We start from the raw sequence: 50,747 nt of genomic DNA, 5'->3' as shown, positions 1-50,747 counted from the left end.
GCGAGACCTTGCGGCCGACGATCCGCTCGCCCTCGTCGGTCTGGAGCCGATAGACGCGGGTGGACTCGTTCGGCAGGCGCTTCCAGATCGGCAGCAACAGGCCGGCGACGACATGGATCGTGCTGTCGGAGAACGCCGGCACGTCCGCGACCTCGGCGTCCCAGGCCGCGGCGAAGTCGTTCCGTTCCGCCTCGGTCCAATGGGTCTCGCCCATCATCTTCACCGGAACGGTGTGCGATTCCATCGGCCGGATCAGCCGGACGCGGCGTTCGATCTCGCCATCGTCGAGCATGATCGAAGTGGCGGAGATCTGGACGGCGGCGCGGCCCGACCGTTCGTTGACCAGCAGCCTGGCGCCGGATTCGCCGAGACGGGCGAGCGCGTCGTCCAGCGTGACCGGGCGGTTGCGGGTCCGCTGAGCGATGGTGAGCAGCCGGGTCTCGGCGCCCGTGCCCGGATGCGTATAGATGGTCTGGCGGCCGGTGACGGTGAAGCCTTCCGCCGTCAGCGTCTCCAGCCCGACATCGTAGATGCCGGCGGCGATGGCGCCCTCGATCTTGGCGGTGAGAAGCTGCTCGAAGGCGGTGAACAGGATGCCTTGAAGCTCGATGGTCAGGGCCAGCAGCCGGTTGAGAAAGGTGGTGATCGGGGGCAGTTCGTCCTTGATGCCGTTCGCGTCCATCAGCTTCAGGCCGGTGGCGGACTCGAAGCGCTCGAGCGAGCAGCCTTCGACCTTGCCGCGCACCAGCAGGAGGTAGAGCTGGCGCAGCGCATCGCGGGCATAGGCGCTTTCCAGATTGTCCTCGGGGCGGAACAGGCCCTGGCCGCCGGTCTGACGCTGACCGCGGGTGATGGCGCCCAGCGTGTCGAGCCGCCGGGCGATGGTGGAGAGGAAGCGCTTCTCCGCCTTGACGTCCGTGGCGATGGGCCGGAACAGCGGCGGCTGCGCCTGGTTGGTCCGGTGCGTGCGGCCGAGGCCCTGGATGGCGGCGTCCGCTTTCCAGCCGGGTTCGAGCAGATAGTGGACGCGCAGCCGGGTGTTCCGCGCCGAAAGCTCGGCGTGATAACTGCGGCCGGTGCCGCCGGCGTCCGAGAAGATCAGGATGCGCTTGCTGTCATCCATGAACGCCTGGGTTTCGGCGAGATTGGCGGCGGCGGCGCGGTTCTCGACGACGAGGCGGTCGCCGCCCGAAGACGTGCTCTTGCTGACGATGCGCCGCGAGCGGCCCGTGACCTCCGCCACCAGTTCTGTGCCGAAATGCTGGACGATCTGGTCGAGCGCGCCAGGCACGGGCGGCAGGGAGGCAAGCTGCGCGATCAGCTCGTCGCGGCGCGCGACGGCCTCGCGGCTTTCGACGGGCTGGCCGTCGCGATAGACCGGCCGCGACGACAGATTGCCTTCGCTGTCGGTGAACGGCTCGTAGAGCTGCACCGGGAAGGAATGGGCGAGATAGTCGAGAACATACTCCCTCGGCGTGATGTCGACGCGAACGTCGTTCCACTCCTCTGTCGGCAGGTCGGCCAAACGGCGTTCCATCAGCGCCTCGCCTGTCGAGACGATCTGGATGACAGCGGCATGGCCGGCTTCGAGGTCGCTGGTGATCGACCGGATCAGGGTCGGCGTCTTCATGCTGGTGAGCAGATGGCCGAAGAAGCGCTGCTTGGCGCTCTCGAAGGCCGAGCGGGCGGCGGACTTGGCCTGCCGGTTCAGCGTGCCGGAGGCGCTGGTGATATTGGCCGCCTCCATCGCCGCATCCAGGTGGTTATGGATGATGGCGAAGGCCCCGGCATAGGCATCGTAGATGCGGGTCTGCTCGAGGGTCAGCGCGTGCTCGACCAGTTCGTATTCCACGCCGTCGAAGGAGAGCGAGCGGGCGGTGTAGAGGCCGAGCGCGCGCAGGTCGCGGGCCAGCACCTCCATCGCCGCGACGCCGCCGGCCTCGATCGCCTCGACGAACTCGGCGCGGGTGCTGAACGGAAAATCCTCGCCGCCCCACAGGCCGAGCCGCTGGGCGTAGGCGAGGTTGTGGACCGTCGTGGCGCCGGTCGCCGAGACATAGACGACGCGGGCGTTCGGCAGCGCGTGCTGGAGCCGCAGACCCGCGCGGCCCTGTTGCGAGGCGGCGACGTCGCCGCGTTCTCCCTTGCCGCCACCGGCGTTCTGCATCGCGTGCGCCTCGTCGAAAATGAGGACTCCGTCGAAGTCGGAGCCCAACCATTCGACGATCTGCCGGACGCGCGAAACCTTCTCTCCACGGTCGTCGGAGCGTAGCGTGGCATAGGTCGTAAACAGGACGCCTTCGGGCAGTGTGATCGGCCGCCCCTGCGGGAAGCGCGACAGCGGTGTGACCAGCAGGCGCTCCATGCCGAGCGCCGACCAGTCGCGCTGCGCGTCCTCGATCAGCTTGTCGGACTTGCTGATCCACACCGCCTTGCGGCGGCCCTGGAGCCAGTTGTCGAGAATGATGGCGGCGGACTGACGGCCTTTGCCGACGCCGGTGCCGTCGCCAATCATGAAGCCGCGCCGGAAGCGCACGGCGTTCTCTGTATCCTCGCGCGCGGCGCTGACGACATCGAAGGTGGCGTCCACCATCCACGATCCGGCGAGATGATCGGCGTGCGCTTCGCCCGCATAGATCACGGTCTCGAGCTGGGCGTCCGAGAGCAGTTCATGGATGTTGGCCGGGAGACTTGGCCGATAGCTCGGCTTGGGCGGAGCGACCGAAGCCATCGCGGCGGACTGCACCAGCCGGGTCGGATGGGCCTGAGCGCCGGCGATACGGATCGCCTGCAATCCGTATTCTTCATAAATGGCGTCGGATAGGCGGCCGCCTTCGCCGGCGAGCCGGTCCTGGATCTGATAGGCGAGCGGGAGGCCCTCCGGTTCGGCTATCGGCGCGGTCGCCGGGATCGCCCTGGCGGCGCGGTTGATATAGCCGCGCACGCTGCGCGCGGTGGAAGGTGCGACAGCCGGGACCGTGACGGAGGGATCTACGGCGGGCCGTTCCGGCAGATGCTCATCGAGCCAGCCCAGCAACGTGGCGACGTCCGGCGCGACGCCGGGCGCCGCCGGGAACGCGGCCGGATCGTCGGTGGGCCGCTTGTCGATGACGGTCAGGCGCGTCTCGATGGTGGTGCCGTGTTTGGCATAGACCGAGCCGTCGATGACGGCGGAGAAGACGACGCGCCCGCGCGCCTGCAACCGGATCAAGGCGTCCCGCCAGGCCGGATTGTCGGGTGCGAAGCTGGCGCCGGTGATCGCCACGAGCCGGCCGCCAGGGGTCAGGCGCGCCAGGGCCGAGGCGACATGGCGGTAAGCGGCGTCCGCCATGCGGCCCTCGACATTGGCCATGACCGAGAAGGGCGGATTCATCAGCACGATGCTGGGCGTGACGGCGGGATCGAGATGATCGTCGATCTGCGCCGCGTCGAAACGGGTGACGGGAATGGCCGGGAAGAGAAGCGACAGCAGGCTGGCGCGGGTGTCGGCCAGCTCGTTGAGGACGAGCGTGCCGCCGGCGATCTCGGCGAGGATGGCCAGCAGGCCGGTGCCCGCAGACGGTTCGAGCACCCGGTCGGCCGGGGTGATGGCCGCGGCGTGGGCGGCGACCAGGCCGAGCGGGATCGGCGTCGAGAACTGCTGGAAGGTCTGGCTCTCCGCCGACCGCCGCGTATGCGTCGGCAGAAGGTTGACGATTTTCGACAGCGCCGAAAGGCGGGCCGCCGGAGACCCGGCTTTGCGGAAAAGCGCACGTCCGTATTTGCGGAGGAACAGGACGGTCGCCGCCTCGCAGGCGTCGTAGGCTGTCTTCCAGTCCCAGGCGCCGGTCGCGTCCGATGCGCCAAAGGCGGTCTCCATCGCTGCACGCAGGACGGCGGCATCAATGCGCTCGCCGTGTTCGAGATGAGGCAGCAGCAGGACGGCTGCCGTGTAGATGGCTGCGGCGGGTTCGGGATTGGAGCCGAGCGGAAGCGGCGCGGCGGCGGACGCCGCCGCGGATGCGGAAATCATGGTCATGGTCGGAACCTCAAGGAGAGCGGGAAAGGTCGAGCCCGCGCGGCGCTCTCTCTCGACCGCACCGGCTCAAACCCGTCCCGGCGGCACTCTCACTCTCAAGGCGCCCACACCGAAAAAAGCGCCCGACCGTGAGGTGGGGCGCTTTTTGAGGGGATCAGTTCCAGAGCCCGTCCGCGATCTCGGAAGCGACGAGCGTGCGAGCCTTGCGGATCAGGTCATCGCCGCAGGTATCGACATGGCCGAAGAACCGGGCGCGCGCGCCGTTCGCGGTCCAGTCGGCATAGGCGCAGTATTCGCGGCTCCCGGATCGGAACGCCCGCATGTCGCTGGCCCAGTGGGGCCTGGGCTCGACGACGACGGTGATGCCGCCTCTGGTCTCCGGCAGGGCAGGGATCGTTCGTGCGGCGGATGCTGGCGATCCGCCCGAAAGATGGCGTCGATGTCGGTCATGGCGCCTCTCCCGTCTCGGGCCGCACGAAGCCTTGGGGATCGTCGGGATCGGGCGGCAGATAGGCGTCGTAGGGATTGCCGTCGGCGAGATGACCGAAGGGCGTGAAGACGTAATCGCCGTTGTCCCGCCCCACGGCGCAGATGACGTAGCGCGGGATGCCCGTCGCTGCGTCGAGGCACTCCATGAGGGCGAGATTGCCGTCGCCCGCCGCGCGCAGCAGAGTCTGGAAATTGGTCAGGGCATAGGAGGGGATGCTCATAGCGGTCCTCCCTCGCCGGAGATGGTCTGGTCGAGCCAGCCATCGGTGTAGATCCAGTCCACGGTCTCGCCGGTGGCGAGGTCGAGGACATGGGCGCCGCCGCCGAATCCGTCGAGGCGTGGCCGCGAGCAGGTGTTGGCGTATTGGAAGCCCCATCTTCCGGTGAGGCCGAACTCGGCGGCGCAGCACTTCACGAACTGGATGAGGCGCTCGGGATCGCCGGTCACGTCGTCGCGCATCCAGAGTTCGGTGCCGCCGTATTGCGGCTCGATCGACAGAAGGAAGCCCTCGGAGGGTGGTTCCTCCGACGCGCCTTCCGCGGACAGCGTGTTGTAGAGGTCGAGCGCGCGGGCGGCGTTCTCGGGCGTGCCGACGTCGAGCAGGCACGAGAAATGGGTGAAATAGTCGGCCATGGCAGGCTCCTGAAACAAGAAAGCCCGGCCCGCGCGGCATGGCCGTGCAGACTGTGGACCTTGGGGCCGGGCTGGGTTGAGGGATGATCGAAGACGGTCAGTAGCCGAACCGCCAGGATGGCCAGGGCTGGCCATCGTCGGCGGCGGCGACGGCTTCCGGCAGGTAGCCGGCATCGCCTTCGACCAGGGTTGGATCGCGCACCGGCGTTTCGTCGATGACGGTGACGCAAACGACGAGACCGTCTTCGACCTCGACGTGAACGGGCACGAGATACTGAAAGACGACGCGGCGCGTGGCGGACGGGTCGGGTTCAATCATGGAAGGTCTCCTTGCGACGATGCGGGGAAGCGGTCTCTCGCCGCTCCCCCGCCGTGAGGGTCATTCGGCCGCGATCGTCAGGGCGTCCTCGTCCTCGATCTCGTCGGCCTCCTCGTCGCCGTCCTCGCTGAGGAAGGCCGGCAAGGCGGCATCGTCCTCGGTGTCGGTCTCCGCGCCCGGCTCGATGGCCTGCCCGTCATCGGGATCGATCAGGCGCAGCGGCTCGGGCAGCCAGCCGGTGTCGGCCAGCAGGCGCTCGGCCTCCTTGGCCATGTCGCCCTTCTTCAGATGGTCGATGAGCTGGGCAGCCCGCTCCCCCGCACCTTCGCGGACGGCTTCGAGGATGCGGGGCTTGGTGACGCGGCCGAGATAGTTGCCGACCGTCGGACGCCAGCCCGCCGCCACCATGTCGAGGCCGGTGGACCGCGCCAGCCGGTCGGCCTGGGAGAGGCGCACGTCCAGACCATGCTGACTGACGCCCGATCGGTAAGGATTCGGCCGCTCGAACAGCGCGTTCACGCCGAAGCTGACGCAATGGGCGAGCAGATCGAGCCGCGTGCCGGGATCGAGATGGGTGAGCCAGTCCCACAGCGCCTGGTCGTCGGCGGGGACATGATCGCCCCAGCGCTCGTGCCGCTCGGCGACCTCGCGCGCCGCCGTGCTGTCCTTCAGCTCCTCCGGTTGGGCGGAGAAGAAGACATGACGGACGCTGGCCTCGAGGCAGCCGGTCGGCGCCGGACGCCGGAAGGTGTCGCTGACCAGTTTGTGCAGCAACATGGTCATGGCGACGTCGGGATGTTCGGCGAGCGCGTTGCGCAGCGCCAGGGTGCGATGCGCAGTCAGCTCGATGACGAGGCGCTCGGGCAGCGGCTTGATGCCGTCCTCCTCGTCGTCATTCGGCTCCGCGGCCTGGCCGCCGACGGTGACGACGGCGCGTTGAACGGCGGGCGTGGCCGAATGGCCGGTGTCGCCGTCCGTCTCCGTCGTATCGTCCCCTTCGGGATCGGCCGGACGCTCGTCCTCGGGACGGACATAGCCGCGATCCACCGACGGCGAGCCGTCGGCGTCGAGGCTGACGAAGACGCCGGCGATGGCGATGTCAGCCGGATCGTAGATCGCCGGGCGCTGCTCGAAGGCGTCGAGCGCCTGTTCGATCTCGCCGAGACGCGCGTCGATCTCGTCGGGCAGCTCGTCGGCTTCGGCATATTCGGCTTCGAGCCGGTCATATTCGTCGCGCAGCGCCTCGCGAGTCGCGCGCTCCTCCTCAGTCAGGTCGAGCGTGGTCCCGACAAGCTCCCGAAGCCCATGCTCGTGGCCGTAGGGAAAGCTCAGGGCGGCCTCGACCCATTTCCAACCTTCGCCCGCGATCTCGTCGGCGGCGGCCTTGAGCTTCTCGGCCACCAGGCGGTCGAGCAGGGCCGGGTCTTGCAGCCAGCCGCCATCGTCGGACTGGAACAGGTCGCGCAGCACGATGCCGCCGGCCGCTTCATAGGCTTCAACGCCCACGAAGACGGCCCGCCTGTCTGAAGCCCGCACCGTGGTCTCGGTCAGCATCCGGCGGATGTGATAGGGCTCCTTCTGCCAGCCGTCCTTGATCGCGTCCCAGACCTGTTCCTGGCGGGCATGGTCGGAACTGACGGTGAAGGCCATGAGCTGCTCGAGCGTCATGCCGTCGTCGGCGTAGATCTCCAGCAACGCCGGTGAGACAGTGGCGAGACGCAGGCGCTGCTTCACGATATTGACGCCGACGAAGAAGGCGGCGGCGATGGCTTCCTCGGTCATGCCCTTGTCGCGCATGGCCTGAAAGGCGCGGAACTGATCGAGCGGATGCAGCGGCGCGCGCTCGATGTTCTCGACCAGCGAGACCTCATCGACCAGGATGTCGCTATTGGCGTCGCCGACGACGCAGGGCACCGGCGCGGTCTTGGCCAGGCGCTTCTGCTTCGCCAGCAGTTCGAGCGCGCGATAGCGGCGGCCGCCGGCGGGCACCTCGAACATCCCGGTCTCGGCGCCATCGGCGTCGAGGACGGGACGGACATGCAGGCTCTGGATGAGGCCGCGCCGGGCGATGGACTCAGCCAGCTCCTCGATCGAGATGCCGGCCTTGACGCGCCGGACGTTGGACTGGCTCAGCGCCAGCTTGTTGAAGGGAATGTCGCGCGCCGACGACAGGGTGATCTTCTGAATGGCAGTCGCCATGATCGTTACTCCGCGACGGGCGGCCGGGAGCCTCTCTCTCGACCTCCAACCCGTCACGAAGCGAAGCGCCGCCCTCTCACTCTCAGGAGGGCCGCGCCGGGCGGGCGGAAAGGCGTGAAGCCGGAAGCGCGCTTCTCCGCCTTTCCGGTTTTCAGGATCGTCACGCCGCCTCCCGTTCGTCGTCGGCGATGCCGGCATCGGTGTCCGGCAGATGACCGAGCAGCCAGTCGGCCGCTTTGCTCGCCTGGGAGGCGGCGCGGACGATGGCGCGGTTGTCCTCGCGCAGCACCTCCAGCCAGGAGCCGATATAGTCGGCATGGCGGACGGTGGGCGTGATGCCGAGCGAGGCGCAGCAGAAAGCGGCGTTGATCTCCGCGACCAGCTCCTCGAAGGCGTATTTCTTCGAGCCGAAGGAACCTGAGAAATCGCGGTTCAGGCGCGAGGGGTGGCCCGTAGCGTGCCCCATCTCATGCAGGGCCGTGCGGTGCCAGTTGATTGGTTCGAAATACGCCTGGGGCGGCGGCACCTGCACATAGTCGTGCGCCGGGACATAGAAGGCACGATCGCCCCCGATGCGGAAGTCGATGCCTGTCGCCCGGATCAGGGCCTCGACCTGCGGCTCGATGAGGCCGGGCGGCGGCGGTGGAGCGACGATGGCGACATCCTCCGGCAGACCGTCGCATTGCGCCGCGTTGAACACGGTGAAGCGCTTGAGGAACGGAATCGCGGCGGCTTCCTCGCCGGTCTCGCGGGCGCGCCGCTTCTCGTCCTCCGGCGTGAAGCGATCGGCATAGACGACGGTGGTGCCGCGTTCGCCCCGGCGGACATTGCCGCCGAGCGACAGGGCCTGGCGGAAGGTGAGCCAGCTCTGGCCGGGGAAGCCGTGCTGGATCACCGCGCCCCAGAGGATCAGCACATTGATCCCCGAATAGTGCCGCCCGGTCGCGGCGTTCCTCGGCATGGCGAGGGGCGCCTTGGCCGTGGCGGTGCCCCAAGGCTGGACCCAGGGGAAGCGGCCTGCCTCCAGCTCGGCGATGATCTTGCTGGTGATGTCGTCGTAAAGGCTCGTCCGGCCGGAGCCGGCGCGCGCGCTGCGGTCATTCCTGAACATCGCGATTCTCCGCGACGGGCGCCGGAGACCTCTTCTCCAGCCCTCAACCCGTCACGGAAATCCCGTCCGCACTCTCACTCTCCAGGGGGCGTTGCGGGGCTCTCCCCGCAGAAGGGGTCGGTCGAGACCTTGGGCTCGGCCGCAGGGGAAGGCTTTCCCCATATCCGGCCCCGATCCTGTGGGCATCCTTGAAAACTGTCAGAAACTCGTATATGTTTCCGACAGGAACAAGACGATGACACGGCTGACCGAACAGATTCTGGCACATGCGACGGGGCTCCCCGAAGGCGCTCCCGTGTCCGCCAAGAGCCTGCTCCACCTCGGAAACCGGGCGGCCGTGGATCAGGCATTGTCGCGTCTGTCCGAGCGCGGGCAGCTCATCCGCGCTGGTCGCGGCGTCTATCTGCGTCCCATCGTCAGCCGGTTCGGCACGCGCGCACCTTCGGTCGAGCAGGCTGTCGAGGCCCTTGCGACGCAAAAGGGGGAGATCATCGTCTCGAACGGCGCCGCCGCGGCGAACGCCCTTGGCTTGACGACGCAGGTGCCTGTCCGCTCGGTCTATCTGACCTCCGGGCGCAGCCGAAAGATGCACCTTGGCAAGCAGGTCGTGGAATTGCGGCACGCGCCGCGCTGGCAACTGGCCCTGGCCAACCGGCCGGCGGGGGAGGCTGTGCGGGCGCTGGCCTGGCTCGGCCCGGAAAAGGCGGAGGCCGCGCTCACGGCATTGAAGCGGAAGATGCCGCCCGGCGTATTCGGCGAACTGGTCGCCGCCGCGCCGCAGCTTCCGACCTGGCTCGCGCAGCGCGTCGGAAAGGCGGCCTATGGCTGACGTTTTTCTCCAGCTTTCGGCCGAGGATCGGCGCGATGCGCTGGGCGTCGCTGCCGACCGTTCTGGCCGTCCTACCCATCTTCTCGAAAAGGATGTGTGGGTCGTGTGGGCGCTGGCGACCCTCTACGCCGCGCCGCTCGGCGAGCATCTGGTGTTCAAGGGCGGCACGTCGCTGTCGAAAGCCTATCAGGTCATTCGCCGGTTTTCGGAGGATGTGGATCTGACCTACGACATTCGGGCGATCGCGCCCGATCTGGTCGGGGACAATGACGAGGGCCTGCCGAAAACCCGCAGCGAGGAAAAGCGCTGGTCCAGCGAGGTCCGCAGGCGGTTGCCGGCATGGGTCGCGGAGGCCGTCCAGCCCGTGATCGCGAACGCGCTGGCCGCCGAGGGTCTGGCGGCGGCCATTCGCGTCGAGGATGACAAGCTCTTTATCGACTATGAAGCGACCGCGGCCGGGTCCGGCTATGTCGCGCCCAGCGTCATGCTGGAGTTCGGCGCCCGCTCGACGGGCGAACCGGCGAGCCTGCGCGATGTCGTCTGCGATGCGGCCGGCCTGATCGACGGGCTGATATTCCCGACGGCGCGGCCGCGCGTCATGCACGCGGAGCGGACCTTCTGGGAGAAGGCGACCGCCATCCATGTCTTCTGCCTTCAGGAGCGGCTGCGCGGAGACCGCTTCGCACGACACTGGCACGATGTTGCCCGGCTGGATGAAGCCGGTTTCGCGGAAGCCGCTTTCGCCGATCGCGAACTGGCCAACGCGGTCGCGCGCCACAAGTCGATGTTCTTCGCGGAGAAGGCCGCCGACCGCACGCCGATTGACTACGCAGCGGCCGTCAACGGGGGCTTGCAGCTCGTGCCGGTTGGCGACGGCGCGAAGGCGCTGGAGGACGACTATGCCCGCATGGTCGAGGATGGGCTGCTCTTCGATGACGCAGAGCCGTTCGAGGCGCTCATGGCGCGGTGCGCCGATATAGCCGCGCGCGCGAACAGCGCGGCCAAATAAGAAACTGGGGGGATCGGGGGTATATGAGCGAAGTCGAAGAGGAGCGAAAATTCCAGTTTCTGCGGAACGGCGACGCCGAACCTTCAGATCTTGATTGGAACAAGGGCGCCGAGAGCGTTCGTCAGGCCATTTCCGAGGCCATGAACGCCAAGAATATCGCGTTTCTGCTCGGCGCTGGATGTTCCTCCCTGATGAAGGGCAAAAAGGAACTCGGCATCGCGACCATGGCACCCCTGGCCAAGGAGTTTTGTGGGGAAACCCTCGAGGCGCGTGCGGCGGGATTCTACGCCGATCCGCCGGTAGCCGGCGCCGCCCCGGCGCCGTGGCGGCTGACCAAGGGCGAACTCGGCTATCTCGATGCGCTCGGGATCGACCTGGCGCAGGATTACAGCCGTAACCTGGAACGGCTGATGGAGGTGCTGTTCGCGCAGCGGTTCGTGCTGCGCCAGAGCGAGAATCCCGATCTTCACCCCTACCGCGCTGTTCTCGACGGCATCATCAAGAAGGTCCAGGACTTCCTATGGACCCGTGTCACCCAAGGGGCCTTCGCCACGGAGGGCGACACCACCGTGCGCGACCTCTACGAGCGGTTCTATAAGAAGTTGGTCCTGCGAGATCGGTCCTTGCCCCGGCCGTGGGTGTTCACGACCAACTACGATCATTTCAGCGAATTGGCGATGGATCGCCTGGGCATTCCCTATGCCAACGGCTTTTCCGGCGTGGTTGAGCGCCGCTTCAACCCGGCGATCTTCCGCTATGCCCTGGCCGAGCAGCTCGACGTCGCCAGCCGCAAATGGACCGCCGTCGACGCCTTCGTCTATCTCTGCAAATTGCATGGTTCGGTCACTTGGACCGAGGACGATCATGGCCTGTTCCCGATCAAGGAGGTCTGGCCGCCGGAGTCCACGAACCAGATGCTGATCTATCCGACGCCGGCGAAGCAGAACTCTTCGCTCGGCTCGCCCTACGCGGACCTGTTCCGGGAATTTCAGTCCCGGATCGTGCGCGAGCAGAGCGTTCTCATCACGGCCGGCTACGCCTTCGGCGACGAGCACCTGAACAACATCATCTACCAGGCGCTGACGATCCCGACTTTCCGTCTGGTGATCTTCGCGGCGCCGGATATGGGTGGAGAGATCGCCAAGCTGCGGGCACTGCGCGACCCGCGCATTTGGATCATCGGGGGCGACGGTCCTGCCGAGGGGACGACGGCGCACTACTTCGACATGATCGTCGAGCATTTCATGCCGCAGCGTCCCAGCGACAGGATCGATGACGCCGTTCGCAAGGTGTTGTCCGAGCTGGCGCCGAAAAGGGACGACGAGCCTAAGGATGGCGAGGCATGAGCCACGACGATCGCAAGCGCGCGATCGGCAAGGTGGTCTCGGTCGCGGCCGACCGCTTTGTCGTGGAGATGCACGTCGGCACCGACAACTTCACGGTCGTTGGCTTCGACGGCGTGCATTATGTGGCGCGGCTGGGATCGTTCCTGATGATTCCGTCGCAGTCGGAATATGTCGTGGTCGAGGTTGTCGGCCTGCGTGAACGTGACGCGAGCACGCCGTCCGAGCGAGGCGACTTCGACCGGGCCGGCTCGTCGAAATATCTGGACGTGGTGCCCGTCGGCATGTTGCCGATGCGTGGTGGCGCGTTCCGTTTCGGTGTGTCCGTCTTCCCGTCTCTGTATGCGGACGCACTCTATGCGCTGGATGGCGAACTCGATCGCATCTTTGAGACCGAGGCGGCCGTCGAGCCGTCAGTCGGCCCGGATGGCGGCGCCTGCCAACCCGAAGTGGCCACGCGCTACCGGGTTCTGCCGATTGGCAAGTCGGTGGTGTTCGAGAACTACGACATCAAGGTCCGGCTGAACGAGTTCTTCGGCGGTCATGTCGCCGTCCTGGGCAACACCGGCAGCGGTAAGTCCTGCACGGTCGCCTCGGTCTTGCAGTCCCTTTTCAGCAAGCCGGAGGAGCATCACGCCCGCGGCGCGACGTTCATCGTTTTCGATGTCAATGGCGAGTATCACGCCGCTCTGAACGCTTCCGCGAAGGAGGGGGCCATCGGGGTCGAGCGTGTCGTCCTCGACGGCACGGCGGCGGGCTTCCGCTTGCCGCACTGGTTCCTGGAACTGGCGGAATGGGAGCTGTTGCTGCAAGCCAGCGAGCGCACTCAGGTGCCCATCCTGCGCATGGCGCTCGGGCTTTCCACCTTGTTCTCCAATGTGGGGGCCGCGGAACTCAACAGCGTCCGCAATCACATCCTCGCCAAGTGCATCACCCAGATCATGCGCGACGACTCTTCGAGCCCGTCCAAGCATGATCGGATCATTGGTATCCTCCAGCGCTTCAGCACGAACGAGATCAACGCGGCAAAAATCCGGCCATTCATTGCGATCAATTTTGGCCAAATGGCCAACCCTGCGGGTCTGGATGCTTATCTGGTTGGCCCGAATGGCTTCGAGTTGGAGGATTTGAAGCTTCCAAATTATCAAAATCTGCCATTCGACTTTGCGGCACTCGGGGACGCAATAGACCTCGCGATCCTCTATGCGGAGGCGCACGGCAATCGGCAAATCCGCGACTACTGCTCCCAGATGGTGACGCGCTTCCAGGCGCTGGAAGATCGCCGGGAGTATGAATTTCTCCGCCATGAGGCGGTAGGGGCGGTTGCGGGCGATGGAGAGCTGGATTTCCTCGCCCGGCTGGTCGGCCTGACCGGCAAGGGAGCCGGTCACACCAAGGCCAATCAGATCATCATCATCGACATGAATGATGTTGAAGACGAGGTGGTCGAGCTGGTCAGCGCCGTGATCGCGCGGATGCTATTTCGCCTGCTCCGGCGAGCCGATCCGCGCAATCGCTTCCCGATCCACCTTCTGCTGGAAGAAGCGCACCGCTACATCTCGGCGACGCCGTCCCGCTACGCCGTGGACGCGACCAAGATATTCGAGCGCATCGCCAAGGAAGGACGCAAATACGGCATGTTCGTGCTTCTGGCGTCTCAGCGCCCGAGCGAGCTGTCCAAGACGGTCCTCAGCCAGTGCTCCAACTTTCTGGTTCACCGCATCCAGAATCCCGACGATCTCTCCCAGATCCGCCAGATGACGCCATTCATTTCAGAGTCGGTCCTGAAGCGGTTGCCGTCTTTGCCGCGGCAGCACGCGCTGGTGTTTGGAACGTCGGTCAATTTGCCAACGACCTTCAAGGTCAGGGAAGCATCCCCGCGACCGCGGAGCGACGATACCGCCGTGGTCGATCTGTGGTTCCACGAAGAAGGTCGAACCGCTGACATCCGCCTCACGCTTCGGCCAGCCGAGGCCGCAATGGCGGCTGGAGGAGAACCGATGGCGGAAAACGAAGCGCCGGACGATGACTTCTGACCCTCTGGAGGCCATGGCGCAGACGCTGGAGGCGACAGGGGATTATCGGGTCCTTCGCCGTCTCAAGTCGCGCCCATCCACTACGCCGCCTCCTGGTATGCCGGTGCGGCTCGGTATGCTGGTGGATGTGGAGACCACGGGGCTTGATCCTCAGCGTGACGAGATCATCGAACTCGCCATGACGCCATTCAAATACGGTTTGGATGGTACCGTTTTTTGCGTGGGCGACAGCTTCCAGGGGCTGCGCGAGCCGAGCGAGCCGATCACGCCGGAAATCACCGCGATCACCGGCATCACCAACGAGATGGTGGCTGGCCACATCATCGACCCCACCGTGGTGGCCACATTCGCGGCGCCGGCTTCGCTCGTCATCGCGCACAACGCGGCGTTCGACCGCCGCTTCCTTGAACGATTCAGCGACGTATTCACGACCAAGCCGTGGGCATGCTCGCTCAGCCAGATCGATTGGGCAGCGGAGGGGTTCGAGGGCACGAAACTCGCCTATCTCGCCCAGGCCGCCGGCTTCTTCTATGACCGCCACCGCGCGATGCACGACTGTCTTGCTACGGTCGAGTTGCTGGCGACGGTGCTGCCCCGATCTGGCGTTACGGGCCTTAGTCGCCTCCTGGAGGGCGCTCGTGCCGTTTCCTGGCGCATCTGGGCGGAGAACTCGCCCTTCGACCTCAAGGACGTCCTCAAAGCGCGGGGATACCGTTGGAACGGCGATCCCGGCCCGCAGCCGCGCGCATGGTATATCGACGTTCCCGAGGCTCAACGCGAGGCGGAGGTGCGGTTCTTGAGAACGGAGATCTATCGGTATGAGGTCGATCCCCCTGTCCGGCGGATCGATGCGTATGATCGGTTCTCAGACCGAATCTGAACCCCGTCAAAGGCCGGGTTAATGCTTGCCTTGGCCGTATCCGTTGCCGCCCTCGATACTCCCGGCCGCTCTCAACAGATCGCCGATGGAGCGGCCGCCGATCCGGCAGGTGGCCACCACGCGGTCGTAAGACTGGCGATTGGCGATGCACTCGGCGTTCCGGCCCAGGGCGACCCTTTCCAGCGCGGCCTTGGCCTCGGGACCGGTAGGGGAATGGAGTTCGGGTGCGTAGAAATCCTCCAGCCGTATCTCCACCCAGTTCGCTGGTCCTTCGCCCACGGCCACGCACAGGGAATCGCCATCCCCGACATAGACCACGGGGCCGGAAAAGTGCGCGCCGCGATGGAGATACGCCGGCATCGGGCCACGGTCGGGTATGGCCTTGCAGGGATCGGCCTTGGCCGCCGTCGCCGTGGTCAGCGCTCCCAGCAACGCCAGGCCGATTGCGATACGCATGATCGTGTTCTCACTTCCGTCTTGTCGGCAGCCGCATAGCGGGCTCGCGGGTTCCAAGCCACAGCCGGTCACTTCCGGCGATCATGGAGTCTGCTTGGGGCGGACCTATACGCTTGCAAGGTATGCCGACACGCGATCGTGCGTGTCGGCGGTGATTTTCCACAGTGTCGCCAGGGCGATCGAGGCGCGGGCGTGGGGGCGCCGGAGCCTCATGCCGCCGCCTTCAGCCGTTTCTTGGCGAGCATGGCGCGAACGAACTTGTCCCATTTTGCCATGCCGGCGCGCTTTTCGACCATGTAGTGCCAGCGGTCATAGTGCTTGGAGCTGACGTCCTGCAAAGCGTGGTTCTGGAGGCGGTCACGGATTTCCTTCGAGATCCCAGCCTTGCCGGCCAGCGTCTTGAAGGTCCGGCGCAGGTCGCGGTTCGTCACATAGGGGATCACGCCGCGGTCCCGCTGGCGCCACATGAACGAGTAAAGCGTGCCGTGGCTGACATGCTTGGACGGATCGGTGGCCGACGGGAAGAACCAGCCGTATTCGTTGACGTTGATGGATGCGAGGAGCTCCGCGGCCAGTTCCGGCACCGGAACGGCATGGGGTTGATCGTTCTTGGTCTTGGACCAGTCGATGATCTTTTCCTTGGCGTCCCACTGGTCGATGTGAAGGCTCGCGATCTCCTGGACGCGCTGGCCGGTCAGCATGATGATCCTGACGGCGCGGGTATAAGGCGGATGAACCGGGGTGTCGGGGCATTCGAGCCAGCGATAGAGCTGCACGAACTCGTCCTCGTCGAGCCAGCGGGTGCCCTTGACTTTCGGTTCGGTCGGAATGCCTGTCGCCGGATTGAAGGGGATGCGAAAGCGTCGCGCCGACTGTTGCCGATAGTCGTTGTCGGACTTCATGCCCCAGCCAAAGGCCGCGTGCATGTAGGAACGCACATGGTCGGCCATCGACTTGGCGCCGCGCTCATAGATTGGGCGGATCAGCTCGACGATTTCCTCGGCCTCGATCTCGCGGGCGAGGCGGTTGCGCCCAAGGGTGCTGGCGATCTTGTTGAGGCCCTTCTCGGTCTCCTTCCAGGAGGGCTTGCCGGCGGCCTTGAGTGAAGCGACATAACCCTCGAAGAGGTCAGCGACAGTGCCGGGGCGGGTGTCGCTTGCGATCTTGATGCTCCGGCCTTTCTGGATCACGTCGGCATAGTCGCGCTTGAAAACCTCGCGGGCCTGGGCGAGCGACATCGAGGGGTAGGCGCCGATCTTCTTCTTGGTGCGTTTGCCGTCACGCCACTGTTGCGCCATCCAGTCGGCCGTGACGCGCTTCGGCATCGGCTTGAGAACGAGGACGAGTCGGCCGGTGCCGCGCCCCTCGCCATCGGCGAGGTTCTCCTGCTTGCGGCTGATCTCGACGCGCTTCAGCGCATGTCGGATCGTGGTGTCGGTCAGGGCTGGGATGGCGTTTCCTCCTTGTCCGCAATTGGGATCGGTCGAGGAGAAACGGGGATCGTTTGCTGGGAACGGAAAGCCGTTTTCTATCCCTTCAACCACCCCCAATTTGCCAAAACCGCCCCCACTACGCAATGGCAAAAAAGGGCGTTTTCTCTAGTGTTTCAACGTGATTATGCGTGATCCTGCGGGATCGAAATGAATGAGTGGGGTGGTTATGCACCAGGATGATCGCCGAGGCCGAGAGTTCGAGCGCGCGGCGCATCACCTCGCGCGGGTAGACCGGCGTGTGGTCGACCGTGCCGGTCTGCTGGACCTCGTCGGCGATCAACATGTTCTTCTTGTCGAGGAACAGGATGCGGAACTGCTCGCGCTCGGCGAAGGCCATCGCCATCCGGCAGTAGTCGAGAACGGATGACCAGGAGGAGAGGACGGGCCGCTTGCCGACCGCGCCCTTGGCCATGCGCCTCAGGGCGGCTTCGACGATCTTGAGATCGAGCGCGACGCCGTCGCCGACACCCTTCACCTCGGTCAGGCGCGAGGCCGGGGCGCCGAGCACTTCCGCGAAGGAGCCGAAGCGCTGGATCAGCTCCTTGGCGAGCGGCTTGACGTCGCGCTGCGGGATCGAGCGGAAGAGCAGCAGCTCCAGCAACTCGTAATCCGGCAGTGTCTCGGCACCGGCCTCCTGGAAGCGGGCGCGCAGGCGGTCGCGGTGGCCATGATAATGCGGCGTGTCGGCATCAGCGAGAGTGGCCGGCGAGGGCGCCTTGCGCGGTCCCTTGCCGATGCCGACGCTCATTTCGCGAGCGGATTGTCGAGGCCGCCGGGCGAGAGCGTGAAGATCTCGCAGCCTTGCTCGGTGACGCCGATCTGATGCTCGAACTGAGCCGAGAGCGAGCGATCGCGGGTCACGGCGGTCCAACCGTCCGAGAGTACCTTCACGCCCGGCTTGCCGAGATTGATCATCGGCTCGATGGTGAAGACCATGCCGGGCTTGAGCAGCACACCCTCGCCGGGGCTGCCATAGTGCAGGATGTTCGGCGCGTCGTGGAAAAGCTGGCCGATGCCGTGGCCGCAGAAGTCGCGCACCACAGAGCAGCGCTCCGCTTCGGCATAGCGCTGGATGGCGAAACCGATATCGCCGGCGGTGGCGCCGGCGCGCACCGCCTTGATGCCGCGCAGCAGGCTCTCATAGGTGATCTCGACCAGGCGTTCGGCCTTCCGCGAGATCTCGCCGACGCCGTACATGCGGCTCGAATCCCCGTGCCAGCCATCGACGATCAGCGTGTAGTCGATATTGAGGATGTCGCCTTCGCGCAGGGGCTTGTCGTCGGGAATGCCGTGACAGACGACATGGTTGATCGAGGTGCAGATCGACTTGGTGTAGCCGCGGTAGAACAGCGTCGCCGGATAGGCGCCGTTGTCCATGGCGAACTGGAAGGCGAGGTCGTCGAGGCGCTGCGTGGTGACGCCGGGCTTGACGTAGGAGCCGAGCATGTCGAGGCCGGCGGCCGTCAGCCGGCCGGCCTTGTGCATGGCCGCGAAGGCTTCAGGGCCGTGAATCTTGATGGCGGGCTCGCGTGAACGCGAGCGGCCGATGGTGTCTTCGAAGGTCATTGCGCGCAGAAAACTCCTTACTCCCTTATCTATTGCGTTTGGTGCCGCGTGCAAGTCGCGCGGCCAGCGTGACACAGGGTGGCTGGCGCATGGGCCGTGCGAGGTGTATCAGGCTGGCGCAATGGCCAATATCGAACAGAACCCGGCGGAAGAGCGGCCCTTCGGCGCCTTCGCGCCGAAAGCCAATCTCGCCCGCATCATCGCGTGGACGCGCGCCGCTTCCGACAGCTTCCTCGGGCGCAAGATCGCTTATGCGCTGCGGCGCCTCGGCCTGCGCTCGCTCGACGGCGCGCCTGTCGATATCGAGTCGCTGGGTGCGAAGATGCGCCTCTATCCGAGCGGCAATGTCTGCGAGAAGCGTGTGCTGTTCACGCCGCAATATTTCGACGCGGTCGAGCGCGAGCTGCTTGCCTCCCGCCTGCGCGATGGCTTCACCTTCATCGATATCGGCGCGAATATCGGCGCCTATTCGCTCTTCGTCGCGGCGCGGGCGGGGCGGGGCGCGCGCATCCTCGCAGTCGAGCCGCAGCCCGAGATCTTCGCGCGGCTTGCCTTCAACATCGCGCAGAATCCGTTCGGGACGGTCAAGGCGGTGGCCTGTGCGCTCGCCGACAAGCCGGGCGAACTGACCCTGTTCATCGACCCGACCAATCGCGGTGAATCGAGCGTCCGCATCCTCAATTCGAGCGCGGGAACTTCGGTCAAGGTGCCGGCGATGACCCTGCTCTCGCTGGTCGAGGGCGAGGGGTATGATCGCATCGATGCGATCAAGCTCGATGTCGAGGGCGCCGAGGATCTGATTCTCGAGCCCTTCCTGCGCGATGCGCCGCAGGCCCTCTGGCCGGGTTTCATCATCATCGAGGATTCGCGCCAGCGCTGGCAGACCGATCTCGCCGGCCTGCTCGAGCGCAACGGCTACAAACTCGTCGCCCAGACGCGGCTCAATCTGGTGTTCGAGCGCAAGCCGGCCTGAGCGCGCGCCGCGAGCATGACCGGCGCGCCGGGATAGGCGCTTGAGCGCTTCGCAGGGAAAGCCTAGCTCTTGGGCGCAAGCCAGGAGCGTCGCCATGTCCGCCAATGAAGCCAGTTCCTCCGACGTCATCGTCACGGCCGCGATCTTGGTGATCGGCGACGAGATCCTGTCCGGGCGGACGAAGGACAAGAATATCGGCTACATTGCCGAGTACCTCACCAATATCGGCATCGACCTGCGCGAAGTCCGCGTCGTGCCCGATATTTCCGAGGAGATCGTCGCCGCGTTGAATGCGCTGCGCGGGCGCTACGCCTATGTCTTCACCACCGGGGGGATCGGGCCGACCCATGACGACATCACGGCGGATGCGGTCGCGGCCGCCTTCGGCGTGACGATCGACCACGATCCGCGTGCCGTCGCGATGCTGTCGGAGCGCTTCTCGCCGGCCGACCTGAACGAAGCCCGCATGCGGATGGCGCGGATTCCTGCCGGGGCCGACCTGATCGCGAACGCGATCTCCAAGGCGCCCGGCTTCCATATCGGTAACGTTTACGTGATGGCCGGCGTGCCCGCGATCATGCAGGCGATGCTCGATGTCGTCGGTCCGATGTTGCGAACGGGAGCAAAAATGCTGTCCGAAACCGTCCGGACCGGGCTTCGCGAGGGCGATATCGGTGGTCCGCTCGCCGAGATCGCTCATGCGCATCCGGCAGTCTCGATCGGCTCCTATCCGTTCTGGTCGGAGACCGGGCCGGATACGAATATCGTCGTCAGGTCGCGTGATGCAGAGAAATTGCTCGCTGCAATGGCAGCGGTGAAAGCCATGGTTGCCATGGAGAAGCAAAAATTCCCCTAATGAAAGTTTATTTTACAACCCTTGCGATTTTTATACAATTTATCTGCAAATTTTTGTTTTTATAGGTTGCTGTCTAATCTTTATTTGATTCGTAATTTTGTATTGTAAGGATCAAATATCGTTATTCTCTGATTTTTCTACTGGGTATTGAGTCGAATTCTATGTGTCAATCAATCATAAACCAGTTTAGCGGATGTTCGGCCGGTGGCCGGAAAGCATTCCGTCTCCCCTGCCGTGCTCCGGCGCTGCAGGTATCCGATAAGGGCTTTCACGACGACGCCGGCCTCGAAGATGTGTGATCCGAGGGGGCCGCGCCGAGGGGGTGTTGGATGTCGCTCTTTTCCGGCCTTTTTTCGAACCAGCACGCAACGGGACAACTGGATGCGATCAATCGCTCGCAGGCGAGGATCGAATTCGACCTTGAGGGCAAGGTCCTCGACGCCAACGAAAATTTCCTGTCGGTGATGGGCTACACGCTGGCCGAGGTGAAAGGACAGCCTCACAGTATCTTCGTGACGCCCGAGGAGAAGGCCAGCCCGGCCTACAAGCAGTTCTGGGCCGATCTCGGCCGGGGCGAGTTCTCGCGGGGGCAATATCTGCGCATCGGCAAGGGCGGCAAGGAGGTCTGGATCCAGGCGAGCTACAACCCGATCCTGGGGGCCGGAGGCAAGCCGCTCGGCGTCATCAAATATGCTTTCGATGTCACCGAGCAGAAAAACAGGCTGGCCGATCTCGAAGGGCAACGCGCCGCGATCGACAAGGCGCAGGCCGTAATCGAGTTCGACCTCACCGGCAAGATCCTGACGGCGAACCAGAATTTCCTGAGCGTCCTCGGCTATTCGCTGTCTGAGATCGTCGGGCAGCACCACCGCCTGTTCGTCGACCAGGCCGAGCGCGAGTCGCCGGCCTATCGCGCCTTCTGGGAGCGTCTGGGCAAGGGCGAATACGATGCCGGCCAGTACCTGCGCTTCGGCAAGGGCGGCAAGGAGGTCTGGATCCAGGCGAGCTACAATCCGATCCTCGATGCCCAGGGGCGCCCCTACAAGGTCGTCAAGTTCGCCTCCGACATCACCGCGACCTTCAAGGGCAAGCAGCTCGAGGCGGCGGTGAAGGAGACCAGCGCGGTGATCGAGCAGGCCAAGGACAAGGACCTGACCGGCCGCGTGCCGCTCGATGGCAAGAGCGGGGAGGTCGCCACGCTCTGTGCAGGCGTGAACGACCTGCTCGACACGCTGGCGGACGTGGTCGGTTCGGTGCGCGACATCTCGGCGCGCATCGACAGCGCTTCGCTCAAGATCACCTCCGACAGCCAGCAACTGGCCGAACGGACCGAGGCCAACGCCGCGAGCCTGCAGCAGACGGCGGCGACGACCGAGGAGCTCGCCGCATCGGTCAAGCACAGCGCCGGCAATTCGAAGATGGCGGCGCAGCTCGGGAACGAGGCGAGCGCAGTCGCAGCACGCGGCGGTGCCATCGTGACCGAGGCGGTCGCAGCGATGGGGCGGATCGAGCAGGCCTCGTCCGGCATTTCCGAGATCATCTCGATGATCGACGAGATCGCCTTCCAGACCAACCTGCTGGCGCTCAACGCTGCGGTCGAGGCGGCGCGAGCCGGCGATGCCGGGCGCGGCTTCGCGGTGGTGGCGACGGAGGTGCGCGCATTGGCTGCTCGCTGCAGCGAATCCGCCAATGGCGTCAAGACGTTGATCGCGAATTCTGCGCAGCAGATTCAAGCTGGCGTGGGTCTGGTCAAGGATGCGGGAACGACGCTGGGCGAAATCGTCGGCGCGGCTTCCAAGGTCGCCTCCACCGTCAGCGAGATTTCGCAGGCGACGACCGAGCAGGCCAACGGCATCGACGAGATGGCCCGGACCGTCGCCCATATGGACGAGATCACGCAGCAGAACTCGCTGCTCGCCGAGCAGAGCGCCAAGGTCGCTCGCGATCTCCAGCAGGAAACCGAGGCCCTGAGCACGATGGTTTCGGCCTTCCAGCTCGGCGACGACAGGCACCGGGCCACGCCGCAACTGGTCCATTCGGCTCCTCCGGCCCCGCGCGTCGCGGCTGCGGCCCCGCGCGGCCGACGCGTTGCTGGTGGCGGCACGGCCGATGGCTGGGCCGAATTCTGACGCGGTTTAGCGACGCTCGCTTGGGGATGTTCGGCGCGCGCCTCTTGTCAGGCGCGCGCCGATAGGCTTTTCGGTCGGAAACCGGCGCCTTTCGCGCCGGGCCAAGTCCGGAGCGCTGTCCATGGCCGAACCGTCCTCGAACAAGGCTTTCCCGGTTTCCTGGGATCAGTTCCATCGCGATGCCCGCGCGCTGGCGTGGCGCCTCGCCGAGAAAGGGCCTTTCGAGGCGATGGTCTGCATCACCCGCGGCGGCCTGGTGCCGGCGGCGATCATTTGCCGCGAGCTCGGCCTGCGCATGATCGAGACGGTCTGCGTCGCGAGCTATCACGACTACAAGAACCAGTCCGAGCTCAAGGTGCTCAAGGATATCGCCCCGAACATCAAGGCGATCGGCGACGGCAAGGGCAAGGGCGTGCTGGTGGTCGACGACCTCACCGATACCGGCAAGACCGCTCGCGTCGTGCGCGAGATGCTGCCTAATGCGCATTTCGCGACGGTCTACGCCAAGCCGGCTGGCGTGCCGACGGTCGATACCTTCATCACCGAGGTGAGCCAGGACACCTGGATCTATTTTCCCTGGGACCTCGGGCTCTCCTATGTCGAGCCGATCGCCAAGGGCCACAAGGGCTGAGCAGCGGCCTGTGCTCGCCTCAGCCGGTTGATGGCGAGCGGAACGCGACCAGCATGCCGGTGACGACGATCGCCATGCCGGCGAGTTCGGTGGGCGAGGGCGTTTCCGCCAGCAGTAGCGCACTGGCGGCGGCCGTCGCGACCGGTACGAGCGGCAGGAACAATGTCGCCTTGGCGGCGCCCAGCGTCGCGACGGTGCGGGCATAGAGATAGAGCGCGACGACGCCGACCAGCACGCCTTGATAGAGCGCCTGCAACAGGATCTCCGCGAAGGGCAAGCGTGCCATGTGAATGGGAAGCGTCAGCGCCACGATCACGAGCAGCGGCACCGAGAGGATGCATGAGGCGGCGGTGATCTCCAGCGAGCTTGCGCCCCAGCGCCGGGCGAGCAGGCCGAAGATCGACCATAGGAAGGCGATCAGGACGAAGAGCAGGTCGCCGATCCAGGCATCGGGCCGGGATGGGGCCATGGCGAGTGCATCGCGCGAAAAGACGCCGATCCCGAGCACGATGATGCCGAGGCCGATGAGTCGCATCCGCCCGGCGCGCTCGCCGGTGACCAGGAAGATCAGCAGCGCGGTGAAGACCGGGATCAGGCCGGGCGAGATGATCGACGAGTGCAGGGCCGGCGCAAAATGGGCCCCGCCGACCAGGATCAGGCTGTAGAGCGGGCCGATCAGCAGGGCCATCACCCAGGCGCGCGGCCAGCCGAGCGAGCCGACCGGGAAGGGGCGCATGTTCCTGAGCGCCCAGGGTAGCAGCACGGCAGCGGCCGAGACGAAGCGCAGGATCGTGACGTCGGCCGGCGTCATGTCGATCAGCATGGCATGGCGCGAGACGACCGACTGGACGCCCCAGATGATCGCAGTCAGCAGGCCGCAGAGAATGCCGAGCCATGGTGCGCGGGAGATCATGATGGGCGGCTTTCGGCAGGGCGATGCAGGCGGCGGGAAACGTGGCGCTGCTATGCCCTTGCCGTGTCCGGCCAGCAACCCGCCGCAATTGCGCTGCAGGAATGCTTCCGAGGCAGGCTGAAAGCCTTCGGGTCTGCTCAGCCGCCGATGATGTCGTCGCCGGTCAGCAGCTTGGCGGCATGAGCGCGAATATCCGCCGGCCAGGTCCGGCTATGTTCGGCGAAGCGTGCGCCATCGCCGGCAAAGAGGGCGCGCGAGGCTTCCTCGAAACCTTCCCGGTCGCCTGCCATCGTCGCGATGAAGGCATAGGCGCGTTCCTGCGCGGCACGCGCCCGGCTGCGGCCGCCATCCGCCTTGCGGGCTTCGTCGACGAGCCGCCGCAAGACTTGCGAGGCGCCGCCCGGCTGCAAGGCGAGCCAGTCCCAGTGGCGGGGCAGCAAGGTCACCTCGCGGGCGACGACGCCGAGCTTCGGCCGGCCGCGTCCGCGCGGCGCATCATCGGTGGTCGCAGCTGCATCGCCTGCCGGTGGCGCGTAACGCGCCGCGATCTCGGCATCGCTACCGCGCAGGTCGAGATCGACGACCTTTCCGGTCTCGTCGTCGAAGACGAGGATCGCAGCCGCGGGATCGGCTGCCAACGTCGCTTTCACCGCGAGCGCGACGTTGGCGAGCGAGCCGCTGGCGATGCTGTTGGTGTCGTGAAAGGCGGTGCTGGGCCTGAATGCGGTGCCGGACATGGTTGCTCCTCGATAGAGGTTTTATTATCCGGGCAATTTGAACCAAGCAATATGATCCGGGTAAAATCTATCAGCCGAGCTGCACTCGTTCTTGCTTGCGGCTGCGAGGAACCGATGCTGCAATGCAGCGCAACGTCGATTGCGCCTGCGTACTCGCAATGGCCGACCGGAATAGGGAGAGGGGACCATCGCCTTGACGATCGCTGCGGAAGGTCATTCGCCCCCTGATATCGCCGGCCTCGCAGAGGAGCTGCTGGCTCGCGTCGAGACGGCGCGCAGCGATTCCCGCGACGATCCTTTCGGCAACCCTGTGCTGAGCGTCACGCTCTGGCTGACGCGCTTGATGGATCGCGGCGAACTCAGCATGGATGCGGCCTCCGAGCTGGTGCGCCGGCTCGGGCGGGAAGTCTTGCATCAGCGCGCCGGTAGGGTGGCCCGCTATGTCGGGCTTCAGAACGACGAAGCTGCTGTTTTCCGGGAACTGGCGGAAGAGGCGGCGAGGGAAGCCAAGTCCTTCGACGACTTCCGGCAGGTGGTGGGGCGGGCGCGCTTCGCAGCGGTCTTCACCGCGCATCCGACCTTCGGCATGGCGCGGCGGCTCTGCCATGCGCTCGCCGATCTCGCTTCCGGCGGCAAGGCCGGGGAGGCGGTCGTCAACGAGAGCGCTCTCAGCTTTCGTCCCGACGGGCGGATCACCTTGCAGGACGAGTTCGAGCAGGCGCGCTATGCCGTGCGCCATGCCCGCGATGCGATCGACCGGCTGAACGCCGCGTTTTTCGCGGTCGCCCGCGAGCGCTGGCCTGAGCAGTGGACGCAGCTTGCGCCGAAGCCGGTCACGCTTGCCTCCTGGGTCGGCTGCGACACGGATGGGCGCACCGATATCGGCTGGTGGGACACGCTGCGCTATCGGCTGGAATCGAAGAGCGGGCAGTTCGCGCGCATTCTCGAAAAGCTGCCGCAGGGCCTTGCCAAATCGGAGGTCCGTCAGCTGGTGAGCAAGGCGCTGGCGGCGGTGGAGCGACAGCTCGCGCTCGCGCCGCCGATCGGGACGCAGCCTTCCTTGCAGGCCCTTCAGGCATTCGCGCTGTCGCTGGTGCATGAGCGCAAGACGGCGCTGCCGGACGCTGCCCGTCTGGTCGAGGCGCTCGACAAGGCGTTGGCCGACGCCTCCGACGAGGAGACGCGCATTGCACTCGCCCTGATCCGGGCGGGTTGCCTCGCTCATGGCGTCTCGATCGCGCTGCCGCATTTCCGGCTGAACGCCTCGCAGCTTCACAATGCCTTGCGCGCGACGATCCCGCTGGAGGAGGAGCCCGGCCAGCCAGCGCAGCGGCGCGCTTTCCTCGCCGCCGCCAATACGGCGCTCGACAAGGTCAAGGCGATCACGGTCGATTTCGGGGCGCTGGCGGCCGAGCGGGCCTCGGCCGCACGGATGATGATGACGATCGCGCAGATCGTGAAACATGTCGACGGCTCGAAGCCCGTGCGCTTCCTGATCGCGGAGACCGAGACCGGCTACACGCTGCTTTGCGCGCTCTGGCTCGCCAGCCGCTTCGGCATCGCCGACCGGGTCGAGATCTCGCCGCTCTTCGAAACCTCGGACGCGCTGGAGCAGGGGCCGCGCATCATCGACGAAGCGCTGCGCAGCCCGCATTTTCGCGATTATCTCAAGCGCCACGGGCGGCTGTGCATCCAGTTCGGCTATTCGGATTCCGGGCGCTATATCGGGCAGGTCGCCTCGACCTTCTGGGTCGAGCGCCTGCGCATCCGCATCGCCGAATTGCTGGGGCGTTACGAGCTTGCGGATGTCGAGCTCGTCATCTTCGACACCCATGGCGAGTCGGTCGGCCGCGGCGCCCATCCCGACAGCCTGTCGGACCGGCTGGCCTATCTCGATCCGGCCTATGCACGGCAAGCCTTTGCACGCGCCGGTATCCGGACGGTGCGCGAGACCAGCTTCCAGGGCAGCGACGGCTATCTGCTGTTCGGCACGCCGCAGCTTGCCGGCGCTACGGTCGGGCGGATCGCGGAGGCGGTCTTCGCATCGCCGGAGGCGGCCGAGGATCCGATCTATGACGAGCCGGATTTCGCCAGCGAATTCTTCCAGACCGTGCGCGAGGAGATGAACGAACTGGTCGACGATCCCGGCTATGCCGCGCTGATCGGCACCTTCGGCCCCTCGCTGCTCGACAAGACCGGTTCGCGCCCCGCGGCGCGGCAATCGGAAGGGGCGGGGCCGACGCGCATCCGCCATCCCCGCGAACTGCGCGCCATCCCCAACAACGCCATCCTCCAGCAGCTCGGCTGGATGGCGAACAGCATGCACGGTGTCGGCCATGCCGCCTCGCGCGCGCCGGACCTGTTCCGCAGCATGCGGGAGCGCTCGGAGCGCTTCGACCGCGCCTATCGCCTCGCGGCCCATGCGATGGCCCATAGCGACCTCGACGTGCTGCGCGCCTATCTCGACACGCTCGACCCCGGCAGCTGGTTCGACCGGGCGCGCCGAACGGTGAAGGAGGGGCGGCGCGAGGAGTTGCTGGTCGTCGCGGAAGCGCTCTCGCGGCTGGAATTGGCGCCGGCGCTGCGGCGGCTGTTCTGGCGGCTCTCGGCCGATGCGCTGAAGCTCAAGGTTGCGGCCGACGATGTGCCTCAGATGTCGGCGCGGCTCGTGGCGCTGCATGCGCTCCGGCTCGCGGCGATGCATCGGATCTGGCTGTCCTTCGCCCATATCCCCGATTTCCGGCCGCATGCCGGACTGACGCGCGAGGCCCTGATCGAGCGATTGCTGCGCCTCGACGTGCCGGCTTCGCTGGCGCTGCTCGCCGAAATCTTCCCGCGCGATCCCGATCCGACTATCGGCCTCGATTTCGGCGAGCCGCCGGGGCCGCGCGAGGGCGGCACCTACGAGGCCCTGCATCGCGATGTCTTCGCGCCGATGCTGGGGCAGTTCGCGCTGATCCGCGAGATATCCGGCGCGATTCAGCATGAGATCGGGGCGTTCGGGTAGCTCCGGGAAGGAACCGGTTGCGGCCATTCCGTCATGGTCGGGCTTGTCCCGGCCATCCACGTCTTTGCTGGTCGAAGGTCGTGTTCAAGACGTGGATGCTCGCCACAAGGGCGAGCATGACGGCCGCAGTCCGCTCGCATGGTGGTAGCAACGTTGAAACCCGCGCCGATCTCTCTAGTTTGACCGGCAGAGGAAATGCCGACCGGGAGACGCGCCAGACATGGCCGCCACCAGCTTCGACGCCGCGGGCGCGCGGATCACGATCTTTCGCGCCCTGCTTCAGACCATCGCCCGCCACGGCAAGGGGCGGATCGCGCTCGAGGACCCGGAGCGTCAGCCGATCACTTATGGCCGGCTCGTGCTCGGCGCGCTGGTGCTGGGGCGCAAGCTTGCCGCGCTGACGGCGCCGAAGGAGCATGTCGGCGTGCTCCTGCCGAACATGCAGGGCATGGCGGTGACGCTGTTCTCGCTCTTCGCCTATGGCCGGGTGCCGGCGCTGCTGAATTTCACCGCTGGCGTCCGCAACCTGCGTGCGGCAGCGGAGCTGGCGCAGCTCAAGACCATCGTCACCTCGCGCCGTTTCGTCGATCAGGGCAAGCTCGACGACGAAATCGCGGCGCTCGGCGAGGGGCGGCGGGTCGTCTACCTCGAAGATATCCGCAAGGAGATCACCAGCCTCGACAAGGCGCTGGGCGCCTTGCAGAGCCTGGTGCCGGGGCTGGTCCACCGCGCCCATGAGGCGCGGCCCGACGAGACCGCGGTGATCCTGTTCACCTCTGGCACCGAGGGCAAGCCGAAGGGCGTGGCGCTAAGCCATGCCAACATCGTCTCGAACGCCAGGCAGGTCTTCGCCCACGCGGCTGGCGCGATCTCCGAGCACGATGTCTTCATGAACCCGCTGCCGGCCTTCCATTCCTTCGGGCTCACCGCGGGGATGATGGTGCCGCTGCTGCACGGCATGAAGGTCGTGCTCTATCCGAGTCCGCTGCACTACAAGCAGGTGCCGAAGCTGATCGGCGACATGAAGGCGACCTTCCTGCTTGCGACCGATACTTTTTTGCAGGGGTATGCACGCGCTGCGGAGAAGAACGACCTCGGCAGCGTGCGCTATGTCGTGGCAGGCGCCGAGCGCGTGAAGGCCGAGACCAAGCGGATGTGGGAGCCCTATGGCACCACCATCCTCGAAGGTTATGGCTGCACCGAATGCTCGCCGGTGCTTGCCGTCAACACGCCCGCTGCGATCCGGGAGGGCACAGTCGGCAAGCTCCTGCCCGGAATCGAGGCGAAGCTCGAGCCGGTCGAGGGAATCCATGAGGGCGGGCGGCTTACCGTGCGCGGTCCGAACGTCATGGCCGGCTATCTCGATCCAGACCAGCCTGGCCGCATCATCCCGCCGGAAGGTGGCTGGCACGATACCGGCGACATCGTCGTGATCGAGGACGGCTTCGTCGCGATCCGCGGCCGGGCCAAGCGCTTCGCCAAGCTCGGCGGCGAGATGGTCTCGCTCGCGGCGGTCGAGACGATGGTCGCCAAGGTCTGGCCCGACCAGAACCATGTCGTCGTCGCGCTGCCGGATGCGCGCAAGGGCGAGCAGCTCGTGCTCGTCACCGAGACGCCGAATGCCGATCGGGCGGCCCTGCAGGAGGCGGCGAAGGCGCAGGGCTTCCCGGAATTGTGGGTGCCGCGCGCGATCCTGGTGACGCAGGCCATCCCCGTGCTCGGCAACGGCAAGATCGATTACGGCTCGACCCGAGAACTCGCCGCGTCGCGGAGGTCGCTGCTGTGAGGTGGCCTCGCTACCGTATGGCCACAATTGTAATTCTATTACGCCGCATGATGATTCCGGGTTCCGCCCTGGCGCTGTTGCGCGTCGCCACCCTTGCTCCGGTTCTGTCGCTGACGGGCCCAGCCGATCTCGCCGCGCAGGCGCCCGGAGCGGTTTATGTCCGTCGGGACGAATGCGTCGAGGCCGGCAAGCTGACGGCGGAGCAGTGCGAATTCGCCTATCGCAACGCCCGCGCCGAGTTCGAGCAGGCGGCGCCGCGCTACGGCTCGCGCGGGGCCTGCGAGCGCAGCCACAAGCGCTGCGCCGCGCAGATCGTCTCGGCCGGCGGCTGGGAATCTTTCGGCAAGGGCGGCGCGAGCTATGTGCCGCGCTTCCTCGGCGTCCGGGTTACGGGCGAGGGGGCCGGGCGCCGGGCCGTACCGGTGGTCGAAGGCACAGCCAAGGTCGCCTTCGCCGGGCGCTCGGTGACCGAGCTGCAGGACAGGATCGTCGGCCGGCGCGGCATCATCGGCCAGGTGAACAGCGTCGGGCGCGGCCCTCATGGCCATTCCGGCCAGGGCGGCGCGCCCTATGTCAAGCGCGGCGACCGCGACGACACGGTGCGCGTGCCGATGCAGGAGAAGGCCATCGGCTCCGATGTGAAGCCCGGGCTCTATGTCGATCCCGATGGGGTCGAGTGGTACAAGCCCGCCCGCAGGCATTGAGTGCCTAGTGAAGGCTTGCGCTGGCGGTGGTCGCCCGCTATCGCTGTCCCGCCTGCGGACGTGGCGAAACTGGTAGACGCACGAGACTTAAAATCTTGCGCCTTCAAAGGCTTGCGGGTTCGAGTCCCGCCGTCCGCACCACCCCGGCGTCATTGCTTCGCTGCGCTCGCAATGACGGTGAGTTCGTTTGACGAGCGATTGGCTGGACGCAGCGGGCGTCACGCCTTCCTGAAGATCAGGCTCAGATTGTTCGCGGGCATCTCGACGATCTCGGGTGCGCCGAAGCCATTGGCCGCGCCGAGTGCTGCAATGGCATCGAGGTCGCGCAGGCCCCAGGCCGGATCACGGCTGCGCAGGCTTTCGTCGAAGGCGGCGTTGCTCGGCTCCAGCGGTCGATCAGGACGGCGATAGGGGCCGTAGAGATAGAGCGGCTGGCCAGGCTTCAGGAGGCGCCCCGCTTGCCGGAACAGCCCCTCGGCAGCCGCCCAAGGCGCGATATGGATCATGTTGATGCAGAGGACCGCATCGGCGGCGCTGATCGGCCAATCCGATGCGGTCGCGTCGACGACGAGCGGCGGCAGGATGTTGCCGAGGCCGGATTCCGCCGTCCAGGCCGCGATGCTCGCGACCGCATCCGGCGAGGGATCGCTCGGCTGGAAGGTCAGGCCGGGCAGGGCGCCGGCGAAATGCACGACGTGTTCGCCGGAGCCGGAAGCGACCTCCAATACGTGCCCGGAGCGAGGGAGGACATCGGTCAGGACAGCAAGGATCAAATCTCGGTTCCGTTGCGCAGAAGGCGCATGGAGCCGGGGATCGGCGTTGGCCTGGATATCGGCGGTCGGCTGCCAGAAATTGGGCTTGCTCATCATCCGCTCACGAATCTTTTGCCCGGCCCATCGCGTTGGGGCCGCGATCCGCTATAAGGGGCCTGGAAGCGGGCCGCCAGATGTCGTGGTTTCGCAGCAAGCAGGCTGGTTTTGTTAACCGAAATCCTGATCGTCGTGGCGCTGACGATCGTCAATGGTCTCCTCTCGATGTCGGAACTCGCCGTGGTTTCGTCACGCAGCGCACGCCTCAAGGTTCTCAGCGATCAGGGCAACAAGGGCGCCGCAACCGCGCTACGGCTGGCGGAAGACCCCGGCCGCTTTCTCTCCACCGTGCAGATCGGCATCACGCTCGTCGGCGTCCTCTCGGGCGCGTTCTCGGGCGCCACGCTCGGCGCGCGCCTGTCGGAATGGCTCGGCACGCATGGCTTCTCGCCATCGGTGTCGGATACGCTCGGCGTCGGCATCGTCGTCGTCGTCATCACCTATCTCTCGCTGATCCTCGGCGAACTCGTGCCGAAGCAGATCGCCCTGCGGGATCCGGAACGCGTTGCCGCGCGGGTCGCGCCGGCAATGTCGCTGCTCTCGAAGATCGGCGCGCCCGTGGTCTTCCTGCTCGACATCTCCGGCAAGGCGGTGCTGCGCCTGCTCGGCCAGAAGGGCGAGGCGGAGGAGAAGGTTACCGAGGAAGAGGTGCGCACCATCATCGCCGAAGCGGAGACCGCCGGCGTGCTGGAGCGTGACGAACGCGAGATGATCGCGGGCGTGATGCGCCTCGCCGACCGTTCGGCCCGGGCGCTGATGACGCCGCGCCGCGAGGTCGAGGTCATCGATCTCGAAGACAGCGCCGAGGAAATCCGTGCCCAGTTGCGTGCGTCGCGCCGCTCGCGCCTGCCGGTTCAGGATGGCGAGGCCGACGCGATCGTCGGCGTGGTCGTGGTCAAGGACCTGATCGAGTTCCTCCAGGCCGGCGACATCCAGGACCTGCGCGCGCTGGTGCAGGAGACGCCGATCGTGATGGATACGGCCGACTCGCTGCATGTGCTGCGCGAGATCCGCTCCAGCCGCGTTCATATGGCGCTGGTCTTCGACGAATACGGCCATTTCGAGGGCATCATCACGCCCGGCGACGTGCTGGAGGCGATCATCGGCGCCTTCCAGGAAGAGGAGGAGGACGAGCCGGCCATCGTGACCCGCGCCGACGGCTCCTATCTCGTCGCGGGCTGGATGCAGGTCGACGAGTTCTCGCACGAGCTCGGCATCCCCGTCCCGCGCGACGCCGATTTCCAGACGGTCGCCGGCTTCATCCTGGCCGAGATGAACCATCTGCCGAATGTCGGCGAGAGCTTCGACAAGGGGCACTGGCGCTTCGAGGTCGTCGATCTCGACGGCCGCCGCATCGACAAGATCCTGGTCAGCCGGATCGAGTGATGCCGCCGCCGTTGACGTCGGCGGAGTCTGCATGGTCTAATTGCCGCAAGGGGTGCATCGCGACCACCCCGTGAGGCTTAGGCCCAATGTTCGCGTCCAACTTCCTCGCTTCAGGATGGACGCAAGCCATGTCTTCCAACGAACAGATCACGGTCGCCCAGCTGTCACGGCTGGTCGGCCTTCCCGACACGCCGGCGATCATCGATGTCCGCATCGACGAGGATGTCGCCGCCGACCCCACCTTCCTGCCCGCTGCGGTTCGCCGCGATTATCGCACCGTTGCGGACTGGGCTGCGGACTATGCCGGCCAACGGCGCGTGATCGTCGTCTGCCATCAGGGCCTTAAGCTCAGCGAGGGCGTCGCAGCGTGGCTGCGCCATCGCGGGATTGCGGCCGAGAGCCTCGAAGGCGGGCATCAGGCGTGGCGCCAGGCCGGCGGGCTCACCTTTTCGCCGGAACATCTGCCACCATCGGGGACGTCCAGCGGCAGCGTCTGGGTGACGCGGGCGCGACCGAAGGTCGATCGCATCGCCTGTCCCTGGTTGATTCGCCGCTTCATCGACCGGCAGGCGATGTTCCTGTTCGTCGCGGCGCCCGAGGTCGAAGCGGTGGCCGATCGTTTTGGCGCCACGCCCTTCGATATCGAAGGCGTGTTCTGGAGCCACCGCGGGCCGCTCTGCACCTTCGACACGATGATCGAGGAGTTCCGGCTGGCTTCGCCGGCGCTCGACCGCTTGGCGCGGATCGTGCGGGCGGCCGATACCGCGACATTGGAGGCCGAGCCGCAGGCAGCCGGCCTGCTTGCGGCCTCGCTCGGACTGTCGCGCATGTACAAGCACGATCTCGATCAGCTCGAGGCCGGGATGCTGCTCTACGATGCCTTCTATCGCTGGTGCCGCGACGCGGGCGAGGAAACCCATAACTGGCCCGTGCCGAAGCCGGCAGGGGAGGCGAAGCGATGAGTGTCGCAGAAACGGATGCCGGGATGGTGGCGCAACAGAAGGAGCGTTTGCCGACGCTCGGCGAAGCGACCCGCATCTGGGCGCGGATCGGATTTCTGTCCTTCGGCGGGCCGGCCGGCCAGATCGCGCTCATGCACAAGGAACTGGTCGAGGAGCGGCGCTGGATCGGCGAGGAGCGCTTCCTCCATGCGCTGAACTACTGCATGCTCCTGCCGGGCCCCGAAGCGCAGCAACTCGCCGTCTATATCGGCTGGCTGATGCACCGGACGATCGGCGGACTGATCGCGGGGCTTCTGTTCATCCTGCCCGGCGCTTTGGTGATGCTGGGCCTGAGCATTCTCTACGTCACCTGGCGTCATGTCCCGCTGATCGACGGGGTGTTCTTCGGCGTGAAGGCGGCTGTGCTCGCGATCGTCATTGAAGCGGGCCTGAGGATCAGCCGCCGGGCGCTGAAGACCGGCGCCATGGTGGGCGTTGCCATCGCGGCCTTCGCCGGCATCTTCCTGTTCAAGCTGCCGTTTCCGTTGATCATCCTGCTGGCGGGGCTCGCCGGCTGGGCCGGCAATCGCATCCGGCCCGGCTGGTTCGCCAAGGCGAATGCGGGCGGTGCTGCTGACGGCGCGGGCGAGGGGTTGCTCGACAATCTGCTCGCGCGGGGAGAGCTCGATCATGTGAAGCCTTCGTCGAGGCGAGCGGTGCGCGTGCTGATGATCTGGCTGCCGCTTTGGCTCGGGCCGGTCGCCCTGTTCTGGCTGGTGGCTGGCTCCGCCAGCGTCTGGACGCAGATAGGCGGTTTCTTCAGCCTGATGGCGATGGTGACCTTCGGCGGAGCCTATGCGGTTCTCGCCTATGTCGCTCAGGCGGCCGTGGATGGGTTCGGCTGGCTCACCGCAGGCGAGATGCTGGACGGGCTGGGGCTGGCGGAGACGACACCGGGACCCCTCATCCTCGTGCTCGAATTCGTCGGTTTCCTCGCGGCCTTCCGGGCGCCGGGCAACCTGCCGCCGCTCGTTGCCGGCGGGTTCGGCGCGTTGCTCACGGTCTGGGTCACCTTCGCGCCCTGCTTCCTCTGGATCTTCCTGGGCGCGCCCTATGTCGAGGCGTTGCGCGGCAACCGGGCGATCTCAGCCGCGCTCGGGGCGATCACCGCGGCCGTGGTCGGTGTCATCGCCAATCTCGCGCTCTGGTTCGGACTGCATGTCCTCTTCCGCGAGGTCTACAGCCTGTCCTTCATCGGGATGAACCCGGAAGTGCCGGTTCTGACGTCGCTGGACTGGCGCGCCGCGCTGCTGGCGGCTGGAGCCGCTATTGCATTGCTGCGCTTCAAGCTCGGGATGATGCCGGTTCTCGCGATCTGTGCGCTGGCCGGCGTCGTCCTGAGGGGCGGGTTCTGAGCCGTTTCCGATCAGAGAGGGGCGTCGCTGCGCTCCTCGCAATGACGGAAACAGGTTCGGCCTGATCTGGAACCGCCTCAGCGGCGCGGCTCGTCCGGCTCGATGATGCGGTATTCGGCGTCGATGACCTCGACGCGGCCCTGCTGGCGCGGCTGGTTGGCGAAGGGATCGGCAGGATTGATGCCGGCTGCCTTCAGCTTGGCCTTGAGACGCCAGACCGCGATCGCGCCCACGACCAGCACGACCGGGATCAGGATGAGCGCGAGGCTGGCGGCGAGCAGGAAAAGCGCGACGCCGACGACGAGGCTCGCCGCCATGGCGAGCCGGGCCTGCCAGCGCGGCACGGCGCGGGCGCGGCCGTTGAGCTGCTCATAGAGATTGACGCGGATCATGTGGTGTCGGTCCCTTCCCTTGAACGCAGACATAGGAACCGATTGCGGCTTTGACGAGATCAGTTGCGCGATCAGGCCGCATCCTGCCAGTCGTAGAGCCAGCCATAGCGATTGCGCAGGCCGTCCGGCCCCAGCCGCTTCAGCGCGAAATCGCGGGCGATGCTGAGCGGCCAGCCCATATGGTAGTTGCGGCCGTTGCCCCGGCTTTCCTCCTGCACGCGGGCGACGCGCTGGGCACGAGCAGCGGCATAGGCGGCGAAGGCCATGGGCACGCCTGCGGCTCCGTCGCGGCCGAGTGCCTCGGCGAGCAGGCGGGCGAGCACGGCGGCATCCTCGATCGCGAGCGAGGCGCCCTGGGCGAGGAAGGGCAGGATCGGGTGGGCGGCGTCGCCGATCAGCGCGATCCGGCCTTTGGCCATGGCGGCAGGCTTGCGGTCGAACAGCGACCAGACCTGCCACCCTTCGGCCGCGTCGATGAGGTCGCGCAGGGCTTGGGAGGCGCCGGCGAGATGCTCGGTGAGGACGGCGCGATCGCCTTCTCGGGTCCAGCCTTCCCGGGCTTCCTTCGCCTGGCGGACGACGACGAGATTGATCTCCCGGCCGCCGGCGACGGGGTAATGCACGGCATGGCGGCCAGGGCCCATATGCAGCGTCACGCGCGGCTTGTCGTTGGCGCGGGCCGGCACGACGGCGCGCCAAGCCTCGTAGCCGGTGAAGACGGGCGGCGAGGCATCGCCGGTGAGATCGCGGACACGCGACCACAGGCCGTCGGCGCCGATCAGCCCCAGGGCCGAGAGCGTCCCGCCGATTCCATCGCGCGCCGTGAGCCCGACCGTGACGCCATCGGCATTCTGGCTGACCTCATCCACGCTGCGGCCCACCATCAGGCGGATATTCGGCATGGCGCGGGCGGCGTCGAGCAGGACGGTGTGGAGATCGTTGCGCTTGAGCATGCGGAACGGCGTCAGCATGCGCTCGGGGCTGGAGGGCATGTCCAGCACCTGTGCGCCATCGGCCCAGCGCCGGATCATCAGGCCGTGCGAGGTCACGCCGACGCGCTTCAGCGGAAGCGCAAGGTCGAGCGCATCGAGCACGCGGCCGGAATTGGAGGTAATCTGCAGGCCGGCGCCCAATTCGCCGAAGCCGGTGCGCTTCTCGACGACGGTCACGGCAATGCCGCGCCGCGCCAGCGACAGTGCCATGGTCAGGCCGCCGATGCCGGCGCCGGCGATGACGAAATGAGGAGCGGACACGGGGATTGGACGCCTTCGATGTCAGAGGAGAAGACCAGGCGCGGATGCCCCTCAGTATCCGCGCGCCCAGTGGTGCAGGCTTGGCCTCAGGCCGCCTTGGCCGAATCCGTATAGGCGCATTCCGGCGGGATGCAGGCGGCGCCCTTCAGCGACGGCTCGTATTTGAACAGCGTCGAGCAATAGGGGCAGATGATCTCGTGGTCCGCGCCCATGTCGAGGAAGACATGCGGATGGTCGAAGGGCGGCTTGGCGCCGATGCACATGAACTCATGCGCGCCGACCTTGATGACGGGGACGCCGAGGTCATTGTGGAAATGCGGGATGCCGGTCGCGGCCATGGTCGTCGCTCTTCGAAAGCCTGGAATTGCGGCGCAACCTATCGCGAGAGCCTGCTCGACGCCAGAGCATTTCCGCGTTTCTCCGAAACGCTAACATGCTCTAGTCTTTTGTTTTGGCGCATTTTCTTCACGCGAACCGGTGCCCACTTCGCTCGAAAATGCGTCAGTGCGCTGTTTCGTATCAGCGTCCGTCGCGCAGGCAGCCCTGGGCGAGTTCGGTCATCCGGACGCTTTCCTGCGGCGAGAGCAGGTTGTCGAGGGCCTTCTGCCAGAGCTTTTCGCGCTTGAGGCCATCGACAGTGCAGGCGCAGACCATCCGGCAGAGCTGTTCCGGAGCATTGGGCGCGGCGCAACTGCGCTGGCATTCGCTCCGGAAGGCGCGCTCCTCCGGCGAGGGCGGGGAGACGACCTGCGTCGCCAGCATCAGCGCGCCGATGAAGAGCGGCTGGTGGACGAGATAGACCAGCAGGCTGTGGCGCCCGCCCCAGGCGACGATTCGGGTCGCCTTGTTGCCCGGCTGCCAGCCGGCGAGCGCGGTGCCGGCGAGGCGCGGCAGGATCAGGCGGGCCAGCACGATGCCGCTCAGCACGCAGCCGAACCAGGGGAAGACCGGAACGAAATCGGCCGTGTGGATCGGTGCTTGCGAAAAGCCGAGCCAGACCGCCCAGGGCTGGTCGAGGAGCGGATGGGTGACGAAAGAGGGCAGCGCGAAGGCGATGATCGCCGCTAGCGCTACGACGACGACCGGCAGGCGCAGGAAGGGCAGGGCGAGCACACTCGCGAGCGCGACATGGTGGAGGATGCCGAAGAAGATGAAATCGCCGGGCATGAAGCGCCAGGTGCCGAGCGTGACCAGGACGGCCGCGCCCGCGACCATGGCAAGGCGCTTCAGATAGGCGCCGTAGTCGAGCCCCTTGCGCGTCGCGAGGACGAGGCTGAAGCCGACGATGGTCAGGAAGGTGCCGGCGATCTCGCGCGCGAACAGCCGCCAGCCCGGCTCGGCGACGATATCGGTCTCGATCAGCCGGAAACTCGAGAGGTCATAGGCGAAATGGTAGATGAACATCGCCATGAGCGCGATGCCGCGGGCGATGTCGACGATGGCGAGGCGCGACGATTCGCGGGGCGCAGGCTGGGTCATGGGTCATCGTTCATCATGGCGGGTGCTCATAAGCAAGCGGCGCCGTTTCCATCTCCCCTTGCGGGGTAAGCTGCCCGAAGGGCCGGATGAGGGGGCGCATTGCGCTCTCCGTCATTGCGAGGAGCGTGAGCTCCGAAGCAATCCAGGGGAACGTAGAGCTCTGCCGCCCCTGGATTGCTTCGCGGCACTCGCAATGACGGGAAGCGTCGCGCGCCCCCACCCTGACCCTCTCCCGCAAGGGGAGAGGGGATTGCGTCGCGTATCCTAAAGGGCCGCCCGCATGGTTCCGTCACTGCGCGTGATGTTGTAGAGCCACGTCATGCAGAGCTTTTCTTCCGACGGCGTGAAGATCGCCTTCATCGACATGGCGCCGACCAGTGACGAGCCGAAACACCGCACGGTCGTGCTGGTCCACGGCTTCGCCTCCTCGCACATGATCAACTGGGTCAACACCCAGTGGACGAAGACGCTGACCCATGCCGGCTATCGCGTCGTCGCGCTCGACGATCGCGGCCATGGCCAGAGCGAGAAGCTCTACGACCCCGCCGCCTATTCCTCGCAGGTGATGGCCGAGGATGTGCGCCGATTGATGGACCATCTCGACATCCCGCGCGCAGCGGTGATGGGTTATTCGATGGGTGCGCGCATCTCGGCGCATCTGGCGCTGGCGCATCCGCGCCGGCTCGAGGCCTTGCTGCTCGGCGGGCTCGGCATCCATCTCGTCGAGGGTGTCGGGCTCCCTCTCGGCATCGCCGATGCGATGGAGGCGCCGTCTCTCGATGTGCTGACCGATCCGATGCAGCGCATGTTCCGCGCCTTCGCCGAGCAGACCAAGAGCGATCTCAAGGCGCTCGCCGCCTGCATCCGCGGCTCGCGCCAGACCTTGACCGCCGAGCAGGTCGGGCAGATTGCGATGCCGACCCTGATCAGCGTCGGCACCAAGGACGATGTTTCCGGCTCCGGCCCGGAGCTGGCGAAGCTCATTCCCGGCGCCGAGTCCTTCGACATCGTCGGGCGCGACCACAACCTTGCGGTCGGTGACAAGAGCCACAAGCAGGCTGTTCTCGACTTCCTCGCGCGTTTGTGAGAACCTCCGCGGCGAATAAAGGCAAACCGGAAAAGCGGGCGACGCCAATGTGTTGTCGATCTTCCCTGAAAATCTGATTCCGCTGCCTCGCTTTTCGATTCAACTTCGGTCCGGCCTGAGCTTTTGATGCGGACGCCTGCTTCGGGCTAGGCTGTCCTTTCGCCGAACCACCCTTTTCGGAGAATGACCATGCCGTCAGGGCGCTCCGCCGTGGAAGCACGCGACTTGGCAACCGGGCTCGACCGGGTCGATCCCGTCTGGTCCCGCTTGCGCAATGAAGCCGAGGCTGCCGTCGCCGCCGAGCCGGCGCTCGGCACGCTGATCGTCGCCTCCGTGCTCAACCAGCCGAGCTTCGAGGCTGCCGTCGCCCATCGCGTCGCGGCAAGGCTCGGCCACCCCGCCGTGACCGCCGACCTGATCGAGCAGGGCTTCGCCGAAGCGATGGCCCATGACGAGACGATCGGCGCCGGCATGCGCGCCGACGTGATGGCGGTGCTCGACCGCGACCCCGCCTGCTACCGGGTGCTGGAGCCGGTGCTGTTCTTCAAGGGCTTCCACGCGCTGCAATGCCACCGCCTGGCGCATTGGCTCTGGAAGCAGGACCGGCGCGATTTCGCGCTCTACCTGCAGGCGCGCTCGTCGGAGGTGTTCCAGACCGACATCAACCCGGCCGCCCGCATCGGCAAGGGCATCTTCCTCGATCATGCGACGGGGCTCGTCGTCGGAGAGACCGCGGTTATCGAGGACGACGTCTCGATGCTGCACAGCGTCACGCTGGGCGGCACCGGCAAGCAAGGTGGCGATCGCCATCCCAAGATCCGCAAGGGCGTGCTGATCGGCGCCGGCGCCAAGATCCTCGGCAATATCGAGGTCGGACAGTGCAGCCGCATCGCGGCAGGCTCGGTGGTGCTCCAGCCCGTGCCGCGCAACAAGACCGTGGCGGGCGTGCCGGCAAAGGTGGTCGGGGAAGCGGGCTGTGCCGAGCCCTCGCGCTCGATGGACCAGACGCTCACGGGCGATTGCGGCGCCTATATCTGACGCGCTCAGCCGGATGAGCCGGCGAGCCAGTCGATGATCTCGGCCCGGCGCGGATGCGCGCCGGCAGCCGTCGCTGCTGCAAGCGTCAGCCGGTCCGGCGTCGGCATGGCCTGCGGGAAGGGCGCGACGAGCCTGCCCGCCGTGAGATGAGGGCCGACGAGGCTCGTCCGCCCCATCAAGATGCCTGAACCCGACAGGCAGGCATCCAGCGCCAGGCTGTAGAGCGAGAAGGCCGGGCCGCGGCTCGGATCGACCTTGGCGCCGGGAGCCGCAAAGGCAAGCCAGCGCGCCCAGTCGCTGCGCCAGACCGCATCGTGCAATAGCGTCTGTGTGGCCAGATCGAGCGGCGAGGATAGTCTTGCGGCAAGGGACGGCGTACAGACGGGCATGATCGCGTCGGCCGCGAGTTGAAGCCCGCCGCTCGCTGGAGCGATCTCTCGATAGAACAGCGAAAGGTCGTAAGGATCGCGCTGTGGGTCGGGCGGCTCTTCCATCGCGGAGATCGACATCTGCAAACCAGGAAACGCCGCCTGCAACGCCGGCAAACGCGGCGAGAGCCAGAGCTGCGCGATGCAGGGCAGGGCGGCGATGGCAAGCGGCCGGTGCGGCTGGGCCTCGCGGAGCGTCTGCACGGCCTGCCCCAGCATGTCGAAGCCGCGCGTCAGGCGCGGCAGGGCCTCGCGGGCAGCCTCGGTCAGGGCGACGCCCTGCGGCAAGCGGCGGAAGACCGCGAAGCCCAATGTCGCTTCGAGCTGCCTGATCTGTTGGGTGACGGCGCCGGCCGTGACGCCGATCTCGTCGGCAGCCTTGGCGAAGCTCTCCAATCGTGCCGCAGCCTCGAAGGCGCGCAACGCATTGAGCGAGGGCAGGCGCGGACGCGGCGGTTTGACCGGCAAGGCATTCTCCTCGTCGAGGCTGAGAATTTCTCAGGCTACGAGCGATGAATACTCGTTTGCGCGCGGGCCGGCAAACCGCTGTTATGCCTCGTGTCGATCATGAATCCTCAGCCTCATCCTGAGGAGCCGCGTCAGCGGCGTCTCGAAGGATGCTCCAGGAGGCTCCGGAGCCATCTGGAGCATCCTTCGAGACGCGGACTTGCGTCCGCTCCTCAGGATGAGGGCTCGAATCTGATGCGATCTTGGGCTGGACAGGCGGAGACAAGCGAGATGACGGCACTGGGCAGGCGCGACTGGGTTCCCCAAGTGAGCGAGGACTATGTGCTCAAGGTTGCGGCTGAGACGGCGAGCCAGCCGCTCGATGCGATCGCGGCGCGAATCGATGCGCTCGCCACCGAGAACCGGACGATCCATGAGCGCGACTGCGTCAATCTCAACCCTGCCACCAATGTCATGAACCCGAAGGCCGAGGCGCTGCTCTCGGCGGGAATCGGGGCGCGGCCCTCGCTCGGCTATCCCGGCGACAAATACGAGATGGGGCTGGAGGCGATCGAGCAGATCGAGATCATCGCCGCCGAGCTCGCGGCCGAGGTGTTCGGCGCGAAATATGCCGAAATCCGCGTGCCCTCCGGCGCCATCGCCAATCTCTACGCCTTCATGGTCGCAGCCAAGGCCGGCGACTGCATCATCGCGCCGCCCGGCGAGATCGGCGGACATGTCACTCATCATGGCGCGGGCGCGGCCGGGCTCTACGGCATCGTCACCCATCCGGCACCGATCGATCCGATCAGCTACACCGTCGATGTCGAGAAACTCAGGGCCGATGCCTTGCGCCTCAAGCCGAAGCTGATCTCGATCGGCGGCAGCCTCAATCTCTTCCCGCACCCGATCCGCGAGATCCGCGCCATCGCTGATGAGATCGGCGCGCTCGTGCTGTTCGATGCGGCGCATATGTCGGGGATGATCGCCGGCCATGGCTGGCAGCAGCCGCTGGAGGAGGGCGCCCATCTGATGACGATGAGCACCTACAAGAGCCTGGGCGGCCCGCCCTCCGGCTTGATCGTGACCAACGATGCCGAGATCGCCCGCAAGCTCGATGCCATCGCCTATCCCGGCCTCACCGCCAATTTCGACGCGGCGAAATCGGCTTCGCTTGCCGTCTCGCTGCTCGACTGGAAGGCGCATGGCCGCGCCTATGCGCAGGAGATGGCGAAGACGGCGAAAGCTCTGGCCGAGGCGCTCAGCGAGCGGCAGGTGCCGGTCTTCGCCCGCGACCGCGGCATGACGACCTCACATCAGTTCGCCATCGAGGCCGCCAGCTATGGCGGCGGGCAGGCGGCGGCGAAGAAGCTGCGTGCGGTGAACATCCTCTCCTGCGGCATCGGCCTGCCGCTGCCGGCAATCGAGGGCGATGTGAATGGCCTCAGGCTCGGCACGCCGGAGATCGTCCGCTTCGGCATGACGGCGGCGGATATGCCGGAACTCGCGGGCTATATCGCCGAGGGATTGAACGGCTCGCGCCCGGCCGAGGCCGTGGCGAAGGACGTGACGGCGTTCCGCGACCGGTTCCGCAACCTGCATTTCATGCGCTAGCGCATGATTTGCTGCGGAACCTCATCGTCATCCCGGGCTTGACCCGGGATCCATCGTCGAGCGGCGAACCCTCCGATGGATTCCGGATCGGTGCCGCTGCGCGGCTTGTCCGGAATGACGGCATGCTTTTTCCGAACGCCACCAAGTTCTAGGAATCGTTCCCCGGCGCGAAGAAGCAGAGCAGTTCGCCTGAGTCGTCGATGCAGAGATGCCAGTGGCCGTCCGGCGATTGCTTGGCCTTGTCCTGCGGGATTTCGAGCCTCAGCGGCTGCTTGCGTTCGCTCGACCACATTGGATGCTTGCCGGGCATGATCGTCACGATGAAGCCGCCGGGGACTTCCCGCACAGCCCCGGCGTCGATCGGGGAGCAGTCGGAATCGAGGCAGCAATAGAACGGATAGTCCCAGCCGCTCGGCGCTTGATGGGCGCAAGCCGACACTGTTCCCGCAACCAGTAAGCCCGCGACCATCGAGGCAAGAACGCGCATCGGCCAGCCCTCGGAAGAGAGGCTGCGACCGGAAGGCGGCAAATGCGTGGCAGAATGGCTCGGGCAGCGCGCCGTGAGAGTCGCCGACCAGAGCATACCCCCCCTGAATGAAACTCTGCGTCATCCCGGACAAGCTGCGTAGCAGCGCTGATCCGGGATCCATCGTAGGGCTGCGCGCTTTTATGATGGATCCCGGGTCAAGCCCGGGATGACGTTGTAGCTCCGAGAAAACTCAACAAGCACTAGGCGCTCGTTACTTCGCCGTAGCGGGTCTCCATCTCGGTGCGCATGGCGTCGGCTTCGAGCAGTCGCGAGCCGGCGAGCTTGACCGAGCGGACCTTCTCGCCTTCGCGTTCCAGCACGACGGTTTCGCCGGGGCTGTGGAAGCCCGATGCGCGGGTGATGCGGCCTTGGTCGGGCGCTTCTATGGCGATCTCCGCAGCGTCGAGGAAGGGCGTCAGCAGCGCCGGGGCGGCGCAGAGCACGCGGTCGGCGACGGGCACGAGGTCGGTCGCGCCCCAGAGCGTCCACCAGCGCCCGCTCCAGTCGCGCGTCTCGGTGGACGGTCCGCCACGCTCGGCGAAGGTCTTCAGGATATGGGAGACGCCGTCGAGCCAGGGATGGGCGAGGCCGTCGATGGCGTTGGTCAGGACCGAGATCGTCAGGCCCTGCTTCGGGATGATGGCGGTGCGGGTAATGAAACCCTGGAAGCCGCCGGAATGGCCGACCCAGCGCCAATCACCCTCGCCGCCGGAGATCGTGCCGAGCCCGTAATGGCGGCCAAGGCTGGATTCGTCGTCCGGCCAGAGGCGGCGCGTCATCTCGCGGCGGCTCTTGGCCGAGAGGATGCTGTGTTCGGCATGGGGCGAGAGCTGCGCGAAATAGCGCGCGACATCGGCGGCGGTGCCGACGAAGCCGGTGGCGGAGGCCATCGCATGGCAGTGATTGTCGGCGGGGATGATTGCGCGCCGGCTGAGCAACTGCCGGCCGGTATGGCCTTTCGCCATCGGCCGTTGGCCCCAAAGGCCGATATCGGCCGCGGTTTCGGTGAGGCCGACCTTGGCGACGACCTCCTTGGTGATCCACGCGTTGTAGTCCTGTCCGGTCACGGCCTCGATGACGAGGCCGAGTAGGGCAAAGCCGTGGTTCGAGTATTTGAAACGCTGCGAGCCGGGGAGGACCGGCGGCTTCGCGAGATCGGCGAGCAGTTCCGCCTTGCTGCAGAAGGGCTTGCGGTCGAGGAACTGGCCGGCGTCGGGGCCGTCGCGCGTCAGGCCGGCGCTGTTGGAGAGGACCTGACCGACAGTGACCCCGGCGACCTCCGGATGCAGCCCGTCGATCAGGCTACCGACTTCGTCGTCGAGCCGCAGGCGGCCTTCATCGACGAGGCGCAGGACGCCAGCCGAGGTGAAGCTCTTGGAATGCGAGGCGATGCGGAAGCCGTGGCGCGGCGTCAGCTCCTCGCCGGTGGCGAGATTCGCGCTGCCGAAGGCGGCTTCCAGCACGATCTCGTCGCCATCGGCGATCGCGACCGCGCAGCCCGGCTGGTCATGGTGGCTACGCTGGAAATCGAGCCAGGTCGCGACATAGTCGAGGGCGGGAGCAAGCCACGGCTTCATGATCTCAGGTCCGTCACGGTTCCGGAAAGGCCGGAGCATCGCACGATTCCGGAGGTTATCGACAACCATCGGATGGATGGGGCCTGCCATGCGGCAGTGGCTGCTTTCGCTTGCCCTTCGTGGCCTGTCGTGGCATCGCTCCCGGCCAATTCGAAAGGACCCAGGATCGTGGACAAGACAGAACTCGCCAAGCTGGAAGGCTATCTGCGCCGTACCTTCAACAACCACGCGATCAGCGTTCGTGCCCGGATGAAGAAGACCGACTCGGCCGAGGTTTATCTGGGCGAGGAGTTCATCGGCATCATCCATGTCGACGACGAGGATGGCGACCGCTCCTTCAACTTCACCATGGCGATCCTCGACGTCGATCTCGAGGATTGAGAAGCCGAAGGCTGGAGCCCTCATCCTGAGGAGCCGCGGAACGCGGCGTCTCGAAGGATGGTCCAGTAGGCTCCGGATACTTCTGAAGCATCCTTCGAGACGCCATTCCCGAGGGAATGGCTCCTCAGGATGAGGGCTGCGAATGTTTCCTGCCGGCTCTGAGAATCAGCCTCTCTACCGGATCAACCCGTCGAGCGTCCGCCTGACGCCTCCCAGCATCACCGCCCAATCGGCGATGATGGCGCGGGGGAAGCGGATGTTCACGTCCATGCCGCGATGCTGGAACGTGATGCGACAAGGCTCTTCCAGGCCCGAGCCGGTCTCGATCGGGCAACGCGCGGCAAACCCCTTTCCGTCGGGCACGGAGACGTAGAACTCGTCATGCTCGAAGGGCGAGCCCTTGCGGAAGCCGCGCACCACGAGGCCGCCGGGGTTCGACCAGACCGTCGGCGTCAGGAAACGGGCATAGGTCGCGAGCTGCCGGGCCGGCTCGTTGACCCGGTCGGGCGGGCTCAGCGTGACCAGGAGCCGCTTGCGGTTGTCCGGCCGGGCCGGGCCGAGGCTCGGCCAATCCAGGCGCAGGCGAACCATGCCGACGAGCCGGCTCGTCTCGCCCTCATCATCGAGGCCGGAAAGGTCCTTCGGGATCATCAGGGCGACATCGCCGACGCGAGCCGGCTGCGGCGCGGTCGAGGGTTCGTCGCGGCGATGGGTGAGGTAGACGGCCAGCGCCGTCGCCAGTGCGCCCGCCGTTAGGATCAGGAGCACCGCCTTCAGCAGCGCGCCGTCCGCGCGCGGCAGCGGGGCAGCATGCTGCTGCAGGCGCATGCGCACCATCGAGGTCAGATGGGCGGCCTGATGGCCGGGCCGGTGATAGGGCAGCGATGCGGTCATTCCGGTGCCTTGCTCTCAACAGGCAACCACTGAATCACCGACGGCTTAATGCGGCGTAAACCATAACCGGGCCGGTACGGTTAACCATCGGTAAACTCTGTGCTTCACTGTTTACAGGCCATGCGGCAGGCTGAGGCGTCGCCCCGGTCGAGAGTTCGTGTTCGTGACCATCCAGCCCGCCGTCGTCGAGGCGCTGCAATCCCTGCTCCTCGGCTTCGCCTTTGCCGGGCTGCTCGCCAGCGCGTTCGAGCTGTTCACGGAGCGGCGGGCCGATTTCAAGTTGCTGCAAGCGGGTGGCTTCGCCGCCGTGGCCAGCGTGCCGGTGGTCATCTTCAGCGCCCCGTTCCTGATCCTGCGCAACACGGTGCGGGGCAGGCAGAGCGACGGGCGGCCGATCTCATTTCTCATGCTCGCGGGCCTGAGCGCCGGCATCTGGAGCCTGGTCTCGGGGCGCGTCGTGCTCGACCTGCTGCATCTCCTCGGCGCTTGACGGAAGGCGCTGCCCGCCTGCAATCCTGAGGGCTCGAACCGTCAGGACAAGCCGATGCCCCTCTATGCACTCGATGGAACCAGGCCGGAAACCGCCGCAGCCGGCGAATGGTGGCTCGCGCCCGATGCGCATGTCATCGGGCGCGTCAGGCTGGCGGCCGGAGTGGGGATCTGGTTCGGCGCGGTGCTGCGTGGCGACAACGAATGGATCACGATCGGCGAGGGCAGCAATCTTCAGGAAGGCTGCGTGCTCCATACCGACATGGGCTACCCGCTGACGGTCGGCGCCAATTGCACGATCGGCCATCGCGCCATCCTGCATGGTTGCACGATCGGCGAGAACAGCCTCGTCGGCATGGGTGCGACCGTTCTCAACGGCGCGAAGATCGGGCGCAACAGCCTCGTCGGTGCCAATGCGCTGGTGACGGAAGGCAAGGAATTCCCCGACAATTCGCTGATCGTCGGCTCGCCGGCGCGCGCGATCCGGACGCTCGACGACAAGGCGGCCGCGGGGATCACCGCCTCGGCGCAAGCCTATGTCCGGCGCTGGCGACAGTTCGCGGCCGGGCTCGAGCGGCTGGACTGACATCCCGAAATGAAGCGGGCCGGCTTCCCGTTGAGGAAAGCCGGCCCCTGGCGAAACCCGATCCTTGGGGACGGGTGGGTGGGGACGTGACCGAGCCTCGCCGTCCTTGTTACCGCAGCCAGCCTCTGGCAGCGGAAGCCTTCATCATCGCCGCACCGAAGCGACCGTCCGGGTCTGCGCGCCGCCGAGCGAGGTCCAGCCCGTGCGGTACTGCGACTCCCGCTTGACGTAGACGTAGCCGGTCTGGCTCCAGGGCAGGATCGCATTGCGCTTGTTGTCGAGGATGAAGTCGCCGCGATCGGTGCGGATCATCAGCACGGCGTGGCCGGCATTCTCCTCGTCGATCACGACGGTGACCAGCATGGCGCGGCGCGGCAGGCCAGCTTCGGCCAGGCGCTTGCGCTTCAGCAGCACATAGTCCTCGCAATCGCCCTTGCCGTCGGTCGGGATGTCCCAGCGGTCGACGACGCCCCAATGGTCCTCGTCGGTGATCGCCTCGATCTCGCGGTTGGCGTTGTTATTGACGCCGACGATCGTCTTCCAGGTCTTGGCGTTCAGCTCGATCCGCTCGGCCTCGCGGGTGTCGACACGGCATTCGGCCGGCGTGCGCTTGCAGAAGTCGACCCAGGCATAGGGTGCCCGGGCGTCGCCGGAGGCTTCGGCCGGAAGGCTTGCGACGGGAATGCCGGCCGAGCCCTGAGCCCGGACCGTGCCTGCACCGGTCATGACGACCATGGCGGCGAGAGCGGTACCAATCAGATTGCGATGAAGTGAAAACATGTCGTCCCCTTTCTGTCCCGGGGATGACGATGCGCGGCGGCGGATGGATTCGGCCTGAAATAGAAAGGTGCAATTTTATGTATTCGGCCGCCAGCGCTTCCAAGTAAAAATCAGGATCAACCTTGTTCAAAGCCGGAAGTAATGATTTGCGTCGATCGGAAAACCAATTGGTAACCATTAATTGTTTGTTGTGCTTAAAGGGGCGATTAACCTACGCATCCGTTAACGTGCGGCCGAGGGGCATTGGTGGCGGCTTTCCGCCGGTTTCGGCAGATCGAGGCCTTTAGCGTGCCGTATCCTGAGTGGAACGCCGGCCTCCGACGGGAATTGTTCTCGGTTGGCTGCTTCAGGCAAGGGCGTGCCGCCATGAGCGAACTGACGACCTGGACTATGATAGGTGTCGGAAGCCGTATGGGGCTTCGTGCGCGACTTCAGGCTGCGCTGGGCCTGCGAGGAGGCGGGTCTCGCCTTATGATGTCCGCACGGTTCCTTTCGATGGTCGCGAGACCAATCGCCTCGCACGACAGCCCTTCGGGCAGATCCCGTCCCTGGACGATGATGGCGAGGTGAAGCTGTTCGAGAGCGGGGCAGGGCCGCTGCATCCGGCCCGGAAGAGCGAGAAGCTGATGCCGTTCGACCCGGTCGGAGAGGCCAAGACGCTGCAATGGATGCTGGCCGCGCTCAACTCGATCGAGATGGTTGCCGTGCCCTGGTGGTTCCTGACCGTCACCGGGGCTGCCGACAATCAACTGACGGGATGGATGGGCAAGCGTCTCGATCAGCTCGAGCAGGTCCTGAACGAGCGCTAATGGCTTTCCGCCGGCCGCTTCACCGTCGCCGACCTGCTGATGGCGCATGTATTGCGGGTCGAGAAGGTTCGTGCCTTCGGCAACCGGCTGGCGTCCGAGGCTTATATCGCTCGCGCGACCGATCGTCCGGCCTTCAGGAGGGCCCAGGCCGATCAGGCCGCGCTGTTCAGGACTGCGGACGCACAGCGGCGCGCCGCGATGCAAGAGTTGGAGCCGGCTGCGTTATTGCAGAAATGCGTCGTCATCCCGGACAAGCGGCGAAGCCGCGCCGATCCGGGATCCATCATAGAGCTCCGGCGCTCCACGATGGATCCCGGGGCAAGCCCGGGATGACGGCGTATTTCCGTGAAGTGGGTAGGCCCGAAAGCAGCCCCGCGAAGCGGGCCTCAGAGTTCCAGGTTCTCGTCGAGCAGATCGGCCGAGAGCGGGAAGCGGAATTCGGCGGCATAGCCGCCATCGAAACGGCGCACGACGCGGGCCGGCGTGGTGCCCAGGCGAACCGGCGTGTTGATCGGCAGGTCGAGATCGCTGGAGAAGGCGGCGCCCGAAAGCGAGATGTCGATGATGCGGACGATATGCTCGCTGCCGTCGTCCATCACCAGGGTCGAGCGCGGGTTGCGCGGCACGACGCGCTCGTGGCGGCGATCTTCGGGCAGACCCAGTTCTTCGCGATTGGCAAGCCAGGTCAGTTGGGCGGTGAATTTTTCGCGCTTGCGGCTGGTCGCGGTGATGGTCATCGCGAAGCCTTCGGCCGTGGTGCGGACGCAGGCGCCCTCGATGCGGCCGAGATGCTCGAGATAGACGATGACGCGTTCGCCGGGCTTCGCCTTGGCCGGCGCGGCGAGATGGACGCCGCCGGGCGAGATGTCGATCGTCTGACAGGGATATTCCATGCGGTTCGGCAGCATGTAGCGGCCCAACAGCACGACCTTCATACGATGATGCCGCCTGCGCTCGGCAGGATAGGCAGCCGTACGGGGCGTCTTGAGGGCGCTCAACATCAATACCGACCTGGATTCCCTGGCGATCCTAGGCGGGGTTGGGTTAACGGATCGTTCTGCTCAGGCTCGCCCGCCCGGTAATACCACAAGGCGGGGCGGCTCGGCACGGCGTGGCGCGACGGGGGGGCGCGCGGTCGCCGCAGGCCAGAGCATCCGGAGCGAGATCATCCGCATCGATTCGATCGTGTCGAGGCCGAGCCAGTCCGGCGACAGCGCGGGAGACAGCGCGCCCAGCACGCGGGCATGCGTTCTCCCGCGATAGCGCAGAGGCAGCAACAGCAGTTCGAGATAGATCGGCGTGCCGGTGACCGATTTGCCGGACAGGCCTGCGACCGCGCCGGCGCTCTCGTCCATCACGGTCTGGACGAGGCGGCGCATGTCGCCCTGAGCCTCGACATCGGGCCAGAGCGCCGTGAAGGCGCGCCCACGCAATTCCTGCCCGATCAGGGCGCAGAGCCGTGTTCCCGCCAGCCGGAAGACCGGACCGATCGGCTCGTTCTCGAGGACGAAGGTGTCCGCGAGGGCGTGCCGCAACGCTCCGGGTTCGATCTCGCCACGCTCCGGCGCGGCCCGTTCGCCACGCAGCGCGTCCCAATAGTCGAAAACCAGACGTGTGCTCGCGTTCTTCATTCTGTGCCCATATCGCCCGGTGTCTCTCCCTGGAGCGGCCCGGCGTTCGAAGATGACGCGGATCCGTTCGAAAGGAGGACGAATCAGTCCCTGGAAGAATCGAGGACGCATCCGCCGTGCCGTCTTGCCACCCCCTGCTGAGTCGGGGGAGGCAGCCGGGCTGTTAGGGTTAACCAAGTCTTGCGATTGTGGATGAACGTTAAAATGCGCATGAATTGGGTCGGAATTCGCGGGCGCCGACAGCGTGCGCAGGACGAGGTGGAGGGGGCGTGAGCCTGCCGTCCGGCATGACCGGGCGGCGTCACAGCCGGCGAAAAAGGGGACGGCGCGAGCCGCTCCCCTTTTTCGTGATTTGAGAGCGGCTTGCGCCATGCGGGCGCATCGGCAAATGTGACGGCCGCATGGCTTCCCAAGATCCTTCTTCCCAACGTCCTTCCCCGCCGGGGCGCGAGCCCGTCTTCAACCTGCCTTCGGTCGTGGTCTGGCTGCTGGCTGTACTGGTTCTGATCCAGGCCGGCCGCTCGCTGCTGTCTGACTATGGCGACTACGTGCTGATGTCCTGGCTCGCCTTCGTGCCGGCGCGATTGACGCTCTGGCTGTCGCC

The 50,747-nt window shown here is 66.2% G+C and carries 47 protein-coding genes, 1 tRNA gene and 1 pseudogene (1 of these 49 cut by a window edge); 24 read left to right on the top strand and 25 right to left on the bottom strand.

Annotated elements, in window-relative coordinates:
* The 7 genes from Q0Q02_RS06995 to Q0Q02_RS06965 all read right to left on the bottom strand — a co-directional run.
* The coding region (locus Q0Q02_RS06995) for a strawberry notch family protein (RefSeq protein ID WP_293808050.1) at positions 1-4,018 on the bottom strand (4,018 nt) is incomplete at its 3' end.
* 154 nt (positions 4,019-4,172) lie between these two features.
* Positions 4,173-4,340, bottom strand: a complete 168-nt coding sequence (locus Q0Q02_RS23800; protein ID WP_367275023.1) for a hypothetical protein — start codon at positions 4,338-4,340, stop codon at positions 4,173-4,175.
* A 124-nt stretch (positions 4,341-4,464) separates the two neighbouring features.
* The gene (locus tag Q0Q02_RS06985; RefSeq protein WP_293808048.1) at positions 4,465-4,728 is read right to left on the bottom strand and encodes a DUF6117 family protein; all 264 of its coding nucleotides are present in this window, start codon (positions 4,726-4,728) and stop codon (positions 4,465-4,467) included.
* Positions 4,725-5,141, bottom strand: a complete 417-nt coding sequence (locus Q0Q02_RS06980; protein WP_293808046.1) for a hypothetical protein — start codon at positions 5,139-5,141, stop codon at positions 4,725-4,727. The genes Q0Q02_RS06985 and Q0Q02_RS06980 overlap by 4 nt, the downstream gene beginning before the upstream one ends.
* A gap of 97 nt (positions 5,142-5,238) precedes the next feature.
* Positions 5,239-5,460: a hypothetical protein gene (locus Q0Q02_RS06975; protein WP_293808044.1), complete on the bottom strand. Its 222-nt coding sequence runs from the start codon at positions 5,458-5,460 to the stop codon at positions 5,239-5,241.
* 60 nt (positions 5,461-5,520) lie between these two features.
* Entirely contained in the window at positions 5,521-7,659 is a 2,139-nt protein-coding gene (locus Q0Q02_RS06970) for a ParB/RepB/Spo0J family partition protein (protein ID WP_293808042.1), read from the bottom strand.
* Between the two features lie 160 nt (positions 7,660-7,819).
* Positions 7,820-8,770 (bottom strand): zincin-like metallopeptidase domain-containing protein, encoded by a 951-nt coding sequence (locus Q0Q02_RS06965; protein ID WP_293808040.1) that lies wholly within the window; start codon positions 8,768-8,770, stop codon positions 7,820-7,822.
* Between the two features lie 235 nt (positions 8,771-9,005).
* Here Q0Q02_RS06965 and Q0Q02_RS06960 point away from each other — a divergent pair, with 235 nt between their 5' ends.
* From Q0Q02_RS06960 to Q0Q02_RS06940, 5 genes are read left to right on the top strand one after another with little or no spacing between them, the layout of a single operon-like run.
* On the top strand, positions 9,006-9,599 hold the full coding sequence (locus Q0Q02_RS06960; RefSeq protein WP_293808039.1) for a DUF6088 family protein: 594 nt from the start codon (positions 9,006-9,008) through the stop codon (positions 9,597-9,599).
* Entirely contained in the window at positions 9,592-10,608 is a 1,017-nt protein-coding gene (locus tag Q0Q02_RS06955; RefSeq protein ID WP_293808038.1) for a nucleotidyl transferase AbiEii/AbiGii toxin family protein, read from the top strand. Before Q0Q02_RS06960 ends, Q0Q02_RS06955 begins: the two co-directional genes overlap by 8 nt.
* Before the next feature lie 23 nt (positions 10,609-10,631).
* Positions 10,632-11,954, top strand: coding sequence for an SIR2 family protein (locus Q0Q02_RS06950; RefSeq protein WP_293808037.1), 1,323 nt, complete (start codon positions 10,632-10,634; stop codon positions 11,952-11,954).
* Entirely contained in the window at positions 11,951-13,987 is a 2,037-nt protein-coding gene (locus tag Q0Q02_RS06945) for an ATP-binding protein (protein ID WP_293808035.1), read from the top strand. The genes Q0Q02_RS06950 and Q0Q02_RS06945 overlap by 4 nt, the downstream gene beginning before the upstream one ends.
* Before the next feature lie 13 nt (positions 13,988-14,000).
* A complete protein-coding gene (locus Q0Q02_RS06940; RefSeq protein WP_293808033.1) occupies positions 14,001-14,867 on the top strand; it encodes a 3'-5' exonuclease in 867 nt (288 codons plus the stop codon).
* A gap of 18 nt (positions 14,868-14,885) precedes the next feature.
* Here Q0Q02_RS06940 and Q0Q02_RS06935 read toward each other — a convergent pair whose 3' ends face one another.
* The 4 genes from Q0Q02_RS06935 to map form a co-directional block, all read right to left on the bottom strand.
* Complete coding sequence (locus tag Q0Q02_RS06935; protein WP_293808032.1) at positions 14,886-15,323, bottom strand: nuclease; 438 nt, start codon at positions 15,321-15,323, stop codon at positions 14,886-14,888.
* 209 nt (positions 15,324-15,532) lie between these two features.
* Positions 15,533-16,774, bottom strand: coding sequence for a site-specific integrase (locus Q0Q02_RS06930; protein WP_293808064.1), 1,242 nt, complete (start codon positions 16,772-16,774; stop codon positions 15,533-15,535).
* A gap of 118 nt (positions 16,775-16,892) precedes the next feature.
* Positions 16,893-17,564, bottom strand: a complete 672-nt coding sequence (locus Q0Q02_RS06925) for a DNA repair protein RadC (RefSeq protein ID WP_293808030.1) — start codon at positions 17,562-17,564, stop codon at positions 16,893-16,895.
* Positions 17,561-18,382 (bottom strand): type I methionyl aminopeptidase, encoded by an 822-nt coding sequence (gene map / locus Q0Q02_RS06920; protein ID WP_293808028.1) that lies wholly within the window; start codon positions 18,380-18,382, stop codon positions 17,561-17,563. Before map ends, Q0Q02_RS06925 begins: the two co-directional genes overlap by 4 nt.
* 121 nt (positions 18,383-18,503) lie before the next feature.
* Here map and Q0Q02_RS06915 point away from each other — a divergent pair, with 121 nt between their 5' ends.
* From Q0Q02_RS06915 to gpt, 4 genes are all read left to right on the top strand, one after another.
* The gene (locus tag Q0Q02_RS06915) at positions 18,504-19,355 is read left to right on the top strand and encodes an FkbM family methyltransferase (RefSeq protein ID WP_293808026.1); all 852 of its coding nucleotides are present in this window, start codon (positions 18,504-18,506) and stop codon (positions 19,353-19,355) included.
* A gap of 94 nt (positions 19,356-19,449) precedes the next feature.
* Complete coding sequence (locus Q0Q02_RS06910; RefSeq protein WP_293808024.1) at positions 19,450-20,211, top strand: molybdopterin-binding protein; 762 nt, start codon at positions 19,450-19,452, stop codon at positions 20,209-20,211.
* Between the two features lie 329 nt (positions 20,212-20,540).
* Positions 20,541-22,340 carry a methyl-accepting chemotaxis protein gene (locus Q0Q02_RS06905; RefSeq protein ID WP_293808023.1) on the top strand — a complete coding sequence of 600 codons (1,800 nt, stop codon included), beginning with the start codon at positions 20,541-20,543 and terminating at the stop codon, positions 22,338-22,340.
* A gap of 121 nt (positions 22,341-22,461) precedes the next feature.
* A complete protein-coding gene (gene gpt, locus Q0Q02_RS06900) occupies positions 22,462-22,971 on the top strand; it encodes a xanthine phosphoribosyltransferase (RefSeq protein ID WP_293808022.1) in 510 nt (169 codons plus the stop codon).
* 19 nt (positions 22,972-22,990) lie between these two features.
* Here gpt and Q0Q02_RS06895 read toward each other — a convergent pair whose 3' ends face one another.
* A complete protein-coding gene (locus Q0Q02_RS06895) occupies positions 22,991-23,884 on the bottom strand; it encodes a DMT family transporter (RefSeq protein WP_293808021.1) in 894 nt (297 codons plus the stop codon).
* Between the two features lie 137 nt (positions 23,885-24,021).
* Positions 24,022-24,621, bottom strand: a complete 600-nt coding sequence (locus Q0Q02_RS06890) for a DUF2239 family protein (RefSeq protein ID WP_293808020.1) — start codon at positions 24,619-24,621, stop codon at positions 24,022-24,024.
* A gap of 343 nt (positions 24,622-24,964) precedes the next feature.
* On the opposite strand from Q0Q02_RS06890, the gene Q0Q02_RS06885 reads away from it, so the two are divergent.
* The 4 genes from Q0Q02_RS06885 to Q0Q02_RS06870 all read left to right on the top strand — a co-directional run bounded on the left by Q0Q02_RS06885 (position 24,965) and on the right by Q0Q02_RS06870 (position 30,259).
* Entirely contained in the window at positions 24,965-27,628 is a 2,664-nt protein-coding gene (locus Q0Q02_RS06885; RefSeq protein ID WP_293808062.1) for a phosphoenolpyruvate carboxylase, read from the top strand.
* A 220-nt stretch (positions 27,629-27,848) separates the two neighbouring features.
* Positions 27,849-29,414, top strand: a complete 1,566-nt coding sequence (locus tag Q0Q02_RS06880; protein WP_293808019.1) for an AMP-binding protein — start codon at positions 27,849-27,851, stop codon at positions 29,412-29,414.
* A gap of 47 nt (positions 29,415-29,461) precedes the next feature.
* On the top strand, positions 29,462-30,118 hold the full coding sequence (locus Q0Q02_RS06875) for a DUF1190 domain-containing protein (protein WP_293808018.1): 657 nt from the start codon (positions 29,462-29,464) through the stop codon (positions 30,116-30,118).
* Positions 30,119-30,172: 54 nt separating this feature from the next.
* Positions 30,173-30,259 (top strand) — tRNA-Leu (locus tag Q0Q02_RS06870).
* A gap of 77 nt (positions 30,260-30,336) precedes the next feature.
* On the opposite strand, the gene Q0Q02_RS06865 is transcribed toward Q0Q02_RS06870, so the two are convergent.
* Positions 30,337-30,984 carry a DUF938 domain-containing protein gene (locus Q0Q02_RS06865; protein ID WP_293808017.1) on the bottom strand — a complete coding sequence of 216 codons (648 nt, stop codon included), beginning with the start codon at positions 30,982-30,984 and terminating at the stop codon, positions 30,337-30,339.
* Positions 30,985-31,095: 111 nt separating this feature from the next.
* Between Q0Q02_RS06865 and Q0Q02_RS06860 the strand changes: the two genes are divergently transcribed.
* From Q0Q02_RS06860 to chrA, 3 genes are all read left to right on the top strand, one after another.
* On the top strand, positions 31,096-32,373 hold the full coding sequence (locus Q0Q02_RS06860; RefSeq protein WP_293808015.1) for a hemolysin family protein: 1,278 nt from the start codon (positions 31,096-31,098) through the stop codon (positions 32,371-32,373).
* A 128-nt stretch (positions 32,374-32,501) separates the two neighbouring features.
* The gene (locus Q0Q02_RS06855; protein WP_293808014.1) at positions 32,502-33,335 is read left to right on the top strand and encodes a sulfurtransferase/chromate resistance protein; all 834 of its coding nucleotides are present in this window, start codon (positions 32,502-32,504) and stop codon (positions 33,333-33,335) included.
* Positions 33,332-34,729: a chromate efflux transporter gene (chrA, locus tag Q0Q02_RS06850; protein WP_293808012.1), complete on the top strand. Its 1,398-nt coding sequence runs from the start codon at positions 33,332-33,334 to the stop codon at positions 34,727-34,729. Before Q0Q02_RS06855 ends, chrA begins: the two co-directional genes overlap by 4 nt.
* 77 nt (positions 34,730-34,806) lie before the next feature.
* Here chrA and Q0Q02_RS06845 read toward each other — a convergent pair whose 3' ends face one another.
* The 4 genes from Q0Q02_RS06845 to Q0Q02_RS06830 all read right to left on the bottom strand — a co-directional run bounded on the left by Q0Q02_RS06845 (position 34,807) and on the right by Q0Q02_RS06830 (position 37,853).
* Positions 34,807-35,121 carry a hypothetical protein gene (locus Q0Q02_RS06845; protein ID WP_293808010.1) on the bottom strand — a complete coding sequence of 105 codons (315 nt, stop codon included), beginning with the start codon at positions 35,119-35,121 and terminating at the stop codon, positions 34,807-34,809.
* A 71-nt stretch (positions 35,122-35,192) separates the two neighbouring features.
* A complete protein-coding gene (locus Q0Q02_RS06840; RefSeq protein WP_293808008.1) occupies positions 35,193-36,374 on the bottom strand; it encodes an FAD-dependent monooxygenase in 1,182 nt (393 codons plus the stop codon).
* 86 nt (positions 36,375-36,460) lie between these two features.
* On the bottom strand, positions 36,461-36,712 hold the full coding sequence (locus Q0Q02_RS06835) for a zinc-finger domain-containing protein (RefSeq protein WP_293808006.1): 252 nt from the start codon (positions 36,710-36,712) through the stop codon (positions 36,461-36,463).
* A gap of 181 nt (positions 36,713-36,893) precedes the next feature.
* Positions 36,894-37,853: a heparan-alpha-glucosaminide N-acetyltransferase gene (locus tag Q0Q02_RS06830; protein WP_293808004.1), complete on the bottom strand. Its 960-nt coding sequence runs from the start codon at positions 37,851-37,853 to the stop codon at positions 36,894-36,896.
* A 319-nt stretch (positions 37,854-38,172) separates the two neighbouring features.
* Here Q0Q02_RS06830 and Q0Q02_RS06825 point away from each other — a divergent pair, with 319 nt between their 5' ends.
* Together Q0Q02_RS06825 and cysE are read left to right on the top strand one after the other, a co-directional pair.
* Positions 38,173-38,940: an alpha/beta hydrolase gene (locus Q0Q02_RS06825; RefSeq protein WP_293808003.1), complete on the top strand. Its 768-nt coding sequence runs from the start codon at positions 38,173-38,175 to the stop codon at positions 38,938-38,940.
* A gap of 189 nt (positions 38,941-39,129) precedes the next feature.
* Positions 39,130-39,978 (top strand): serine O-acetyltransferase, encoded by an 849-nt coding sequence (cysE, locus tag Q0Q02_RS06820; protein WP_293808001.1) that lies wholly within the window; start codon positions 39,130-39,132, stop codon positions 39,976-39,978.
* Positions 39,979-39,983: 5 nt separating this feature from the next.
* On the opposite strand, the gene Q0Q02_RS06815 is transcribed toward cysE, so the two are convergent.
* The gene (locus Q0Q02_RS06815) at positions 39,984-40,874 is read right to left on the bottom strand and encodes a LysR substrate-binding domain-containing protein (RefSeq protein ID WP_293807999.1); all 891 of its coding nucleotides are present in this window, start codon (positions 40,872-40,874) and stop codon (positions 39,984-39,986) included.
* A 270-nt stretch (positions 40,875-41,144) separates the two neighbouring features.
* On the opposite strand from Q0Q02_RS06815, the gene glyA reads away from it, so the two are divergent.
* Entirely contained in the window at positions 41,145-42,467 is a 1,323-nt protein-coding gene (glyA, locus tag Q0Q02_RS06810; RefSeq protein WP_293807997.1) for a serine hydroxymethyltransferase, read from the top strand.
* 148 nt (positions 42,468-42,615) lie between these two features.
* Here the strand turns inward: glyA and Q0Q02_RS06805 are convergent, their stop codons facing one another.
* Together Q0Q02_RS06805 and Q0Q02_RS06800 are read right to left on the bottom strand one after the other, a co-directional pair.
* Entirely contained in the window at positions 42,616-42,954 is a 339-nt protein-coding gene (locus Q0Q02_RS06805; protein WP_293807996.1) for a hypothetical protein, read from the bottom strand.
* A 242-nt stretch (positions 42,955-43,196) separates the two neighbouring features.
* Positions 43,197-44,573 (bottom strand): serine hydrolase domain-containing protein, encoded by a 1,377-nt coding sequence (locus tag Q0Q02_RS06800; RefSeq protein WP_293807995.1) that lies wholly within the window; start codon positions 44,571-44,573, stop codon positions 43,197-43,199.
* Positions 44,574-44,741: 168 nt separating this feature from the next.
* Between Q0Q02_RS06800 and Q0Q02_RS06795 the strand changes: the two genes are divergently transcribed.
* A complete protein-coding gene (locus Q0Q02_RS06795; protein ID WP_047578697.1) occupies positions 44,742-44,954 on the top strand; it encodes a DUF3126 family protein in 213 nt (70 codons plus the stop codon).
* 174 nt (positions 44,955-45,128) lie between these two features.
* Here the strand turns inward: Q0Q02_RS06795 and Q0Q02_RS06790 are convergent, their stop codons facing one another.
* On the bottom strand, positions 45,129-45,848 hold the full coding sequence (locus tag Q0Q02_RS06790) for a hypothetical protein (RefSeq protein WP_293807993.1): 720 nt from the start codon (positions 45,846-45,848) through the stop codon (positions 45,129-45,131).
* 163 nt (positions 45,849-46,011) lie between these two features.
* Here Q0Q02_RS06790 and Q0Q02_RS06785 point away from each other — a divergent pair, with 163 nt between their 5' ends.
* Both Q0Q02_RS06785 and Q0Q02_RS06780 read left to right on the top strand, forming a co-directional pair.
* On the top strand, positions 46,012-46,338 hold the full coding sequence (locus Q0Q02_RS06785) for a hypothetical protein (protein WP_293808060.1): 327 nt from the start codon (positions 46,012-46,014) through the stop codon (positions 46,336-46,338).
* Positions 46,339-46,392: 54 nt separating this feature from the next.
* Complete coding sequence (locus Q0Q02_RS06780; RefSeq protein WP_293807991.1) at positions 46,393-46,923, top strand: gamma carbonic anhydrase family protein; 531 nt, start codon at positions 46,393-46,395, stop codon at positions 46,921-46,923.
* A gap of 144 nt (positions 46,924-47,067) precedes the next feature.
* Here Q0Q02_RS06780 and Q0Q02_RS06775 read toward each other — a convergent pair whose 3' ends face one another.
* Positions 47,068-47,703 (bottom strand): transglutaminase-like cysteine peptidase, encoded by a 636-nt coding sequence (locus Q0Q02_RS06775; protein WP_293807989.1) that lies wholly within the window; start codon positions 47,701-47,703, stop codon positions 47,068-47,070.
* A 366-nt stretch (positions 47,704-48,069) separates the two neighbouring features.
* Here Q0Q02_RS06775 and Q0Q02_RS06770 point away from each other — a divergent pair.
* Positions 48,070-48,701, top strand: a pseudogene (locus tag Q0Q02_RS06770) (glutathione S-transferase family protein); the annotation flags it as partial.
* A 197-nt stretch (positions 48,702-48,898) separates the two neighbouring features.
* On the opposite strand, the gene Q0Q02_RS06765 reads toward Q0Q02_RS06770, so the two are convergent.
* Entirely contained in the window at positions 48,899-49,513 is a 615-nt protein-coding gene (locus Q0Q02_RS06765; RefSeq protein WP_293807987.1) for a PilZ domain-containing protein, read from the bottom strand.
* Between the two features lie 60 nt (positions 49,514-49,573).
* Complete coding sequence (locus Q0Q02_RS06760; RefSeq protein WP_293807985.1) at positions 49,574-50,143, bottom strand: PAS domain-containing protein; 570 nt, start codon at positions 50,141-50,143, stop codon at positions 49,574-49,576.
* Positions 50,144-50,544: 401 nt separating this feature from the next.
* Here Q0Q02_RS06760 and Q0Q02_RS06755 point away from each other — a divergent pair, with 401 nt between their 5' ends.
* Positions 50,545-50,747 carry the start of a rhomboid family intramembrane serine protease gene (locus Q0Q02_RS06755; protein ID WP_293807984.1) on the top strand. The gene runs 625 nt beyond the window's last position, so only the first 203 of its 828 coding nucleotides appear in the window; the start codon lies at positions 50,545-50,547; its stop codon lies beyond the right edge, outside the window.

Source organism: uncultured Allobosea sp. (assembly GCF_945956895.1).
Taxonomy (GTDB): Bacteria; Pseudomonadota; Alphaproteobacteria; order Rhizobiales; family Beijerinckiaceae; genus Allobosea.
Note: the sequence above shows the minus strand (reverse complement) of the source record. Positions and strands in the feature narration are given on the sequence as shown.

What these genes read in the sequence shown, in the direction of transcription:
- Q0Q02_RS23800 (WP_367275023.1), bottom strand. Translation starts at nt 4,340, where the DNA reads ATGCGGGCGTTCCGATCCGGGAGCCGCGAATACTGCGCCTATGCCGAC.
- Q0Q02_RS06985 (WP_293808048.1), bottom strand. Translation starts at nt 4,728, where the DNA reads ATGAGCATCCCCTCCTATGCCCTGACCAATTTCCAGACTCTGCTGCGC.
- Q0Q02_RS06980 (WP_293808046.1), bottom strand. Translation starts at nt 5,141, where the DNA reads ATGGCCGACTATTTCACCCATTTCTCGTGCCTGCTCGACGTCGGCACG.
- Q0Q02_RS06975 (WP_293808044.1), bottom strand. Translation starts at nt 5,460, where the DNA reads ATGATTGAACCCGACCCGTCCGCCACGCGCCGCGTCGTCTTTCAGTAT.
- Q0Q02_RS06970 (WP_293808042.1), bottom strand. Translation starts at nt 7,659, where the DNA reads ATGGCGACTGCCATTCAGAAGATCACCCTGTCGTCGGCGCGCGACATT.
- Q0Q02_RS06965 (WP_293808040.1), bottom strand. Translation starts at nt 8,770, where the DNA reads ATGTTCAGGAATGACCGCAGCGCGCGCGCCGGCTCCGGCCGGACGAGC.
- Q0Q02_RS06960 (WP_293808039.1), top strand. Translation starts at nt 9,006, where the DNA reads ATGACACGGCTGACCGAACAGATTCTGGCACATGCGACGGGGCTCCCC.
- Q0Q02_RS06955 (WP_293808038.1), top strand. Translation starts at nt 9,592, where the DNA reads ATGGCTGACGTTTTTCTCCAGCTTTCGGCCGAGGATCGGCGCGATGCG.
- Q0Q02_RS06950 (WP_293808037.1), top strand. Translation starts at nt 10,632, where the DNA reads ATGAGCGAAGTCGAAGAGGAGCGAAAATTCCAGTTTCTGCGGAACGGC.
- Q0Q02_RS06945 (WP_293808035.1), top strand. Translation starts at nt 11,951, where the DNA reads ATGAGCCACGACGATCGCAAGCGCGCGATCGGCAAGGTGGTCTCGGTC.
- Q0Q02_RS06940 (WP_293808033.1), top strand. Translation starts at nt 14,001, where the DNA reads ATGGCGCAGACGCTGGAGGCGACAGGGGATTATCGGGTCCTTCGCCGT.
- Q0Q02_RS06935 (WP_293808032.1), bottom strand. Translation starts at nt 15,323, where the DNA reads ATGCGTATCGCAATCGGCCTGGCGTTGCTGGGAGCGCTGACCACGGCG.
- Q0Q02_RS06925 (WP_293808030.1), bottom strand. Translation starts at nt 17,564, where the DNA reads ATGAGCGTCGGCATCGGCAAGGGACCGCGCAAGGCGCCCTCGCCGGCC.
- map (WP_293808028.1), bottom strand. Translation starts at nt 18,382, where the DNA reads ATGACCTTCGAAGACACCATCGGCCGCTCGCGTTCACGCGAGCCCGCC.
- Q0Q02_RS06915 (WP_293808026.1), top strand. Translation starts at nt 18,504, where the DNA reads ATGGCCAATATCGAACAGAACCCGGCGGAAGAGCGGCCCTTCGGCGCC.
- Q0Q02_RS06910 (WP_293808024.1), top strand. Translation starts at nt 19,450, where the DNA reads ATGTCCGCCAATGAAGCCAGTTCCTCCGACGTCATCGTCACGGCCGCG.
- Q0Q02_RS06905 (WP_293808023.1), top strand. Translation starts at nt 20,541, where the DNA reads ATGTCGCTCTTTTCCGGCCTTTTTTCGAACCAGCACGCAACGGGACAA.
- gpt (WP_293808022.1), top strand. Translation starts at nt 22,462, where the DNA reads ATGGCCGAACCGTCCTCGAACAAGGCTTTCCCGGTTTCCTGGGATCAG.
- Q0Q02_RS06895 (WP_293808021.1), bottom strand. Translation starts at nt 23,884, where the DNA reads ATGATCTCCCGCGCACCATGGCTCGGCATTCTCTGCGGCCTGCTGACT.
- Q0Q02_RS06890 (WP_293808020.1), bottom strand. Translation starts at nt 24,621, where the DNA reads ATGTCCGGCACCGCATTCAGGCCCAGCACCGCCTTTCACGACACCAAC.
- Q0Q02_RS06885 (WP_293808062.1), top strand. Translation starts at nt 24,965, where the DNA reads ATGGATCGCGGCGAACTCAGCATGGATGCGGCCTCCGAGCTGGTGCGC.
- Q0Q02_RS06880 (WP_293808019.1), top strand. Translation starts at nt 27,849, where the DNA reads ATGGCCGCCACCAGCTTCGACGCCGCGGGCGCGCGGATCACGATCTTT.
- Q0Q02_RS06875 (WP_293808018.1), top strand. Translation starts at nt 29,462, where the DNA reads ATGATGATTCCGGGTTCCGCCCTGGCGCTGTTGCGCGTCGCCACCCTT.
- Q0Q02_RS06865 (WP_293808017.1), bottom strand. Translation starts at nt 30,984, where the DNA reads ATGAGCAAGCCCAATTTCTGGCAGCCGACCGCCGATATCCAGGCCAAC.
- Q0Q02_RS06855 (WP_293808014.1), top strand. Translation starts at nt 32,502, where the DNA reads ATGTCTTCCAACGAACAGATCACGGTCGCCCAGCTGTCACGGCTGGTC.
- chrA (WP_293808012.1), top strand. Translation starts at nt 33,332, where the DNA reads ATGAGTGTCGCAGAAACGGATGCCGGGATGGTGGCGCAACAGAAGGAG.
- Q0Q02_RS06845 (WP_293808010.1), bottom strand. Translation starts at nt 35,121, where the DNA reads ATGATCCGCGTCAATCTCTATGAGCAGCTCAACGGCCGCGCCCGCGCC.
- Q0Q02_RS06835 (WP_293808006.1), bottom strand. Translation starts at nt 36,712, where the DNA reads ATGGCCGCGACCGGCATCCCGCATTTCCACAATGACCTCGGCGTCCCC.
- Q0Q02_RS06830 (WP_293808004.1), bottom strand. Translation starts at nt 37,853, where the DNA reads ATGACCCAGCCTGCGCCCCGCGAATCGTCGCGCCTCGCCATCGTCGAC.
- Q0Q02_RS06825 (WP_293808003.1), top strand. Translation starts at nt 38,173, where the DNA reads ATGCAGAGCTTTTCTTCCGACGGCGTGAAGATCGCCTTCATCGACATG.
- cysE (WP_293808001.1), top strand. Translation starts at nt 39,130, where the DNA reads ATGCCGTCAGGGCGCTCCGCCGTGGAAGCACGCGACTTGGCAACCGGG.
- glyA (WP_293807997.1), top strand. Translation starts at nt 41,145, where the DNA reads ATGACGGCACTGGGCAGGCGCGACTGGGTTCCCCAAGTGAGCGAGGAC.
- Q0Q02_RS06805 (WP_293807996.1), bottom strand. Translation starts at nt 42,954, where the DNA reads ATGCGCGTTCTTGCCTCGATGGTCGCGGGCTTACTGGTTGCGGGAACA.
- Q0Q02_RS06800 (WP_293807995.1), bottom strand. Translation starts at nt 44,573, where the DNA reads ATGAAGCCGTGGCTTGCTCCCGCCCTCGACTATGTCGCGACCTGGCTC.
- Q0Q02_RS06790 (WP_293807993.1), bottom strand. Translation starts at nt 45,848, where the DNA reads ATGACCGCATCGCTGCCCTATCACCGGCCCGGCCATCAGGCCGCCCAT.
- Q0Q02_RS06780 (WP_293807991.1), top strand. Translation starts at nt 46,393, where the DNA reads ATGCCCCTCTATGCACTCGATGGAACCAGGCCGGAAACCGCCGCAGCC.
- Q0Q02_RS06775 (WP_293807989.1), bottom strand. Translation starts at nt 47,703, where the DNA reads ATGTTTTCACTTCATCGCAATCTGATTGGTACCGCTCTCGCCGCCATG.
- Q0Q02_RS06765 (WP_293807987.1), bottom strand. Translation starts at nt 49,513, where the DNA reads ATGTTGAGCGCCCTCAAGACGCCCCGTACGGCTGCCTATCCTGCCGAG.
- Q0Q02_RS06760 (WP_293807985.1), bottom strand. Translation starts at nt 50,143, where the DNA reads ATGAAGAACGCGAGCACACGTCTGGTTTTCGACTATTGGGACGCGCTG.